At 61.2% G+C, this 55,874-nt stretch carries 55 protein-coding genes; 34 read left to right on the top strand and 21 right to left on the bottom strand.

The window, feature by feature from the left end; all coding sequences use genetic code 11:
• Positions 1-43: 43 nt before the first annotated feature.
• Both HX823_RS21595 and HX823_RS21590 read left to right on the top strand, forming a co-directional pair.
• A complete protein-coding gene (locus HX823_RS21595) occupies positions 44-949 on the top strand; it encodes a LysR family transcriptional regulator (RefSeq protein ID WP_038846263.1) in 906 nt (301 codons plus the stop codon).
• A 98-nt stretch (positions 950-1,047) separates the two neighbouring features.
• Entirely contained in the window at positions 1,048-1,224 is a 177-nt protein-coding gene (locus HX823_RS21590) for a hypothetical protein (RefSeq protein WP_016975214.1), read from the top strand.
• Here HX823_RS21590 and HX823_RS21585 read toward each other — a convergent pair.
• Positions 1,217-2,095 carry a helix-turn-helix domain-containing protein gene (locus HX823_RS21585; protein WP_177076577.1) on the bottom strand — a complete coding sequence of 293 codons (879 nt, stop codon included), beginning with the start codon at positions 2,093-2,095 and terminating at the stop codon, positions 1,217-1,219. The two genes, HX823_RS21590 and HX823_RS21585, sit on opposite strands and share 8 nt — an antisense overlap.
• A 189-nt stretch (positions 2,096-2,284) precedes the next feature.
• Here HX823_RS21585 and pobA point away from each other — a divergent pair, with 189 nt between their 5' ends.
• On the top strand, positions 2,285-3,469 hold the full coding sequence (gene pobA, locus HX823_RS21580) for a 4-hydroxybenzoate 3-monooxygenase (protein WP_371317974.1): 1,185 nt from the start codon (positions 2,285-2,287) through the stop codon (positions 3,467-3,469).
• Between the two features lie 66 nt (positions 3,470-3,535).
• On the top strand, positions 3,536-5,053 hold the full coding sequence (locus HX823_RS21575) for an MDR family MFS transporter (RefSeq protein ID WP_177076625.1): 1,518 nt from the start codon (positions 3,536-3,538) through the stop codon (positions 5,051-5,053).
• Positions 5,054-5,055: 2 nt separating this feature from the next.
• On the opposite strand, the gene HX823_RS21570 is transcribed toward HX823_RS21575, so the two are convergent.
• Genes HX823_RS21570 through HX823_RS21560 form a run of 3 tightly spaced genes read right to left on the bottom strand, consistent with a single transcriptional unit; the run spans position 5,056 to position 7,081 of the window.
• Positions 5,056-5,895 (bottom strand): cache domain-containing protein, encoded by an 840-nt coding sequence (locus tag HX823_RS21570; protein ID WP_177076573.1) that lies wholly within the window; start codon positions 5,893-5,895, stop codon positions 5,056-5,058.
• A 54-nt stretch (positions 5,896-5,949) separates the two neighbouring features.
• Positions 5,950-6,420: a cyanase gene (gene cynS / locus HX823_RS21565; protein ID WP_038846257.1), complete on the bottom strand. Its 471-nt coding sequence runs from the start codon at positions 6,418-6,420 to the stop codon at positions 5,950-5,952.
• Between the two features lie 28 nt (positions 6,421-6,448).
• On the bottom strand, positions 6,449-7,081 hold the full coding sequence (locus tag HX823_RS21560; protein WP_038846255.1) for a carbonic anhydrase: 633 nt from the start codon (positions 7,079-7,081) through the stop codon (positions 6,449-6,451).
• Positions 7,082-7,192: 111 nt separating this feature from the next.
• On the opposite strand from HX823_RS21560, the gene cynR reads away from it, so the two are divergent.
• Positions 7,193-8,059, top strand: coding sequence for a transcriptional regulator CynR (gene cynR, locus HX823_RS21555; protein ID WP_177076571.1), 867 nt, complete (start codon positions 7,193-7,195; stop codon positions 8,057-8,059).
• Here the strand turns inward: cynR and HX823_RS21550 are convergent.
• Positions 8,034-8,807 (bottom strand): transporter substrate-binding domain-containing protein, encoded by a 774-nt coding sequence (locus HX823_RS21550; protein WP_177076569.1) that lies wholly within the window; start codon positions 8,805-8,807, stop codon positions 8,034-8,036. The two genes, cynR and HX823_RS21550, sit on opposite strands and share 26 nt — an antisense overlap.
• Positions 8,808-9,151: 344 nt before the next feature.
• On the opposite strand from HX823_RS21550, the gene HX823_RS21545 reads away from it, so the two are divergent.
• From HX823_RS21545 to HX823_RS21525, 5 genes are all read left to right on the top strand, one after another.
• Positions 9,152-10,522 (top strand): glutamine synthetase family protein, encoded by a 1,371-nt coding sequence (locus HX823_RS21545; RefSeq protein ID WP_177076567.1) that lies wholly within the window; start codon positions 9,152-9,154, stop codon positions 10,520-10,522.
• A 100-nt stretch (positions 10,523-10,622) separates the two neighbouring features.
• Positions 10,623-11,222, top strand: a complete 600-nt coding sequence (locus tag HX823_RS21540) for a class I SAM-dependent methyltransferase (RefSeq protein ID WP_038846246.1) — start codon at positions 10,623-10,625, stop codon at positions 11,220-11,222.
• Between the two features lie 122 nt (positions 11,223-11,344).
• Positions 11,345-12,478, top strand: a complete 1,134-nt coding sequence (gene rnd / locus HX823_RS21535) for a ribonuclease D (protein WP_038846244.1) — start codon at positions 11,345-11,347, stop codon at positions 12,476-12,478.
• Positions 12,475-12,768: a YcgL domain-containing protein gene (locus HX823_RS21530; protein ID WP_033902606.1), complete on the top strand. Its 294-nt coding sequence runs from the start codon at positions 12,475-12,477 to the stop codon at positions 12,766-12,768. The genes rnd and HX823_RS21530 overlap by 4 nt, the downstream gene beginning before the upstream one ends.
• Before the next feature lie 106 nt (positions 12,769-12,874).
• Positions 12,875-13,807, top strand: coding sequence for a D-2-hydroxyacid dehydrogenase (locus tag HX823_RS21525; RefSeq protein WP_177076565.1), 933 nt, complete (start codon positions 12,875-12,877; stop codon positions 13,805-13,807).
• Between the two features lie 35 nt (positions 13,808-13,842).
• Here the strand turns inward: HX823_RS21525 and HX823_RS21520 are convergent, their stop codons facing one another.
• On the bottom strand, positions 13,843-14,427 hold the full coding sequence (locus HX823_RS21520; RefSeq protein ID WP_177076563.1) for a nitroreductase family protein: 585 nt from the start codon (positions 14,425-14,427) through the stop codon (positions 13,843-13,845).
• A 154-nt stretch (positions 14,428-14,581) separates the two neighbouring features.
• On the opposite strand from HX823_RS21520, the gene HX823_RS21515 reads away from it, so the two are divergent.
• Together HX823_RS21515 and HX823_RS21510 are read left to right on the top strand one after the other, a co-directional pair.
• The gene (locus HX823_RS21515; RefSeq protein WP_003172524.1) at positions 14,582-15,031 is read left to right on the top strand and encodes a YcgN family cysteine cluster protein; all 450 of its coding nucleotides are present in this window, start codon (positions 14,582-14,584) and stop codon (positions 15,029-15,031) included.
• A gap of 12 nt (positions 15,032-15,043) precedes the next feature.
• Positions 15,044-16,264: a hypothetical protein gene (locus HX823_RS21510; protein ID WP_177076561.1), complete on the top strand. Its 1,221-nt coding sequence runs from the start codon at positions 15,044-15,046 to the stop codon at positions 16,262-16,264.
• Here HX823_RS21510 and HX823_RS21505 read toward each other — a convergent pair.
• From HX823_RS21505 to HX823_RS21495, 3 genes are all read right to left on the bottom strand, one after another.
• The gene (locus tag HX823_RS21505) at positions 16,261-16,611 is read right to left on the bottom strand and encodes a DUF2892 domain-containing protein (RefSeq protein WP_033902602.1); all 351 of its coding nucleotides are present in this window, start codon (positions 16,609-16,611) and stop codon (positions 16,261-16,263) included. The genes HX823_RS21510 and HX823_RS21505 overlap by 4 nt on opposite strands.
• A 68-nt stretch (positions 16,612-16,679) precedes the next feature.
• Positions 16,680-17,147 carry an RNA methyltransferase gene (locus HX823_RS21500; protein WP_003189607.1) on the bottom strand — a complete coding sequence of 156 codons (468 nt, stop codon included), beginning with the start codon at positions 17,145-17,147 and terminating at the stop codon, positions 16,680-16,682.
• A gap of 181 nt (positions 17,148-17,328) precedes the next feature.
• The gene (locus HX823_RS21495; RefSeq protein WP_003210675.1) at positions 17,329-17,703 is read right to left on the bottom strand and encodes a YajD family HNH nuclease; all 375 of its coding nucleotides are present in this window, start codon (positions 17,701-17,703) and stop codon (positions 17,329-17,331) included.
• 97 nt (positions 17,704-17,800) lie between these two features.
• On the opposite strand from HX823_RS21495, the gene HX823_RS21490 reads away from it, so the two are divergent.
• Positions 17,801-18,721 (top strand): ParB/Srx family N-terminal domain-containing protein, encoded by a 921-nt coding sequence (locus tag HX823_RS21490; protein WP_177076559.1) that lies wholly within the window; start codon positions 17,801-17,803, stop codon positions 18,719-18,721.
• 4 nt (positions 18,722-18,725) lie between these two features.
• On the opposite strand, the gene HX823_RS21485 is transcribed toward HX823_RS21490, so the two are convergent.
• A complete protein-coding gene (locus HX823_RS21485) occupies positions 18,726-19,406 on the bottom strand; it encodes a spermidine synthase (RefSeq protein ID WP_038846233.1) in 681 nt (226 codons plus the stop codon).
• A 78-nt stretch (positions 19,407-19,484) separates the two neighbouring features.
• On the opposite strand from HX823_RS21485, the gene HX823_RS21480 reads away from it, so the two are divergent.
• Complete coding sequence (locus HX823_RS21480) at positions 19,485-19,763, top strand: hypothetical protein (protein WP_038846232.1); 279 nt, start codon at positions 19,485-19,487, stop codon at positions 19,761-19,763.
• On the opposite strand, the gene HX823_RS21475 is transcribed toward HX823_RS21480, so the two are convergent.
• Positions 19,760-20,233 carry a cyclic nucleotide-binding domain-containing protein gene (locus HX823_RS21475; RefSeq protein ID WP_016975234.1) on the bottom strand — a complete coding sequence of 158 codons (474 nt, stop codon included), beginning with the start codon at positions 20,231-20,233 and terminating at the stop codon, positions 19,760-19,762. The genes HX823_RS21480 and HX823_RS21475 overlap by 4 nt on opposite strands.
• 68 nt (positions 20,234-20,301) lie before the next feature.
• Entirely contained in the window at positions 20,302-22,344 is a 2,043-nt protein-coding gene (locus tag HX823_RS21470) for a S9 family peptidase (RefSeq protein ID WP_177076557.1), read from the bottom strand.
• Positions 22,345-22,369: 25 nt separating this feature from the next.
• Here HX823_RS21470 and HX823_RS21465 point away from each other — a divergent pair, with 25 nt between their 5' ends.
• From HX823_RS21465 to HX823_RS21455, 3 genes are read left to right on the top strand one after another with little or no spacing between them, the layout of a single operon-like run.
• Positions 22,370-22,906, top strand: coding sequence for a hypothetical protein (locus HX823_RS21465; RefSeq protein ID WP_038846227.1), 537 nt, complete (start codon positions 22,370-22,372; stop codon positions 22,904-22,906).
• A 30-nt stretch (positions 22,907-22,936) separates the two neighbouring features.
• Entirely contained in the window at positions 22,937-23,713 is a 777-nt protein-coding gene (locus tag HX823_RS21460) for a class II glutamine amidotransferase (RefSeq protein WP_016975237.1), read from the top strand.
• A gap of 11 nt (positions 23,714-23,724) precedes the next feature.
• Positions 23,725-24,267 (top strand): DUF2937 family protein, encoded by a 543-nt coding sequence (locus HX823_RS21455; protein ID WP_016975238.1) that lies wholly within the window; start codon positions 23,725-23,727, stop codon positions 24,265-24,267.
• Between the two features lie 3 nt (positions 24,268-24,270).
• Here HX823_RS21455 and HX823_RS21450 read toward each other — a convergent pair whose 3' ends face one another.
• On the bottom strand, positions 24,271-25,188 hold the full coding sequence (locus tag HX823_RS21450) for a LysR family transcriptional regulator (protein WP_038846225.1): 918 nt from the start codon (positions 25,186-25,188) through the stop codon (positions 24,271-24,273).
• 175 nt (positions 25,189-25,363) lie between these two features.
• Here HX823_RS21450 and HX823_RS21445 point away from each other — a divergent pair, with 175 nt between their 5' ends.
• The 3 genes from HX823_RS21445 to HX823_RS21435 are packed head-to-tail and all read left to right on the top strand — an operon-like array spanning position 25,364 to position 27,707.
• The gene (locus HX823_RS21445; RefSeq protein WP_177076555.1) at positions 25,364-26,104 is read left to right on the top strand and encodes a 5-oxoprolinase subunit PxpA; all 741 of its coding nucleotides are present in this window, start codon (positions 25,364-25,366) and stop codon (positions 26,102-26,104) included.
• A complete protein-coding gene (pxpB, locus tag HX823_RS21440) occupies positions 26,101-26,805 on the top strand; it encodes a 5-oxoprolinase subunit PxpB (protein WP_177076554.1) in 705 nt (234 codons plus the stop codon). The genes HX823_RS21445 and pxpB overlap by 4 nt, the downstream gene beginning before the upstream one ends.
• The gene (locus HX823_RS21435) at positions 26,802-27,707 is read left to right on the top strand and encodes a biotin-dependent carboxyltransferase family protein (RefSeq protein WP_177076543.1); all 906 of its coding nucleotides are present in this window, start codon (positions 26,802-26,804) and stop codon (positions 27,705-27,707) included. The genes pxpB and HX823_RS21435 overlap by 4 nt, the downstream gene beginning before the upstream one ends.
• A gap of 118 nt (positions 27,708-27,825) precedes the next feature.
• Here HX823_RS21435 and HX823_RS21430 read toward each other — a convergent pair whose 3' ends face one another.
• The 3 genes from HX823_RS21430 to HX823_RS21420 form a co-directional block, all read right to left on the bottom strand.
• Positions 27,826-29,004 (bottom strand): VWA domain-containing protein, encoded by a 1,179-nt coding sequence (locus HX823_RS21430; RefSeq protein ID WP_177076541.1) that lies wholly within the window; start codon positions 29,002-29,004, stop codon positions 27,826-27,828.
• Complete coding sequence (locus HX823_RS21425; protein ID WP_003210690.1) at positions 29,004-29,849, bottom strand: MoxR family ATPase; 846 nt, start codon at positions 29,847-29,849, stop codon at positions 29,004-29,006. The genes HX823_RS21430 and HX823_RS21425 overlap by 1 nt, the downstream gene beginning before the upstream one ends.
• Before the next feature lie 99 nt (positions 29,850-29,948).
• Entirely contained in the window at positions 29,949-31,025 is a 1,077-nt protein-coding gene (locus tag HX823_RS21420; protein WP_177076539.1) for a DUF748 domain-containing protein, read from the bottom strand.
• A gap of 126 nt (positions 31,026-31,151) precedes the next feature.
• Between HX823_RS21420 and cysK the strand changes: the two genes are divergently transcribed.
• Both cysK and HX823_RS21410 read left to right on the top strand, forming a co-directional pair.
• Positions 31,152-32,126: a cysteine synthase A gene (gene cysK, locus HX823_RS21415; RefSeq protein ID WP_177076537.1), complete on the top strand. Its 975-nt coding sequence runs from the start codon at positions 31,152-31,154 to the stop codon at positions 32,124-32,126.
• 85 nt (positions 32,127-32,211) lie between these two features.
• A complete protein-coding gene (locus HX823_RS21410) occupies positions 32,212-33,147 on the top strand; it encodes an aspartyl/asparaginyl beta-hydroxylase domain-containing protein (protein ID WP_038846533.1) in 936 nt (311 codons plus the stop codon).
• A gap of 125 nt (positions 33,148-33,272) precedes the next feature.
• Here HX823_RS21410 and acnA read toward each other — a convergent pair whose 3' ends face one another.
• On the bottom strand, positions 33,273-36,014 hold the full coding sequence (acnA, locus tag HX823_RS21405; protein ID WP_177076535.1) for an aconitate hydratase AcnA: 2,742 nt from the start codon (positions 36,012-36,014) through the stop codon (positions 33,273-33,275).
• A 196-nt stretch (positions 36,015-36,210) separates the two neighbouring features.
• Here acnA and rlmM point away from each other — a divergent pair, with 196 nt between their 5' ends.
• Positions 36,211-37,287 carry a 23S rRNA (cytidine(2498)-2'-O)-methyltransferase RlmM gene (gene rlmM, locus HX823_RS21400; RefSeq protein ID WP_177076525.1) on the top strand — a complete coding sequence of 359 codons (1,077 nt, stop codon included), beginning with the start codon at positions 36,211-36,213 and terminating at the stop codon, positions 37,285-37,287.
• A gap of 27 nt (positions 37,288-37,314) precedes the next feature.
• Positions 37,315-37,566 carry a sulfurtransferase TusA gene (gene tusA, locus HX823_RS21395; RefSeq protein ID WP_038846538.1) on the top strand — a complete coding sequence of 84 codons (252 nt, stop codon included), beginning with the start codon at positions 37,315-37,317 and terminating at the stop codon, positions 37,564-37,566.
• On the opposite strand, the gene HX823_RS21390 is transcribed toward tusA, so the two are convergent.
• A complete protein-coding gene (locus HX823_RS21390; protein ID WP_177076523.1) occupies positions 37,563-38,957 on the bottom strand; it encodes an MATE family efflux transporter in 1,395 nt (464 codons plus the stop codon). The genes tusA and HX823_RS21390 overlap by 4 nt on opposite strands.
• Before the next feature lie 140 nt (positions 38,958-39,097).
• Between HX823_RS21390 and pdxB the strand changes: the two genes are divergently transcribed.
• Positions 39,098-40,240, top strand: a complete 1,143-nt coding sequence (pdxB, locus tag HX823_RS21385) for a 4-phosphoerythronate dehydrogenase PdxB (protein WP_177076521.1) — start codon at positions 39,098-39,100, stop codon at positions 40,238-40,240.
• Between the two features lie 53 nt (positions 40,241-40,293).
• Here pdxB and HX823_RS21380 read toward each other — a convergent pair whose 3' ends face one another.
• A complete protein-coding gene (locus tag HX823_RS21380; protein WP_016975252.1) occupies positions 40,294-40,467 on the bottom strand; it encodes a PA1571 family protein in 174 nt (57 codons plus the stop codon).
• Between the two features lie 247 nt (positions 40,468-40,714).
• On the opposite strand from HX823_RS21380, the gene HX823_RS21375 reads away from it, so the two are divergent.
• On the top strand, positions 40,715-42,502 hold the full coding sequence (locus HX823_RS21375; RefSeq protein ID WP_177076519.1) for an ABC transporter transmembrane domain-containing protein: 1,788 nt from the start codon (positions 40,715-40,717) through the stop codon (positions 42,500-42,502).
• A 193-nt stretch (positions 42,503-42,695) separates the two neighbouring features.
• Here HX823_RS21375 and HX823_RS21370 read toward each other — a convergent pair whose 3' ends face one another.
• On the bottom strand, positions 42,696-44,624 hold the full coding sequence (locus HX823_RS21370; RefSeq protein ID WP_177076517.1) for a transglycosylase SLT domain-containing protein: 1,929 nt from the start codon (positions 44,622-44,624) through the stop codon (positions 42,696-42,698).
• 213 nt (positions 44,625-44,837) lie between these two features.
• Between HX823_RS21370 and HX823_RS21365 the strand changes: the two genes are divergently transcribed.
• Positions 44,838-46,757 carry an ATP-binding cassette domain-containing protein gene (locus HX823_RS21365; RefSeq protein ID WP_177076515.1) on the top strand — a complete coding sequence of 640 codons (1,920 nt, stop codon included), beginning with the start codon at positions 44,838-44,840 and terminating at the stop codon, positions 46,755-46,757.
• Between the two features lie 183 nt (positions 46,758-46,940).
• Here the strand turns inward: HX823_RS21365 and HX823_RS21360 are convergent, their stop codons facing one another.
• The gene (locus tag HX823_RS21360; RefSeq protein ID WP_177076512.1) at positions 46,941-47,381 is read right to left on the bottom strand and encodes a universal stress protein; all 441 of its coding nucleotides are present in this window, start codon (positions 47,379-47,381) and stop codon (positions 46,941-46,943) included.
• Positions 47,382-47,486: 105 nt separating this feature from the next.
• Here HX823_RS21360 and HX823_RS21355 point away from each other — a divergent pair, with 105 nt between their 5' ends.
• The 7 genes from HX823_RS21355 (at position 47,487) to HX823_RS21325 (ending at position 55,821) form a co-directional block, all read left to right on the top strand.
• Positions 47,487-47,924 carry a hypothetical protein gene (locus HX823_RS21355; RefSeq protein WP_177076510.1) on the top strand — a complete coding sequence of 146 codons (438 nt, stop codon included), beginning with the start codon at positions 47,487-47,489 and terminating at the stop codon, positions 47,922-47,924.
• A 482-nt stretch (positions 47,925-48,406) separates the two neighbouring features.
• Positions 48,407-50,554, top strand: coding sequence for a fatty acid oxidation complex subunit alpha FadB (fadB, locus tag HX823_RS21350; protein WP_028619416.1), 2,148 nt, complete (start codon positions 48,407-48,409; stop codon positions 50,552-50,554).
• A gap of 29 nt (positions 50,555-50,583) precedes the next feature.
• Complete coding sequence (fadA, locus tag HX823_RS21345) at positions 50,584-51,759, top strand: acetyl-CoA C-acyltransferase FadA (protein WP_016975260.1); 1,176 nt, start codon at positions 50,584-50,586, stop codon at positions 51,757-51,759.
• A gap of 97 nt (positions 51,760-51,856) precedes the next feature.
• Positions 51,857-52,093: a DUF1653 domain-containing protein gene (locus HX823_RS21340; RefSeq protein ID WP_028619417.1), complete on the top strand. Its 237-nt coding sequence runs from the start codon at positions 51,857-51,859 to the stop codon at positions 52,091-52,093.
• Positions 52,094-52,207: 114 nt separating this feature from the next.
• Positions 52,208-54,829 carry a type I DNA topoisomerase gene (gene topA, locus HX823_RS21335; protein WP_177076508.1) on the top strand — a complete coding sequence of 874 codons (2,622 nt, stop codon included), beginning with the start codon at positions 52,208-52,210 and terminating at the stop codon, positions 54,827-54,829.
• Positions 54,830-54,955: 126 nt separating this feature from the next.
• A complete protein-coding gene (locus HX823_RS21330; RefSeq protein WP_038846553.1) occupies positions 54,956-55,477 on the top strand; it encodes a DUF6586 family protein in 522 nt (173 codons plus the stop codon).
• Positions 55,478-55,587: 110 nt separating this feature from the next.
• Positions 55,588-55,821 carry a hypothetical protein gene (locus tag HX823_RS21325; protein ID WP_016975264.1) on the top strand — a complete coding sequence of 78 codons (234 nt, stop codon included), beginning with the start codon at positions 55,588-55,590 and terminating at the stop codon, positions 55,819-55,821.
• Positions 55,822-55,874 lie beyond the last annotated feature (53 nt).

Genomic DNA, 55,874 nt, shown 5'->3' with positions numbered 1-55,874 from the left:
ATGCGATGCTGGGACATAGTTTGTTTCTGAAATCGGGCAGATCATGGATCGTCTTCAAGCAATGCGCGTGTTTGTCACGGTGGTGGACCTGGGCAGCCAGTCCGCCGCCGCCGATCATCTGGACCTGTCGCGGCCGGTGGTGTCGCGTTATTTGGCAGAGCTGGAAGACTGGGTCGGCGCCCGTTTGCTGCACCGCACCACGCGCAAGCTCAGCCTGACGGCGGCGGGCAGTGAAACCCTGCCACGCTGTCGGCAATTGCTGGAATTGTGTTGCGACATGCAAGCCGCCGTCAGCGAGCCCGATGAAGCCCCCCGTGGTTTGCTGCGCTTGAGCGTCAGCACTTCGTTCGGCCAGGCGCAATTGGCCCAGGCCATTGCCGAATACGTCAAGCGCTACCCGCTGGTGACGGTCGACCTGCAGATGCTCGACCGCACGGTGAACCTGGTGGATGAGCGCATCGACCTGGCTATCCGCACCAGCAACGACCTGGACCCCAACCTCATTGCCCGGCGCCTCACGGTGTGCCGCTCGGTGGTGTGTGCCTCGCCGGCCTACCTGCTGGAGCATCCTGCGCCGCAGAAGGTCGAAGACCTGGCCGGTCACAATTGCCTCACCCATTCCTATTTCGGTAAAAGCCTGTGGCATTTCGAAGAGCGAGGTGAGCCGGTCTCGGTGCCGATCAACGGCAATATCACCTCCAACGAGGCCAGTACGTTGTTACGCGTGACGTTGGCCGGTGCCGGGGTGTCGATGTTGCCCACTTACCAGGCCGGCGATTACATCCGTCGCGGCGAACTGGTGCGCTTGCTGCCCGAGGCCGAGCCTCGGCAGATGAACATCTATGCGGTGTACGCCTCGCGCAAACACATGCCGTCGGCGCTGCGCAGCTTGCTGGATTTCCTGGTGCTGCGGTTTCCGGAAGAGCCGGCGTGGGATGTCGGGCTCTAGGCTGGGATCAACCGGTTGAATGTCGTCCGATAATGGCAACTTGGCCTGGTTGACCTATGCTTTAGACAGCACCCTGTAGATCCGCAGAGGTCTGTGCCATGAGCATTAAAACCAGAAAGTACCTGATGATTTTCAGCCTGTGCGCCATTGCCAGCGCACTCTACGGGACCGCCGCCTACCGTGTGGAGCAAACCCGTATGCAGCCGACCTTTGCGATCAGCTGCCATCAGGATCAATGTGTTCCCCGAACCGGCAGTTTCAGCGCGCTCAGGTAGCCGATGGTTCGGCTTTCAACTGCTCGCGAAACGCCTTGGGTGAGAACCCGACCCGTCGGCGGAACAGCCGAGAGAAGTTGGTCGGGTCGGAAAAGCCCAGCACTTCCGACATCTCATTGATGGTCATGCTGGTGTACGTCAGCAAACGCTTGGCTTCCAGCAATTGGCGGTCATGCATGATCTGCAACGCAGGTTGCCCACCCAATTCCCGACATGTCCCGTTCAGGTGTGAGACCGAGATCCCCAGTTTGTGGGCAAGATCCTCGATCTTCGGGTGTTCGCGGTAATGCTGCTCGACCAACTGGGTAAAGCGCCGGAAGTATTCACGCCCCCTTGGCGCACGTGGGTGACGGCGCTGGATGGCCTGGCGGCTGATCCATACCAGCAACACGCTGACCAACGCGTGCATCATCATGTCCCGTGCCGGTTGTTCATCGGCGTATTCATCCTGCAAGCGGGCGAACTGGCTGTTCAGGTAATCACTGTCTTTGCCCGCCGGGTAACTGCCGAGCGTTTGTAAACCGTCCACGGTGGCGCCCAATTGTGTTTGCAGGTGGCTGACCAACGGCGCCGAAAGCGTCACTACGTAGCCTTCGACGTCCTCAGGAAAACGGAACCCGTGCACGCACAGGGGCGGCAGGACTTGCAGGGTTGCTTCGTTCAGGGTGGTGCGCTGGCCTTCGATTTCCAGCTGTGCCTGGCCTTTGTGCACGTAGAGCAACTGGCACAGATCCGCGTGCCGGTGGGGTTGAATTTCCCACTGGTATTCCCGACTGCGCCGGGAAATGGTTTCGCAGTGCAACAAATCGGGGGTGGGCCATTGCTGGTGTTCCCCGTAAAGCTTGAAGACCGGAATTGCGGTTTTGGTCATGGTTTCAACCCGATACTCGGAAGAGTGGTGCGGTAATCGCCCCGATTGGCAAAAAGCGCAGGCTTTGGCGCAGTTTTCACCTTCTTATGCCGCTCACTCAAGTGAAAAATGTCAGCAACAAGACCAATGACAACTCTTTCACCCGATCCGTTCGAGTGGAACTTGCGGGCCATAAAAATAATGAAAACGCTGAAAACCCAAGTCGCCATTATCGGCGCCGGTCCTTCCGGACTGCTGCTTGGCCAACTGCTGCATCAGGCAGGGATCGAGACCCTCATCCTAGAGCGCCAGAGCGCCGATTACGTGCAAGGCCGCATCCGTGCCGGCGTGCTGGAACAAGGCATGGCCGACCTGCTGCGGCAGGCCGGCGTCAGCCAGCGCATGGACAACGAAGGCCTGGTGCATGACGGTTTCGAGTTGTCGCTGAACGGCCGGTTGACCCATATCGATCTCAAGGGCCTGACCGGCGGTCAATCGGTGATGATCTACGGCCAGACCGAAGTCACCCGCGACCTGATGACTGCCCGTGCCGCCGCCGGTGCCACCACCCTGTATGAAGCGCGCAATGTGCAGCCCCACGCTCTCAAAAGTGATCGACCCTGGCTGACCTTTGAGCATCAGGGCCAAGCGTTCCGCCTGGAGTGCGATTACATCGCCGGTTGCGACGGTTATCACGGCATTGCGCGCCAATCGATCCCGGCTGAATCGCTCAAGGTCTTTGAACGTGTCTACCCGTTCGGCTGGCTGGGCATCCTCGCCGACACGCCGCCCGTTCACCCTGAGTTGGTCTACGCCAAACACCCGCGCGGTTTCGCCCTGTGCAGCATGCGTTCGCCGACGCGCAGCCGGTATTACCTGCAGGTGCCGGTGGAGGAACCGATTGACGAATGGTCCGACGCCCGTTTCTGGGGTGAACTGAAAACCCGCCTGCCCAGCCACCTCGCCGAACAGTTGGTCACCGGCCCTTCGATCGAAAAAAGCATCGCACCGCTGCGCAGTTTTGTGGTGGAACCGATGCAGTACGGGCGCCTGTTCCTGCTCGGTGACGCGGCGCATATCGTGCCGCCCACCGGGGCCAAAGGCTTGAACCTGGCGGCCAGTGATGTGAGTACGCTGTACCGGATTCTGCTCAAGGTCTACGGCGAAGGGCGCGTGGATTTGCTGGAGCGTTACTCCGCCATCTGCCTGCGGCGGGTATGGAAGGCCGAGCGGTTTTCCTGGTGGATGACCTCGATGCTGCACCAGTTTCCCGAGGCGGATGGGTTCAGCCAGCGCATCGCCGAGAGTGAACTTGACTACTTCATCCACTCCGAGGCGGGGCGCAAGACCATCGCAGAAAATTACGTCGGACTTCCTTACGAAGCTATCGAATAGCCTGCTATCGTATCGAGCATTCCCGTGGGCCGCCTTTTTCCACGGGCCTTGCTCGAAGGTCTTGCCGTGACGCACCTCAATCAGCCTGCTCCGCCACTGCCCGCTGTGCGCAGTATTCTCGCCTCACTGATGATCGCGATCTTCCTGGGGGCGCTGGACCAGACCATTGTCGCCGTGTCCATGCCCGCTATTTCCGCACAGTTCCACGACGTCAACCTGCTGGCCTGGGTCATCTCCGGCTATATGGTGGCGATGACCGTGGCGGTGCCGATCTACGGCAAGCTCGGCGACCTGTACGGGCGGCGGCCAATGATGCTGATCGGCATGGGCCTGTTCACCCTGGCCTCACTGTTCTGCGGCATGGCGCAAAGCATGGAGCAACTGGTGCTGGCGCGGATCCTCCAGGGCATCGGCGCCGGCGGCATGATCTCGGTGAGCCAGGCGATTATCGGCGACATCATCCCGCCCCGCGAACGCGGCCGCTACCAAGGCTATTTCAGCAGCATGTACGCGGTGGCCAGCGTGGCCGGGCCGGTGCTGGGCGGCTACATGACCGAATACCTGTCGTGGCGCTGGGTGTTCCTGATCAACCTGCCCTTGGGCGCTGGCGCCTGGTACGTGGCTCATCGCACCCTGGTGGGCCTGTCGGTGCCGCAGCGCAAGCCGATCATCGATTACCTCGGCACAGTGTTGATGATCGTTGGCCTCACGGCCTTGTTGTTGGGCATCACCGAAATCGGCCAGGGCCATCACTGGCGTGACAATCAGGTGCTGGGCTTGCTCGCCTGTGCGCTGGTGGCGTTGACGGTGTTTGTCTGGCACGAGCGCCGGGCGCGAGAGCCGTTGTTGCCGATGCATTTGTTCGCCAACCGCAGTGCGGTGTTGTGCTGGTGCACGATCTTTTTCACCAGCTTCCAGGCGATTTCCCTGACGGTGCTGATGCCGCTGCGTTATCAGACAGTGACCGGTTCGGGTGCGGACAGCGCGGCGTTGCACCTGTTGCCGTTGGCCATGGGCTTGCCGATGGGGGCTTATTTTGCCGGGCGCATGACCTCGGTGACCGGTCGCTATAAGCCGATGATCCTCAGCGGCGCGTTGCTGAGCCCCTTCGCGATTCTCGGCATGGCCCTGAGCGCGCCCCAGGCGGTGGGGCTGACGGCGCTGTTTATGTTGTTGTGCGGAATCGCGGCTGGCATGCAATTCCCGACGTCCCTGGTGGGTACGCAAAATTCGGTGGAACAGCGCGATATCGGCGTCGCCACCAGCACCACCAACCTGTTCCGTTCCCTGGGCGGGGCGGTGGGAGTAGCGTGCATGTCGGCGCTGTTGCTGGCGCTGTTGCAGGATTCCAGCTTCGCCCACTTGGCCAGCGGCGCGCTGGTGGCCGAAGGCAGTTCCGGCAACGTGCTGCTCGACGGCCTCAACGCCGCCCCCGGCCCGGCGCAGGATGCCCTGCGCGGAGAGTTGGCGGTGACGTTCCGGCATTTGTTGATGGTCAGTGCGGCGGTGTCACTGCTGGGGCTGGCGGCGGCAATCGCGATGCCCAATCGGGTGTTGCGTGGCCGTGAAGACAAGGCCAAGTAGTCTCAAGGGCTGTAATAACCCACCGCCACCATGAAATGCCCGGCCTTGCGCACATACGCGTGCTTATTCTCGACCTTGTCGGTCACCGGGTTTTTCCAGCGGTATTTGTATTCGCCCTGGTCCTGCTCGGCCATCAACTTGAGGATAGGCTCGCCCACGGGCTTGCCGTCCGGGTCCTTGATCTTGCTGAAGTCGGTGTTGACCAGTCGCAGGTTGGTGCCGTGGGCTACATAGCGCTGGGTATTGAGGTCCACCACGAACACATAAAGGTCGTCCTGCAGGAAACCGCCCTGCAATGAGTTGATGGCCTTGAGTGTGCCGGTTTCATCCTTGAGCAAGGCGGTTGCCGCTTTGTTGCGCAGGGCCCGGGCCTGTTCCGGCGTGGCCCGTGGCAGGTAATAACCCACCGCGAGAATGCGTTCGCCCACGCGCTGATAAAACACATGCTTGTGTTCGACCTTGCCATCGTTCCAGTTCTGCCAGCGATAGTCTGCCTGCTGGATGCCCTGGCCTTCCGGCACCTTGAGCGCATCCTTGAAGGACTGGCGCAAGTCCGGCCCGAGCACTTCGGATACATCGCGGCCGATCAAGGCGGAGGAGGGGCCACCGCTGGCCAGCAGGACGCCTTGGGTGTCGACCACGAACACATAGCGGTCGTGGTCGACGAATTCGCCCTGTCGGCTGAAGGCGGCAAACGCCTTGTCGCCGTTGCTCTGGTAGTAGGCCAAGGCTTTTTCCAGCAGCGCCTTGGCCGCCTGGGCGTCTTCATCCTGAGTCGTTGCGGCGTGCACCTGGCTGAAACACAACAGCAGCAGCCAGGTGAGTCGGAACACTGCCTTCATTATCCGTCCCTCGTTCTTGTTGGTGTGACAAGAGCGTAGACGGTCGCGGGCGACTCAGAAGGGTTTGGTCGGCAGGTACTTGCCATCCAGGGTGATCACTGCGCGGGAACCACCGTCCGGGTCCTCGACCTTCTTGATGTCCAGCTTGAAGTTGATCGCACTGATGATGCCGTCGCCAAACTGCTCATGGACCAGCGCCTTGAGGGTGGTGCCATAGACTTGAAGCATTTCGTAGAAACGGTACATCGTCGGGTCCGTCGGCACGCCGCCGGGGAAGCTGCCGCGCAGCGGCACGCTTTGCAGCAGGCGGCTGGCGTCCTGGTCCAGGCCGAGCTTGTCGCACACCACGTCCGCAGCGTCCCTGGGCAGCGGGTGCTGGCCGAGCAGGGCGGCGGTGACGAACGCCAGGCTGAGCCCGGTGCCGTCGGTGAGGTCCTGCCAGGACAGGTTCTTGCGGGCCTTGAGGTCGATGATAGTGTCGGCCAGGGCCAGCCGTGGGGTTTGGGAGAAGTTGGATTGCAACATGGTGATGTCCTCTGGGTTGGAAATGGGGTCAGGCCGCGTGAGTGGGTTGGCCGAGCAGCGAAACGAAGCGCCCGCTGCGGCTGTCCAGGGCGTCGATGGCGCCGGTTTCGATGTCGTACACCCAGCCGTGCAACGTCAGCCGACCTTGTTCCAAGGCCAGGGCGACGGAAGGGTGGGTCTTGAGATTGGCCAACTGGGCGATCACGTTTTCGCGCACCAAGTCGCTCAAGCGGGCGGCATCGGATGCGTGTTGGCGGGCGGCGTTGATCACCTTGGCCGACTCGGCATGGCGCAACCAGTTGGCCACGGCCGGCAGGTGATCCAGGCATTTGCAGGTGGAGATGGCGGTCATCGCGCCGCAGTCGGAATGGCCGCAGATCACAATGTCGCTGACCCCCAGCACCGCCACCGCGTATTCGACGGTGGCCGACACACCACCCGGCTCCGGGCCGTAGGACGGCACGATGTTGCCGGCGTTGCGGATCACGAACAGATCGCCCGGTTCCTGCTGGGTCAGCAGCTCGGGGACCACACGGCTGTCGGAACAGGACACAAACAGCGTGCCCGGGGTTTGCGTGGTCGCCAGATGTTTGAACAGGTCGCTGCGTTGGGCAAAGGCTTCGGCCTGGAATTTGCGGAAGCCGTCGATGAGATGTTGCATGGGAAGTTCTCCTTGCGTCGCTGATAGGGCAAGGATGGAAGTTTTCAGCTATAGCGTCCAAGGCCGGCTTATTATGGTTTCCATTGGTCATGCCTATAGTTGGGGGCTTCGATGTTGCTGCGCCATATCCGTTACCTGCTGGCGGTGGCTGAACACCGCAATTTCACCCGCGCTGCCGAGGCGCTGCATGTGTCGCAGCCGACCTTGTCGCAGCAGATCAAGCAGTTGGAAGACACCTTGGGCGCACCGCTGCTGGACCGCTCAGGGCGTAGCGTCAGCCTGACCGATGCCGGTGAAGCCTATGTACGCTTTGCGCGGCTGGCCTTGCAGGACCTGCAGGCCGGCACCCGCGCCATGCATGACGTGCAGGACTTGAGCCGAGGCAACCTGCGCCTGGCCATGACGCCGACCTTTACCGCCTACCTGGTCGGGCCGTTGCTGGCGCAGTTCAATCAGCGCTATCCGGGCATTACCGTGAGCATCGAGGAACTGACCCAGGACCGCATGGAAACCGCCTTGGCGGAAGACGCGCTGGATATCGGCATTGGTTTTACCGGCGAGCATCTGCCGGACATCGAGTGCGAAGGGCTGTTTGTTGAAACGCTGAGTGGGGTGGTCGGCGCCAACCATCCGGGCCTGGATGGCCGGCAGTGGCTGGCGCAACCCTTGGTGTTGTTGAACCCAGGCTTTGCGACCCGGCGCTACATCGATGATTACTGCCGTGCCCAGGGGATAAGGCCGTTGATTGCGATGGAGGCCAACTCCATCAGCGCAATCATCGAAATCGTGCGCAGCACGGCGCTGGCAACCATCCTGCCCAGCGCGATCGCCGAGGCCCAGCCAGGGTTGAACGCGGTGGCGATCAGCCCGGCATTTCCGCAACGCACCGTGGCCCTGCTGAGTCGCAAGGGCGCCTATCGCAGTGCCGCGTGTCGCGCCTTCGTGGCGTTGATCAAGGCGCGGCCAGCCACTGGCTGACGATAGCGTCATACGCCCCCGTGGCCTGGCTCAGGTGCAGCCATTGGTCGACGTAGCTTTTCCAGGCCATATCATCACGGGGCAACAGGAAGGCTTTTTCGCTGTACTGCATCTGCCGCTCGGGGTTCACGGCACACAGCCCCGGCTTGAGCTTCTGCTGGTAACGCGCTTCGCTGGCGTCGGTGATCATCACATCGGCCTTGCCCGCCAGCAGTTCGTCGAAAATGGTCACGTTGTCGTGCAGGCGAATCTGCGCCTGGCCCAAGTGGGTGCGGGCGAATACTTCGTTGGTGCCGCCGGCGGGCTCGATCACGCGCACCTGGGGCTGGTTGATCTGTTCGACGCTCTGGTAGCGCTGCACATCGGCACAGCGCACTAACGGGATTTTGCCGTCGACGCCCAGGGATTGACTGAAGAAGGCTTTTTTCTGACGCTCCAGCGATACCGAAATGCCGCCTACGGCGATGTCACAGCGTTGGGCCAGGAAGTCCGGCATCAGGGTTTTCCAGGTGGTAGGCACCCATTGGATTTTTGCGTTGAGGCTCTTGGCCAGGGACTCGGCCATGGCGATGTCGATACCTTCGTAGCGGCCGTCGGCGCGCAGCGATGTGTAGGGCTTGTAGTCGCCAGTGGTGCAGACCGTCAGCGTGCCGCGTTGCAACACCTGGTCAAGGCGCGACGGCGCGGTGTCGGCCAGGGCGCTGGTGGCCAGACTTGCCAGTACACAGAGGGCGAAAGGAGCTTTCATGCGGTCGAGTCCTTGGGGCATGGGCGTGGGCGCTCATTATTTCCAGCACCGGGCACGGTAGCAAGGTGTGGCGAATGTTTAGCCAAGTCGAAACCAAACTCCGCCAACCCTGAATTTAATCACCTGTGCTGGCGTGTGACGCTGGCGGTTACCTCTAGCATTGTGATTCCCGCATGGACGGCTCTTCCGACACCCACCCCGCGACACTGCCGTCCGATCTCGCGTTCTGGGCCCTGTTCCACTGCCGACACGCACGCCCACCAGATACTGCATTCCTACGTTGATCCATCCCCTGGATGGCGCGCACCTGCGCGCCTGCCTGACCCACACGTATGAGAATGCCCATGAGTGTCTTTGCCTGCCTGCAAGAAGCCCAGTCCTTCCTTGAACAGAACCCGGACATTGAGATGTTCGAGCTGTTTATCCTCGATAACAATGGCGTGCCACGCGGCAAGTTGCTGCACCGCGATGAGTTGCTGGCGGTGTATGAAAGTGGCCGGCCTTTGCCCAGTACCATTCTTGGCCTGACCATCAATGGCGACGACGTGGAAAACTCCGGGCTGGTGTGGGAAGTGGGTGATATCGATTGCCGCGCCTACCCGATCAGCGGCAGTTTGCAGCGCATGCCGTGGCGCCTGATTCCGACGGCCGCCGTGCAAGTCAGCATGCACCCCACCGAAGGCCTGCCCGCCACCGTCGCCGACCCCCGGCACTTGCTGGCCAAGGTGATTGACGGACTCAAGGCCGACGGCTATTACCCGGTGATGGCGGCGGAACTGGAGTTCTACCTACTCGACCAGAAACCCGACAGCCACGGCCGCCCGCAGCCGGCGCGGGATGTGGACGGCGGTCGCCCGCGTTCGACTCAGGTCTACGGCCTGCGCGAGCTGGAGCAGATCGAGCCTTTCCTCGCTGATCTCTATAGCGCCTGCAAACTGCAAGGCATCCCGGCGCGAACGGCCATCTCCGAATACGCCCCAGGCCAGGTGGAAATCACCTTGGAGCATCGCGCCGACGCCCTGCAAGCGATGGACGAAGCGGTGCGCTACAAACGTCTGGTCAAGGGTGTGGCGCATAAACACGGGATGACCGCCTGCTTCATGGCCAAGCCGTTCGACGACCTGGCTGGCACCGGCATGCACATGCACGTCAGCCTGGCAGACGCCGAGGGCAACAACCTGTTCGCCAGCGAAGCCACCGACGGTACGCCGCTGCTGCGCCACGCCGTGGGCGGCATGCTCAGCACCCTGCTCGATTCCTTGCTGATGTTCTGCCCGAATGCCAACTCCTACCGCCGCTTCCAGACCAACAGCTACGCCCCGCTGGCCGCCACCTGGGGCGTGGACAACCGCACCGTCAGCCTGCGGGTGCCGGGCGGCCCGGCGAACTCGCGGCATATCGAGCACCGCATCTGCGGCGCCGACGCCAACCCCTACCTGGCCGCTGCCGCGATCCTGGCCGGCATCCATCGCGGTATCCGCGAACAGCGCGACCCCGGCGCTCCGGTAGAAGGCAACGGCTACGCCCAGGCCAAGGAGTTGCTGCCCACCGACTGGCTGACCACCTTGCGCGCCCTGGAAGGGTCGAGCTGGGCGCGGGACGCGTTCGGCAGTGAATTCCTCGGCGTGTACCTGGCGGTCAAGCGCGCCGAATACCGCCAGTTCATGGGCGAGGTGGGCGAGCAGGATTGGCGCTGGTATCTGCATCAGGCGTGAACCGGATTCGGTGGTGAACGTTTCGACCTTTTTTTGACATTGCACTGGTTAAGCTGCGAATCAAGGTCGTTCACTGCCGTTCCACCCACATGAGCCCACGATGTCGCCACAACCACCCTCATCCATCGAGATCGAATACGCCGAGCGCTGTGACCGCGAGCACGCCAGGGTCTGCGCCGATACACGCCCGCCAGGGCTGCGGCAGCGCCTGGCGTCGTGGCGCGACGAGTGGCTGGTGCGCCAGGCGCTGAAAGTCGCGGGTGAACCTGGACTGGTGCTGGACCTGGCCTGTGGCTCGGGGCGCTTTTGGCCCGTGCTGGCCGAACACGTCAATCGGGTGATCCTGGCGTCGGACAACTCCCAGGACATGCTCGACCATGCCCGCACCCATCACCCGGCGTCATTGCTCAAGCGCGTCAAGACGTTCCAGGGCTCAGCGTTTTCCATCGGTTTGTCGGCGAATGCGGTGGACTGCATTTTCTGCCTGGAATTGTTTCGCCATGTGCCCAGCAGTGAAGGGCGCTCGGCCCTGCTGCGCGAGTTTCACCGGGTCAGCCGCGACACGGTGATTGTCTCGGTCAATTCCCGTACCGCCGTCGAAGAGGAGTTCCGCCAGGCGGGCTTCAAGGTCCTGCATCAGCAGGAATTCATGCCGGGCTCAAGCCTGTGGCGGGTCTACGTGCTGCGTAAGAGAGGATAAGTCCCGCCTGTCGGACTATTCTTCAACTCCTGTCTGAGTTTTCATGGTTGCCTGTGCACTGCGGATGCTCGCTAGCCCCTTTCGCGATATATACTGCGCGCCATTCTTCAAGGGAGAGCCGTGTGGCCATCGATATTCACTGGATCTGCGACAACGATAGCCTCGGCCAGCATTGCGCCGAATGGCAGCAGTTGCCATTCGTCGCCCTCGACACCGAATTCATGCGGGTCGACACCTTTTATCCCATTGCCGGGCTGATCCAGATTGGTGATGGCGTACGCGCTTACCTGATCGATCCCCTGACCATCGACAACTGGCAACCCTTGGCCGCCTTGCTGGAGAACCCGGCGGTGATCAAGGTGGTGCATGCCTGCAGCGAAGACCTCGAAGTGTTGCTGCGCTTGACCGGCAGCCTGCCCGTGCCATTGTTCGACACCCAATTGGCCGCCGCTTACCTGAATCTTGGTTTCTCCATGGGCTACTCGCGCCTGGTGCAAGCCGTGCTGGATATCGAGCTGCCCAAAGGCGAGACCCGTTCCGACTGGCTGCAGCGGCCGTTGTCCGAGACGCAAGTCAGCTACGCCGCCGAAGACGCGGTGCACTTGGCCGAGGTTTACACGCGCCTGCGTCCGCAACTGTCGGACGACAAGTACGCCTGGGTGCTGGAAGACGGCGCGGAGTTGGTCGCCAACCTGCGCCGCGAAGTCGACCCGTACGAGGTGTATCGCGACGCCAAGCTGGCCTGGAAACTGTCCCGCGCCCAACTCGCCGTGCTGCGTGAACTCTGCGCCTGGCGCGAGCAGCAGGCCCGCGCCCGTGACCTGCCGCGCAACCGCATCATTCGCGAACACTCATTGTGGCCCCTGGCCAAATCCCAGCCGGATAACCTCGCCGCCCTGGGCAAGATCGAAGACATGCACCCGCGCACCGTGCGTCAGGACGGCCAGTTCCTGCTGGACCTGATCAAACGTGCCGGCAGCGTGTCGATGGACCAATGGCCGCCTGCCGTTGCCGAACCGTTGCCGGTGGATGCCGCCGCACTGATCAAGCAATTGCGTGCCCTTGGCCAAGCTGAAGCCGAACGCCTGGAGATGGCGCCGGAACTGATGCTGCGCAAGAAAACCCTCGAAGCCCTGGTCAAAAGTGGCTACCCCGATGGGCCTTATAAATTGCCAGACTCGCTGCGTGGCTGGCGCCGCGAGTTGATGGGCCAGGCGCTGCTCGACAGCCTGGCCTCCGCCGGAGAACAGCCTTGAAACGTATCTGCTCCATCTATCGCAGCCCTAAACGCGCCGGCATGTACCTTTATGTCCTGAAAAGCGATGCCCTTGAGCGCGTGCCTGAAGGCCTGCTCACCGTATTCGGCAAGCCGGTACACGCGTTCAACCTGGTGCTGACGCCTGAGCGCAAGCTGCAACAGGAAGACATCGTGCAGGTGTTGGAAAACCTCGACAAACAGGGTTACCACCTGCAAATGCCGCCACCCGAGGACGAGTACATCGAACACTTGCCCGAAGAGCTGCTGCGTCGCAACGACCCGATGTGATCGACCCGTGCTCCGTCCGGGGCACGTGCTTCAATGGAATCGTATAAGTGGGCGGTGGCCGTAAGGATGCGGGCAGCCGTCCGTTCTGTTTTGAAAGGTTTTATGCATGCGTGTTCTGATTGCTGAACAGGATCACCCGCTCTACGCCCAATTGCTCGGCGAAGCGGCACCGGACCTTGAAGTGCTGACCAGCGGCGACTCGGCCGAACTGTCGCGCCTGGCCGCCGATTGCCCGGTCTGGCTGGGCCAGCCGGACTTGCTGGCGACGCTGCTGCGCCAAGGCCATCAGCCGCAATGGCTGCAATCGACCTGGGCCGGCATTACGCCGCTGCTGGCTGAAGGTTTGCCACGCGACTATCGCCTGACCCGTGCAGTGGGTATTTATGGCCAGGTCATGGCCGAATTCGTGCTCACCTATATGCTCGGCCATGAACGCGAAGTGTTGGCGCGCCTGGTCAGCCAGGTCGAGCGCAAATGGGATAACCGCATGGGCCAGAGCCTGGCGGGGCGCAAGGTGCTGATCGTCGGCACCGGCGACATCGGCCAGAGTGTTGCCGAGTTCCTGGTGCCCTTCGGCGTGAAGCTGTACGGCATCGCCAGTTCCACTCGGGAACAGGCGCCGTTTATCGAAGTGGCCGGGCTTGAAGCCCTGGGTCGCCTGGTGGGTGAGGTGGACTACGTAATCAACCTGCTGCCTAACACGCCAAGCACCCATGATCTGTACGACGCGGCGCTGTTCAAGCAATTCAAGCCGACCGGGTTGTTTATCAACGTCGGCCGTGGTGTGTCGGTAGTGGACGCCGACCTGGTCGAGGCCTTGAAAGAAGGGCATCTGGCCGGTGCGGTGATTGATGTGTGCCGCCAGGAACCGTTGCCGCAACGTCATCCGTTCTGGACGGCGTGGGGCCTTCTGCTGACGGGTCACAGTTCGGCGCCGACGTCACCGGCATTGATGGTAGAGCTGTTCGTGCAAAATGTGCGGGCGTATCAGGCCAAGCAAGACTTGCGCGGGAGCGTGGATTTCGAGCGCGGTTACTGATAGCAGAGGAGCCGGCATGCCGGCTCCTCTTGGCATTACAGGCTGAAATCACCTTCCGAGACCAACTCGCTCAACGGACGACGTGGGCTCGGCGCTTCACGACCCTGCAGGTACTCCGGCAAGCTCGACTTGTCCCCCAGCTTGCCAACCGCAACAGCGGCATGCAGGGCATAACCTTCCGGGATTTTCAGCTCTTTGCGGGTCAGTTCCTGATCGAAACCGGCCATGCCGTGGGTGTGCCAACCGCTGAGGCTGGCTTGCAGCGCCAGGTGGCCCCAGGCCGAGCCGGTGTCGAAGGTGTGCCAGAGCGCCGGGGTTTCTTCGCTGGCGCCGGGGGCGGTGAAGTCGGTTTTCGAGGCGATGATCACCAGGGCCGACGCATGCTGCGCCCAGTTGCGGTTGAATTCATTCAGCAAGCCCAGGAAACGCTCCCAGTCCGGCGTGTCGCGGCGCGCGTAGAGAAAGCGCCATGGCTGCGAGTTGTAGGCGGACGGCGCCCAGCGCGCGGCTTCGAAGAAGCTCAGCAGGGTTTCCTGGTCAATGTTCTCGCCGGTGAAGGCGCGGGGCGACCAACGGTCGGTGAACTGGGTGTGGATCGGATAATCGGCAACACGTGTCATGGAGCAGTTCCTGATCGTCAATTCGGCGCTCAAAACTACTGCGCGGCCACTAGACTGACAAGTGTTGTTACACCGCCAGTCGTAAGCGCTTGGCCCCAGGGGCCTTGGGCACTAGACTGGCGGCCTTTTCACCTACCGATACCGATGTAGAGCCATGGCCGCCAAAGTCGAACCTTTCTGGATACGCAAAACCCTTGAACACCTCGACCAGGAGGAGTGGGAGTCGTTGTGCGACGGCTGTGGCCTGTGCTGCCTGCAAAAGCTTGAGGATGAAGACGACAACAGCGTCTATTACACGCGGATCGCCTGCAAACTGCTCGACCTGAAAACCTGCCAGTGCACCGACTACCCCAACCGTCGCGCCTCGGTGCCGGACTGCATCCAGCTCACGCCGGGCCAGGCCGACCAGTTCAAATGGTTGCCGCCCACCTGCGGCTATCGCCTGGTCAGCGAACGCAAGGACCTGCCACTGTGGCACCACCTGGTCTGCGGCGACCGCGATGCCGTGCACCACGAACGCATTTCCCAGTCCGGGCGCATGCTCAGCGAAGGCAGCGTGCCTGAGGATGACTGGGAGGATTACCTGATTTTCCGCGCGGGCTGACAAGGAGTGGGTATGAGGGGGGCAATCAAGCTGGCGGCATCTGTGGTGTTGCTGGCGCTGAGTACATCGGCGTGGTGCGCGAAGAAAGTCGACCTGGATTATCACGTCAAACTGTTGCCCCAGAGTGATCAGGCCGAGGTGCGGGTGAGCCTTTCCCAAGGCTCGGCGGTGCGCAGCTTGAACTTCGACCTCGGCCCCGACGGTGACTACAGCGATTTCAAGGCCGACGGCCAGTGGAGCATCACCGAGCATCGTGGCCTGTGGCAACCCAGCGCCAACAAGGCCAGCCTGACTTACCGCGTACGCCTCACCCATGCACGCAAGGCCGGTCTCTATGAAGCGCGGATGACGCCGGGCTGGGCGTTGTTTCGCGGCGAAGACTTGGTGCCGACCGCGCGGCTCGACCAGCAGGACGGCGTCGAGTTGGTCTCGCGCCTGGTGTTCGAACTGCCGGCCGGCTGGAAAAGCGTTGAAACCGCTTGGCCGCGCATCGGCAAGAACAAATTCCGCATCGATAACGTCTCCCGCCTGTTCGACCGGCCCACCGGCTGGATGCTCGCCGGCAACCTCGGCAGCCGCCGCGTGCGCCTGGGCGAGACGGAAGTCACCGTGGCTTCGCCCAAGGGCCAGGCCATGCGCCGCATGGATGTGCTGACATTGCTGACCTTCGTCTGGCCGCAAGTGGAAGCGGCCTTCCCGCGCCATCCGGCCAAGCTGCTGGTGGTGGGCGCCAGTGACCCGATGCGCCGTGGCGCGTTCTCGGCGCGGGATTCGGTCTACCTCAACAGCCGCACGCCGCTGGTCAGCGAAAACGGCAGCAGCCCGTTGATTCGCGAAGTGGTGCAGGCGATTGGGCGTTTCAATGACCACGACACCAGTGACTGGATCGGCGAGGGCCTGGCCGAGTACTACGCCATCGAGCTGGTGCGTCGGGCAGGTGGCATCACCGACGAACGGTATCAGGCGATACAGGCGCGATTGAACAAGGAAGGCAAAGACGTGACCAGCCTGCGCGGCGAACACGTCAGCGGTGCGACGGTGTCAAGGGCGGTGGTGGTGTTGCAGGAGCTGGATCGCGAGATTCGCGTAAAGACGCATAACAAGCGCTCGCTGGATGACCTCGCGCAGGCGGTGATGCGGGCCAACAGCATCACCACCGCGGAGTTCGTGCAATTGGCTGAAAGTATCATTGGCGAGTCGTCGGTGGTGCTGGACAACAAGCTGCTGCGTTAGCCGGTGGTTTTGGTGGCCTTCTCGGCCGCCACTTCGGCCTTGGTCTTCAGGTTCTTCAGCTCGGCCCCGGCGCGTTCGATCTTCGTGCGCACGGTATTCATTTCCTGGCGACCCTGTTCCAGCTTGTCCTTGAGCGAGCTGTGCCCGGTAAAGCCACGGGCCAGCGCTACACCGCCGATCGCCACCTGGATCAAGCCGAAAATCCCGCCACGGCGCAGGCCTTTGCCCACCATCATCACGCCACCGGCCACCGAGCCGATGCGCTCCCAGCCGTGCACGTTCTGTGTGGGCTGAGTCTCGAAAGGCGTGTGTTCGATGATAGGTCGCAAAGTTTTGCTGTCGCTCATGATCTGTCTCCAACGAGGGCTATTGATAAGTAGCTGACTGCCCGCAGGCGTCGGATGTTCCCAAAAGATCAGTACTTGGGGCCCGAGCGGGTGTTGTTGCCCTTGGCCAGGCGGTCGTAGAGCACCACGTTGACGGTGGCGGCGAGGTTCATGCAACCGGTGGTCGGGATGTAGACCACGTCTTCGCACCAGTCGCGGATCTCTTTGTCCAGCGACCCGTCTTCCGGACCAAAGATGTACAGCGCGCGGTCCGGATGGGTGTATTCGGGCAGGGGGCGAGCGCCTTCTACCAGTTCCACGGCGACGGGGATGCAGCCCAGGGGCAGGATCTTTTTCAGGTCATCGATGCCGATCAGCGGAATGTCGTGGTGGACTTTCTTGGTGTCGGTGATGAAGTCCCGCGCGCGCTCGTAACGCACGCCGGTGTAGAACACCGAGGCCACGCCGTAGCAGCCGGCGGCACGCATGACCGAACCGACGTTTTCGGGGGATTTGGGGTTATACAAACCGATGCAGCTGTAGCGTTTATTGCCCACGGGGAAGGGTGCCTTGGAGAAAAACGGCGATTATACGGGGATTAGGCAGGGTGCGGTGTTGTCTGGGATATCGCTATCGCGGGCAAGCCCGGCTCCCACAGGGGAATGCATTCCAATTGTGGGAGCTGCGGTGCGACGATTCGACTTGCCTGCGAAGAGGCCGGCACAGTCAGCGACGGTTTCAGTCGTCCTTCTTCATCAACCCCGCCAACGCCGCAAACGGGTTGTGCGTGGCCTTGGCAATCGTCGGGCTGCTGGTGGAGCCTTCGCCGAAGTACTGCTGGTCGGTATACCGCGAGTGTTCGTTGTCATGGCAATACAGGCACAGCAACTCCCAGTTCGAACCGTCCTGGGGATTGTCATCATGATTGTGGTTTCGATGGTGTACGGTCAGTTCGCTCAGGCGTTTGCCGGCGAACTCACGGGCGCAGCGGCCGCACACGTGGGGGTACATTTTCAAGGCTTTATCGCGGTAGCCCATTTCCCGGTCGCGCTGGGCATCGGCAAGGATGCGGTCCAGCTTGGCGGTGTGGGAGGGCGGGTTGGTCGAGCTCATCATGGCTCCTGGTTATTTTGGGGTTCACGGATAGGTTTGATTCTAGCCGCTCGCGTTGCAAATAACCGCTTCACTTTACTCATAAGGACTGAAACTCATGCGTCTGCATTCATGGACTGTTGCACTGTTGTTGTGTGGGCTCACGGCCCAAGCCCAAGCGTTCTCGACACCCCAGCCCGGCCAGGTGATCGAGGTGGCCCTCGACCAATTGCACCCGACCCAGGCCGTGGTGGGTTTCGACCAGATTTACTACAGCCTCGGCCTGTTCGCCGACAAACCCGCCAAGGTCTTCGATGAATACTGCGAAACCAACGGCCAGGGCGAAGCCGACAACGTGCCCAAGGGCGCGGACCTTCACATACCGGCGAGCTTCACCTGCAAGGACCCGGTGGGCACCCATCCCGACGACATGAAAACCGTAGTAGTCGGCCCCGGCGGCCAGTTGTACCTGACCGACGGTCACCACAGCTTCACCACCTTGTGGGAAGTGCCCGGCGGCGGGCCTCGCCTGAACATGTGGGTCAAGGTCACCGACGACTTCAGCAACAGCCCCACCCTGGCCAACTTCTGGCAGCGCATGCAGGCCGCGCGCAAGGTCTGGCTCAAGGACAATCAAGGCCAGACCCTGCCGCCCGAGCAATTGCCGGCGCACCTGGGCTTCAAGAACCTGCAGGACGACACCTTCCGCAGCCTGGTGTATTTCACCCGCAAGGCCGCGTATGGCAAGCCCGAGGCGGGCGAGATCGCGCCGGAGTTCCTGGAGTTCTACTGGGGCAATTGGCTGCGCACTCAAATTGACCTGGGCAAGTACAACCTGAACAAGAAGGGTGGCTACAAGGACGCCATTGAGGCCGTGGCCAAGCGTATGGTCAGCCTGGCGCCGGGCTCACAGGTCGGCGACAGCGGTTTCAACGCCCATCAACTGGGCGGCATGACCCAACTCGACCGTAACGAGCTGGAAAAAACCTTCGACAAAAAAGTCCCGTACGTGATCGATTACCGCAACTCCCTGCGTTAGCCGATCACAGCTTCTGCGCAATCCAGATGGTGTGTCGGGTGCCCTTGTTGCCATGGGCGAATACCTGCACTTCCTCGGCCTTGAAACCGGCCTTGCGCAGTTTGTCGCTGAACAGCTTGTCTGCGCTGGCCGACCACACGGCCAGCACGCCTTTGGGGCGCAGGGCCTTGGCGCAGGCCGCCAGGCCTCCGGCCGAGTAGAGCCAACTGTTGGCCTTTTGCGTGAGGCCTTCGGGGCCGTTGTCCACGTCCAGCATGATCGCGTCAAAGCCCTGGGGCTCGGCTTGCAGCACCTTGGCCACGTCTTCCAGGCGGATCACCGTGCGCGGGTCCAGCAGCGGCCGGCCGGATTTTTCGCCCAGTGGCCCACGGTTCCATTCCACGACGCCTGGTACCAGTTCTGCAACGACCACTTCGGCAGTCTTGCCCAGGTGCTTGAGCGCTGACGCCAGGGTAAAGCCCATGCCCAAGCCACCGATCAACACCCGTGAATCCGCACGCCCGGCAACTTTGCGGCAGGGGATCTCGGCCAAGGCATCTTCGGAACCGTGCATGCGCGTGTTCATCAGCTGGCCGCCGTCACCGCCCTGGATCTTGATGACGAAATCTTCACCGTATTCGAACAGGCACAAGGCACCGCCGTTGTCGGGGATCGGGGTGGTGTCCAGCAGAACGAAACGTTTCATGGAAATCTCATTGGGAAGGGCATTCTTGCGCGGTTGGGAGTAGCCTTACGACATTCCGGTCAGGCCATGGAGCCATCGATGAAGTGCAGCATTCTAACGGTCATTGTGTTGAGCGCGCTCGCCTCTGGTGCGGTGCAGGCTCAGGAGTTGCAAACCGTACCGGTCGCGCCCGCCCCAACGCCAGGCGCACCGGGCACCCCGACGCCGACGTTGTACCCGCAAGTCACCCCACCGGCCGTGCCCAAGACCAACGGCTCGCCACCCTTGGTGCCCATCGTGCTGCCCACGCCACCCAAGGACCAGACGGTGCCGGGCCTGCTGCAAAACGACAGCAAGCCGAAGACGCCGGGCGGCTAAAACTGTTGCGAAAGTAATTGCCCGTCGGCCATGCGCAGTCGCTTGGACAGGGCGATGGCAATCGCGCGGATGATCTTGGCGGCAACCCTGGGCGCTTCGTTGAGCATCTTTTCCAGGGAGTCCTTGCCCAGGTTCAACAGCACGCAGTCACTGGCCGCCATGCAACTGGCCGAGCGGCGCTCGCCGTCGAGTACCGCCATTTCGCCGAAGGCACGGCCGCTGCGCAGGGTGGCGATGGTCAGGCGTTGGCCATCGTGGTTGGTTTTTTGCACCGCCACCTGGCCGCTGTGGAGGATGCACATGAACGTGCCAGCATCGCCCTCAAGGAAAATTACCTCGTCGCGGGCAATGCTGCTGATATTGAAATAGCCGGCGGCGACGTGAAAGTCTTCCGGCAACAGCGGGTCGAACAGGCCGCAATCCATGAGCATGTCGCGGATTTCGGTATTCATTAGCGTCGGTAGTGCCATGGCTGCAATCTTGGTCCATCAATCAGTAGGCGGTCCTGTGTTCAGACAGAACCGCCCCGCTAAGTTCCTTAAATCAGCCCCAGCGCCTTGAACACAAAGCCATATTCGAGTGCTACGTCACGTAATCCCTGGTAACGACCGCTCATGCCACCGTGGCCGGCGCCCAGTTCGGTCTTGAGCAACAGCAGGTTGTCGTCGGTCTTGGTGTCGCGCAGCTTGGCCACCCACTTGGCGGCTTCCCAATATTGCACGCGGCTGTCGTTGTAGCCGGCGATCACCAGCAGGTGCGGGTAGGCCTGGGCGCGAACGTTTTCGTAGGGCGCGTAGGCCTTGATGCGTTCGTAGACGTCCGGTTCTTCCGGGTTGCCCCACTCGTCGTACTCGGTGATGGTCAGCGGCAGCTCCGGGTCGAGCATGGTGTTGAGCACGTCGACAAACGGCACTTCGGCAATCGCTGCCTGGAACAGCGCCGGGCGCTGATTGAGCACCGCGCCGATCAACAAGCCGCCGGCACTGCCGCCGCTGATGGCCAGTTGTTTGGACGTGGTCAGGCCCTCGGCGATCAGGTGTTCGGCGCAGGCGATAAAGTCGCTGAAGGTGTTCTGCTTGTGTTCCTGCTTGCCGTTGCGATACCAGGCCTCGCCCAGCTCACCGCCGCCGCGCACATGGGCGATGGCAAACGCCACGCCTCGGTCCAGCAGGCTCAGGCGTGCGTGGGAGAACCACGGGTCCAGGCTCGAACCGTAGGCGCCGTAGCCGTACAGATACAGAGGCGTTGGTTTACCCAGCTGGTCGCGCTTGACCACCAGGCTGATCGGCACCTGAGTGCCATCTGCCGAGGTGGCCCACAGGCGCTGGCTCACGTAATCGTCGGCATTGAACACGCCGAGTACCGGGGTTTCCTTGAGCACCTGTTGCGCGCCACTGGCCAGTTCCAGCTGACGCACCTGGGCCGGACGGTTCAGGGCTTCGTAACGCAGGCGGATCTTGTCGCTGACAAATTCCAGGCTGTTCTGTACGTAGAGGCTGTAGGCGGCGTCAGGCAATTCCACGCGATAGGCCGGCAAGCCCTGTGGGTGCACTTCGATCACCGGCAGGCCACCGATGCGCAGGCTCAGGGTCATGGCGTGGGTGTTCAGGCTCACGCCGTCGAGCATCACCTCATCGCTGTGCGGGATCAGGTTCTGCCATTCAGCTTCGGTCGGTACGTCGCCAATGTCGGTCGCGACGAACAACGCGTAGTTGATGCCATCGCGGTTGCTGCGGATAAACCAGGTCCACGCGCCATTCAGCTGGCCGTGGTCGACATCGTATTCATGATCCTCGACCCGTGGCGCCAGGCAGGTGAAGTCCAGGTGTGGCTGGTCGGCGTCCAGGGCCCAGACTTCGCTGGTGGTCTTGCTGCCCAGTGACAGCAGCAACTGGCGCTCGGAGCTGGAACGGTAGCAATGCAGGAAGAAACGGCCGTCCGGCTCATGGAACACTTCCTGCGCCGCGGTGCCGTCCAGGCGATAGCGATACAGTTTGTGCGGGCGGTGGGTGTCGTCCAGTTCGCCGAAGAACAGGGTCAGGCTGTCATTCGCCCAGGTCATGCTGCCGTCGCAGTTTTCAAACGCCAGTTCGCTGACTTTGCCGGTGGCCAATTCCTTCACGTACAGGGTGTAGATCTCTTCACCACTGGTGTCGAGGCTGTAGGCCAGGCGCTGGTGGTCGGGGCTGATGCTGAACGCGCCGAGGGAGAAGAAACCGCCATTGGCCAGCACGTTCGGGTCCAGCAACAACTCTTCGCTGCTGTCATCCACCTGGTTGCTGTCGTCGGCCGGGCGACGGCAGCGGTAGTGGCGGGCGTATTCGTCACCGGCGGTGGTGCGGGTGTAATACAGATACGGGCCCCACGGCGAAGGCAGCGACAGATCGGTTTCGAGAATGCGGCCCTTGATCTCCTCGAACAGGGTTTCGCGCAGCGCTGCCTGATCGGCGAGTTGCGCTTCCTGCCAGGCGTTTTCGGCCTTGAGGTAATCGAGCACCTCAGCGCTGTCGCGCTCTTGCAGCCAGGCGTACGGATCTGAGCCTTGGGCCTTGCGGGCGATCGGAGCGGTCGATGTAGGCATGGGATTAATCTCTATCAGGCGGACGGTGGCAGGCATTGCAGCCGCGACACGCAAAAGCCGTTATCATAGCCGCCTGTTTGCCAACCTTGCCATGGACACCATGACCGAGAACGACTATCTGACCGCTTGGGGCCTTTACGCCTTCGCCGCTTTGGGCTGCCTGTTGGTGTGGTGGCGCATGACCCGCTGGATCTGGCGCTGGCTGCGCGAGCCGCTGCTGTTGCTGATGGCGGTGTTGCTGTTCAGCCCGACCATCGTCGACCCGGTCAAGACCCAGTTCGCGCCGGCCGTGGCCATCACCGCCCTGGACCTGGTGCTCAAGGTCGGCAATAACGCCTGGCGGGCCATTTCCGATCTGTTCATGTACAGCATGATCGCCTTTGGCGTGTACCTGGTCTTTGTGCTGATCCGCTGGCCCATCGAGCGCGCCGCCAAGGCCCGCCGTGAGCGCAAGGCTGCTGCCGATGCCGCCCTGGCCGCCGAACCGGATCAGGACGACGATGACGTGCCTTTGCGCCGTCCTGCACCCGTGAGCGGTCTGCGCGTCGAACCGCGCCTTTAACGTTGTCCGCCCTGCTGCGAGAGCCCTGGCATGTGTGAATTATTGGGCATGAGTGCCAACGTCCCCACCGATATCGTGTTCAGCTTCACCGGGCTGATGCAGCGCGGTGGGCGCACCGGTCCCCACCGTGACGGTTGGGGCATTGCGTTCTATGAGGGTCGTGGCCTGCGCCTGTTCCAGGACCCGGCCGCCAGCAGCGAATCGGAAGTCGCGCTGCTGGTGCAGCGTTACCCGATCAAAAGCGAAGTGGTGATAGGCCATATCCGCCAGGCCAACGTCGGCAAGGTCAGCCTGGCCAATACTCACCCGTTCGTGCGCGAACTGTGGGGCCGCAACTGGTGCTTTGCGCATAACGGCCAGTTGGCCGACTTCAATCCCCGCGCCACTTTCTACCGCCCGGTGGGCGATACCGACAGCGAAGCGGCCTTTTGCGATCTGCTCAACCGCGTGCGCGAAGCCTTCCCGGAGCCGGTGGACATTGAAAAAGTCCTGCCGGACCTGATCGCCGCCTGCTCCGAATATCGTAGCAAAGGCGTGTTCAACTGCCTGCTCAGCGACGGCGACTGGCTGTTTTGCTATTGCTCGACCAAGCTGGCGCAAATCACCCGTCGCGCCCCGTTTGGCCCGGCACGCTTGAAAGATGTCGACGTGATCGTCGATTTTCAGGCCGAAACCACGCCCAATGACGTGGTGACCGTGATCGCCACCGAACCTTTGACCGACAACGAAAACTGGACCCGCTACGAACCGGGCCAATGGAGCCTGTGGCGACGCGGTGAATGCGTCAGCCAGGGCATCACCGAGTAAGGATATCGACCATGTTGCTCAGTTATCTGCGGTTGGTGCTGTTTGCCATTGGCCTGTTGGTCGGCGTGCAAGTGCCGGGCTTCATCAACGACTACGCCAAGCGCGTCGAAGCTCACCTGATCGAGGCCCAGACCGGCCTCAGCGGGTTTGAAAACACTGCGCGGCAGTTCTTCAACGGTGACTTGAAGGCGTTGGTCGCGCATTACCGCGCCAGTGATGACCCGGTGTTCCAGAGCGACGCCAACAGCCTGGGCGCCATGCTTGACCGCCAGGTGGCGTTGGACAAGCAATTCCAGGCCATGCAAGGCCCGTGGTACATCCGCGCCCTGCAAGTGGCTGTGGCGGCGGACCCGGATATCCGCCAGGAGACCTGGAACGGCTACAGCTACCAGATCCTGCTGACGCCCGAGGCCATGGGCTGGGGGTTGGGCGGGGCGATGCTGTTGTCGTTCGGCCTGGAGTGCCTGTTCCGTTTGATCGACTGGGTGGTGTTGGGCGGCAAGCGCCTGCGCCAGAGCCGGCCGATCGAAGAGCGGGACCTCAAAGGGCTCTGAGCCTCACGGGTGAGCGAGCACCATCCGCTCCTCACCCACTTCCTCGGCATACCGCGCCACTACTTTCTGGCATAACCCGACAATCTCCTCCACCAGCTCCACCCCCACGCGCCACGACACCACCACCTGCAAGTTCGGCAGTTTCTGCGCCATCGGCAACATCACCAATTCGCCGCGCGCCAGTTCTTCGCTGACCAGCACCGGCGGCAGTGCGCCAATGCCAAAACCGTCGCGCAGTAAACGGGTGATGGCCGACACCGAGTTCACGCAGTTCATCCGTGGCGCGGCCACGCCGTTGGCCTGCATCAGGCTGATCACGTCCTGGTGTGGATGGGAGTTTTTCGAGTAGGTGATGATGCGTTCCTGCGCCAGTTCGGCGAGGGAGGCGTAGTCACGGTTGTAGATCGACTGGCTGGCGACGATCCACGCCATGGGGTGGCTGCACAGCTCCAGGCTGCGCACGGTTTCGAGGCGCAGCAGGTCGGTTTGCAGGATCAGGTCGAGGAAGCCTTTTTGCAGCTGATCGCTGAGATTCAGCGCGGTATCGGCGACCAACTCGATTTCTACCAGCGGGAAGTGGTCCATCAGTTCTGCGACCAATGGGCTGAGCCAGGTGTGGATCACCGTGTCCATCGCGCCGATGCGGATGCGCCCAACCTTGCTGCTGGTGGTCTCCAGGGACTGCTTCAGGCCCTGCATCGTCACCATCATCTGCTCGGCGTAGTCGAGTACCTTCAAGCCTTCCGGGGTCAGGCTCACGCCGCGTGAGTCGCGCAGAAACAGCTTCACCCCCAACTCGCTTTCCAGCACGGCGATGCGGCTGGAGATCGACGCCTGGGTGGTGAACAACTTCTCGGCGGTCAGGCGGAAACTCTTGAGCTTGGCCACCCAGACGAAGGTTTCGAGGAACTTCAAATTCATGGGATCAACTTTTTCTTATGCATGGATCGGTTTTTATTAGTTGGACGCCGCACCGGGCCAGCGCCAAAAATCGAGCTATTCCACGATAAGCGCCGTTGGGGTGTCATGACAAGTTGCGAGTTCTGCGTAAAAAATCCCACACTACAAAATAACAATGCCTACAGGAGCGACCAACGTGAGCCGCCTTCTTCTGAATTGCGACATCGGCGAAAGCTTCGGCAACTGGACTATGGGTCTGGACGCCGAGGTCATGCCGTTCATTGATTGCGCCAACGTGGCGTGCGGCTTCCATGCCGGCGACCCGAGCATCATGCGCAAGACCGTCAGCCTGGCACTCAAGCATGGCGTGCAAGTCGGTGCGCACCCGGCGTACCAGGACCTGCAAGGTTTCGGCCGTCGCTCCATGGCCTACACCGCCCAGGAAATCCAGGACCTGCTGCACTACCAGATCGGCGCCCTCGACGGCATCTGCCGGGCGCAAGGTGGGCGGGTCAGCTACGTGAAGCCCCACGGCGCGATGTACAACGACATGATGGCCAAGCCCGCGCAATTGCGCGCGGTGATCCAGGCTGTGGCGGCTTACGGCGACCTGCCGCTGATGTTGCTCGCCACCCGCGACAACAGCGCCGCGCAGGCCTTGGGCGATGAATATGGCGTCACCCTGTGGTTCGAAGCCTTTGCCGACCGCGCCTACGACAATAAGGGCCACCTGGTCTCGCGGCAGTTTCCCGGCGCCGTGCACCACGATTCCGACACCATCCTGCAGCAAGCCTTGACCATTTCCAGGGGGGAAGCGCTGACCGCCAGCGACGGCAGCTCGCTGGTCCTGCAAGCCAACACGCTGTGCGTGCATGGCGACAACGCCAGCTCGATCGCCGCCGTACAGCGCATCCGCGAGGCATTGAAGCCAGCATGAAGCCACGGATTGAAGTGGTGGCCATCGACTGCCTGATGGTGCGTCTGTTTGATGCAATCGCCGAAGCCAACATGCCGTGGATGCTCGCCGCCACCCAGCGCTTGCGCAGCGGTTTCGGCGCGGCTTTGGTCGACCTGGTGCCGTCCTACACCACCTTGATGGTGCATTACGACCTGGGCGCATTGAACCCGGCCCAGGCACGGGAATTGATCGACCAGGCCCTGACCGACCTGCAGCCGCACACCCAGGGCAGCGGCCAGTGCCACGTGCTGCCGGTGTGGTACGACCTGAGCGTCGGCCCCGAACTGAGCCTGCTCAGCCAGCGCAGCGGGCTAAGTGTCGATGACGTGATCCGCCGCCACAGCGCCCACGAATACCAAGTCTTCGCCCTCGGCTTCGCCCCCGGTTTTGCCTTTATGGGCCTGGTGGATGAAATCCTTGCCGCGCCGCGCCTGAGTACCCCGCGCAAGCGCGTGGCGGCCGGCAGTGTCGGCATCGCTGAACGGCAAACCGCCGCTTACCCGGTGGTGTCACCGGGGGGCTGGAACCTGATCGGCCGCACCCCGGCCAGGTTGTTTGACCGTGAGCGCGACGGCTACAGCCTGATGCAACCGGGCGACACGGTACGCTTCGAACCTGTCGATCACGCGCAATTCATCAAACTGGGTGGCGATGACACGCCGTTGGAGGCGCAGGCATGAGCCGCTTGATCATTGAGGCCAGCACACCGCTGTGCCTGTTGCAGGACGCCGGCCGTTTTGGCGTGCGCCACCTGGGCGTGACCCAGGGCGGGGCGCTGGACTGGGTGTCGATGTCCTGGGCCAACTGGCTGTTGGGCAATGCGCTGGACGCGCCGGTGGTGGAAATCACCCTGGGCGGCTTTACCGTGCAGGCCGAGGATTATTGCCTGCTGGCCCTGGCCGGTGCGGACTTGGGTGCTTACATCGACGAACGTGCCATCAGCCCCGGCCGCAGTTTTATCCTGCAAAAGGGCCAGCGTTTGCGTTTTACCCAGCCATTCAATGGCGCGCGGGCCTATCTGGCGGCGCCGGGCGGGTTTGATGCGCCGGACGTGCTGGGCAGTTGCGCCACCGTTGTGCGTGAAGAACTGGGCGGCGTGGACGGTTTCGGTAAGGCACTGGTCGAAGGTGGGCGGTTGGCGTATTCCGGCGTCGGCGGCGCAATGAAAGTGCTGAATGATCCAGGCCTGGCCAAAACTGCATTGGACGTGATCGTCGGTGCCCAGATCGGCCAGTTCAGTGGGCAAAGCCTGTTCGATGCGTTCAACACCGAATGGACCCTGGACAGCCGCGCCGACCGCATGGGCATGCGTCTGCTGGGCACGCCGTTGCAGTATCAGGGGCCGTCGCTGATCTCCGAGGGGATTCCGTTGGGCGCGATCCAGGTGCCGCCGGATGGGCAGCCGATTGTGTTGCTCAATGACCGGCAGACCATTGGCGGTTACCCGCGCTTGGGCGCGTTGACGCCATTGGCGCTGGCGCGGCTGGCGCAGTGTTTGCCGGGGGAGAAGGTGCGGCTGGCGCCGGTGGTGCAGGAGACTGCGCATCAGCAGCACATCGAGTATTTGCGCCGATTTAACTAACGCCGCTTTCCAAAATGTGGGAGCGGGCTTGCTCGCGAAGACGGAGTATCAGTTAACAGAGATTTTGACTGATCTACCGCCTTCGCGAGCAAGCCCGCTCCCACATTTAGATCACCGCCTATTTGGAAAGAAAGCGCATCCCTTCTTCCAACCCCCGCAACGTCAGCGGATACATCTGATCCTCCACCAACTCCCGCACAATCCCCGTCGACGCCGTATACCCCCACGTATCCTTCGGATACGGGTTAATCCAGATCAGCTTCTTGTACTTGGCCATGAAGCGCTGCATCCACACATACCCCGGCTCCTCATTCCAATGCTCGACGCTACCGCCGGCCTGGGTGATTTCATACGGCGCCATCGACGCATCGCCGATAAAGATCACTTTGTAATCCGCGCCGTACTTGTGCAGCAGGTGCTGGGTTGAGGTGCGCTCGGAGGTGCGGCGCTGGTTGTTCTTCCACACCGATTCGTACACGAAGTTATGGAAGTAGAAGTACTCCAAATGCTTGAACTCGGTCTTGCACGCGGAGAACAGCTCTTCGCAGATCTTCACGTGTGCATCCATCGAGCCGCCGATGTCGAACAGCAGCAGCAGCTTGATGGTGTTGCGCCGCTCCGGGCGCATCTGGATATTCAGCAACCCGGCGTCACGCGCGGTGTGGTCGATGGTGCCGTCGATGTCCAGCTCTTCCGCCGCACCCTGGCGCGCAAATTTGCGCAGGCGACGCAGGGCGATCTTGATGTTACGCGTGCCCAGTTCAACCTGGTCGTCGAGGTTCTTGTACTCGCGCTGGTCCCACACTTTAACGGCCTTGCCCTGGCGCTTGCCGGCATCGCCGACGCGAATGCCTTCCGGGTTGTAGCCGCCGGAGCCGAACGGGCTGGTGCCGCCGGTGCCGATCCATTTGTTGCCGCCGGCGTGACGTTCCTTCTGTTCTTCCAGGCGTTTCTTGAATGCTTCGATCAGCTTATCGAGGCCGCCAAGGGACTGGATCTGCGCGCGTTCCTCATCGGTCAGCGAGCGTTCGAACTCCTTGCGCAGCCACTCTTCGGGGATCAGCGCCTGCAGGTGGTCGTCGAGTTTTTCCAGGCCGTTGAAATACGCACCGAAGGCCCGGTCGAACTTGTCGAAATGCCGCTCATCCTTGACCAGGATCGCCCGGGCCAAGTAGTAGAACTCGTCCATGTCGGCGAAGGTCACGCGCATTTTCAGCGCGTTGATCAGGTCGAGCAGCTCGCGCACCGACACCGGCACCTTGGCGGCACGCATCTCGTTGAACAGGTTGAGCAGCATCAGCGGTTACCGCGACGGCTCATGAACGCCAGACGCTCCAGCAACTGCACGTCCTGCTCGTTCTTCACCAACGCACCGGCCAGCGGCGGGATGGCCTTGGTCGGGTCACGTTCGCGCAGCACGGCTTCGCCGATGTTGTCGGCCATCAGCAGCTTGAGCCAGTCCACCAGTTCGGAGGTGGAGGGTTTTTTCTTCAGGCCCGGCACTTTGCGCACGTCGAAGAACACATCCAGCGCTTCGCTGACCAAGTCCTTCTTGATGTCGGGGTAGTGCACATCGACGATCTTTTGCAGGGTGGTGCGGTCGGGGAAGGCGATGTAGTGGAAGAAGCAGCGGCGCAGGAAGGCGTCCGGCAGCTCTTTTTCGTTGTTGGAGGTAATGATGATGATCGGGCGTTTCTTGGCCTTGATGGTCTCGTCGATTTCGTAGACGTAGAACTCCATCTTGTCGAGTTCTTGCAGCAGGTCGTTGGGGAACTCGATGTCGGCCTTGTCGATTTCATCGATCAGCAGGATCACCCGCTCTTCGGATTCGAACGCTTCCCAGAGCTTGCCCTTTTTCAGGTAGTTGCGCACATCGTGGACCTTGTCCACACCCAGTTGCGAGTCGCGCAGGCGACTCACCGCGTCGTACTCGTACAGGCCCTGATGCGCCTTGGTGGTGGACTTGATGTGCCAGGTGATCAGTTTGGCACCGAAGGACTCGGCCAATTGCTCGGCGAGCATGGTCTTGCCGGTGCCGGGCTCGCCCTTGACCAGCAACGGCCGTTCCAGGGTGATCGCGGCGTTGACGGCCAGTTTCAGGTCATCGGTAGCCACATAGGCCTGGGTGCCTTCGAACTTCATCGGTGTTTCCTCGCATTCATCAATGCCCGGACTATACCGCGCAGCCCCGGCGACTGTGAACGCAGGCGGCTTATTCAGTCTCTGAATGACCAGTCACCTTCAGTCCCCCGAGGGCTTGGGTTGTTCATAGCGCGCATTGAACGCCTGGATGAAGCCGTTGCGCAAAATCGCCAAAAACGCGGAAAACGCGCTGACATTTTGCTGGTGCACGCTGCCACTGAGTTCAACGCGGGTGGCGAACTGGTTTTTCGCCTGGTTTTTCAGCACGGTTTCACTGGCGCCGACCACCGCCTCCCAGATCGAGCGGAAGATGTTCTTGTCTTTGTTTTCCACGTCCTGCTGCCAGTCGAACACTTCGACGTCGCGCAGCAGCGGCTTGATATAGCCGGTCAACTGGCCTTTTTCCGCCTGGGCTTCGATCACCACGTCACCGGTGCCGGCCTTGAAGTCGAATTTGCCGTAGGCCGAGGCGAAGTCATTCATGCGCTTGAGCTGCAAGTCTTTGGCGCGGAAACGGAATTCGAAGTTCTCGAAATTGCTCAGCGGGTCGAAGGTGGCGGTGGCTTCCAGCGGCGCCTGGCCCTGAAGGAGCGCCTTGCCCTCGAAGCGGGCGTCGCGCTTGCCTTTGACGTCGACCACGTTGGTCAGGTTGTAGAAACTGGCGTTGACCGCGGTGGCGTTGATGTTGACCGGTGGTTTGGAGCTGAAGTTGTGGAAGGCGATCTTGCCGTCTTCGATGCGCACTTCGTCGAGGGTGATGGGCGCCAGTTTGCTTAACTGCTCGCGCCAGTCGGTGCCTTTACCGGTCTGGGACGCCTGCTTGTTGGCGCCGCCGTCGACGAAGTTCACCTCGGGGTTGATAAAACGCACCCTGGCCACCACCGCATGGTCGTACCACAACGAGTGCCAGCTCACCGCGAGGTCGATCAGCGGCGCCTTGACGAACGGTACTGGCACTTTGCCGTCGACCTTGATGATTTCCAGGCCGTTGATCTTGTAGGCGCCGCGCCACAGGGCCAGGTCTACATCCGTGACGTGGCCGCGGTAGTCGCCCATGTTGGCGAGCTTGTCATTCAAGTAGTTACGCACCAGGTAGGGCAGGGCGATGCTCAAGGCAACCAGTACCACCAGCAATCCGGCGACGGTCCATAGTGGCCAGCTGTAGCGACGTTTCATGGGGAGGGTCCTCTGTCCGTATAGGGGATGGACTCTTGCGAAGGGCGCAACGTTCCTCCGACTGGACGCTTTGCGGCACGAGGCATACCCTTGTGGCCTTCCTTGAATCGACCCATAGGACCCGTCATGAGCCGCATCTTTGCAGACAACGCGCACTCCATCGGTAACACGCCCCTGGTTCAGATCAACCGGATCGCACCGCGTGGCGTGACCATCCTGGCCAAGATCGAAGGGCGTAACCCAGGCTACTCGGTGAAATGCCGCATTGGCGCAAACATGATCTGGGACGCTGAAAGCACCGGCAAACTCAAGCCGGGCATGACCATTGTCGAACCCACCTCCGGCAACACCGGCATCGGCCTGGCATTCGTCGCCGCCGCCCGTGGCTATAAGTTGCTGCTGACCATGCCAGCGTCCATGAGTATCGAGCGCCGCAAGGTACTCAAGGCCCTCGGCGCCGAACTGGTGCTGACCGAGCCGGCCAAGGGCATGAAGGGCGCGATCGAAAAAGCCGGCGAAATCGTTGCCAGCGACCCGGCCACCTACTTTATGCCGGCCCAATTCGAAAACCCGGCCAACCCGGCGATCCATGAAAAAACCACCGGTCCGGAAATCTGGAACGACACCGATGGCGCTGTGGACGTGCTGGTGGCGGGTGTGGGCACCGGCGGCACCATCACCGGTGTTTCGCGCTATATCAAGAACATTGCGGGCAAGCCGATCCTGTCGGTGGCTGTCGAGCCGATCGTGTCGCCGGTGATTACCCAGGCGCTGGCCGGCGAAGAGATCAAGCCCAGTCCGCACAAGATCCAGGGCATCGGCGCCGGTTTTGTGCCGAAGAACCTCGACCTGTCGATGGTTGACCGCGTGGAGCTGGTGACCGACGACGAATCCAAGGCCATGGCCCTGCGCCTGATGCAGGAAGAGGGGATTCTGTGCGGTATCTCCTGCGGCGCCGCGATGGCCGTGGCGGTACGCTTGGCCGAGAAACCGGAGATGCAGGGCAAGACAATCGTGGTGATCCTGCCGGACTCTGGTGAGCGCTACCTGTCGAGCATGCTGTTCAGCGATTTGTTCACCGATCAGGAAAACCAGGCTTGATGTGTGTCAGCACTGACACCTTGGGCCTTCTGCATACTGGCCCAAGTGTTTATGATGCCCGGCGCATTTTTTCAGGAGTTGCTGCATGACCTTTTCTTTAGCGGCCAAGCTGTCGGTGTTGTTGGTGTTTATCGGCAGCACACTGTACGTGCACCTGCGCGGCAAGGCGCGTTTGCCGGTATTGCGCCAGTTCGTCAACCATTCGGCGCTGTTCGCCCCGTATAACGCCTTGATGTACCTGTTCTCGGCCGTGCCGTCCAAACCCTACCTGGACCGCAGCAAGTTCCCCGAACTGGATGTACTCAAGGACAACTGGGAAGTGATCCGCGAAGAGGCTATGCACCTGTTCGACGAGGGTTACATCCGCGCCGCCGAAAAGAACAACGACGCCGGCTTCGGTTCGTTCTTCAAGAAGGGCTGGAAGCGTTTCTACCTCAAGTGGTACGACAAACCCCTGCCGTCGGCCGAGGCGCTGTGCCCGAAAACCGTAGCGCTGGTGAGCAGCATTCCCAACGTCAAGGGCGCGATGTTCGCGCTGTTGCCGGGCGGTAGCCACCTCAACCCGCACCGCGACCCGTTTGCCGGTTCCCTGCGCTATCACCTGGGTTTGTCCACGCCGAACTCCGACGACTGCCGCATCTTTGTCGACGGCCAGGTGTACGCCTGGCGTGACGGCGAAGACGTGATGTTCGACGAAACCTATGTGCACTGGGTCAAGAACGAAACCGAGCAGACCCGCGTGATCCTGTTCTGTGACATCGAGCGGCCGTTGAGCAATGGCTTCATGACCCGCGTCAACCGCTGGGTCAGCAAGCAATTGGGCCGCGCCACTGCACCGCAGAACCTGGATGACGAGCGCGTGGGCGGGATCAACCAGGCGTACGCCTGGAGCAAGACCTTCAGTGACAAGTTCAGCGGCGTGGTCAAGCAGTGGAAGCGCAAGCATCCGAAGGCTTACCGCATTGCGCGGCCGGTGCTGGCGGTGGTGGTGCTGGTGCTGTTGTGGAAGTGGTTGTTCTGATCAGAACACGGTAAAAAATGTGGGAGCGGGCTTGCTCGCGAATGCAGTCTGTCAGTCATAGATGTTTTGACTGATCCACTGCATTCGCGAGCAAGCCCGCTCCCACATTTGTTTTGCAGTGTTACTTAAGAGGCGATCAGCTGGCGAAGCACATAGTGCAAGATGCCCCCGGCCTTGAAGTATTCCACCTCATTAAGCGTATCGATCCGGCACAACACCTCCACCTTCTCCGTACTCCCATCCTCCCGCGTAATCACCAGCGTCAAGTTCATCCGCGGCACGATCTCCACGTCGGTCAGCCCGAGAATGTCGATCTTCTCCTTCCCGGTCAGCTTGAGCGTCTTGCGGTTCTGATCCAGCTTGAACTGCAACGGCAGCACGCCCATGCCCACCAGGTTGGAGCGGTGGATACGCTCGAAACTTTCGGCGATCACCGCCTTGACGCCCAGCAGGTTGGTGCCCTTGGCTGCCCAGTCGCGGCTGGAGCCGGTGCCGTATTCCTGGCCGGCGACCACCACCAATGGTGTGCCCGAGGCCTGGTACTTCATCGACGCGTCATAGATCGCCATCTTCTCGCCGGTGGGGATATACAGCGTATTACCGCCTTCCTCGCCGCCGAGCATTTCATTGCGGATACGGATATTGGCAAAGGTGCCGCGCATCATCACTTCATGGTTGCCCCGGCGCGAGCCGTAGGAGTTGAAGTCGCGCGGCTCCACGCCTTGTTCGCGCAGGTAGCGGCCGGCGGGGCTGTCGGTCTTGATGTTGCCGGCCGGGGAGATGTGGTCCGTGGTGACCGAATCACCCAGCAACGCCAGCACGTTGGCGCCTTTGACGTCTTTGATCACTGGCAGAGGCCCGGCAATGTCGTCGAAGAATGGCGGGTGCTGAATATAGGTGGAATCCTTTTGCCAGACGTAGGTGGCGGCCTGTGGCACTTCAATGGCTTGCCACTGCTCGTCACCGGCGAACACCTCGGCGTATTCCTTGTGGAACATACCGGTGCTGACCTGGGCCACGGCATCCGCGATTTCCTTGCTGCTGGGCCAGATGTCCTTGAGGTACACCGGCTTGCCGTCTTGGTCATTCCCCAGCGGCTCACTGCTGATATCGATGCGAACAGTACCCGCCAAGGCATACGCCACCACCAGCGGCGGCGAAGCCAGCCAGTTGGTTTTCACCAACGGGTGCACGCGGCCTTCGAAGTTGCGGTTGCCCGACAGCACCGACGCCACCGCAAGGTCGGCTTTCTGGATAGCCTTTTCGATCGGCTCGGGCAGCGGACCGGAGTTGCCGATGCAGGTGGTGCAGCCGTAGCCCACCAGATCAAAGCCGAGCTTGTCCAAGTACTGGGTGAGGCCTGCCGCCTTGTAGTAGTCGGTGACCACTTTGGAGCCTGGCGCCAAGGAGGTCTTGACCCAAGGCTTGCGCGTCAGGCCCTTTTCCACGGCCTTTTTCGCCACCAGCCCGGCCGCCATCATTACGCTGGGGTTGGAGGTGTTGGTGCAGGAGGTGATTGCGGCGATCACCACCGCGCCGTTTTTCAGGCGATAGGTCTGGCCGTCGTACTCATAGTCGGTTTCGCCCACCAGGTCGGCATTGCCCACGGCAACTCCGCCGCCGCCTTCGCTTTCCAGGCGGCCCTCTTCTTTGTTGGTGGGTTTGAATTGCAGGTCGAGAAAATCACTGAAGGCCTGGCCGACATTGGGCAGTGCCACGCGGTCCTGCGGGCGTTTCGGCCCGGCCAGGCTGGCTTCGACACTGCCCATGTCCAGGGCCAGGCTGTCGGTAAACACCGGCTCCTGGCCGGCGTTGCGCCACAGGCCCTGGGCCTTGGTGTAAGCCTCGACCAGTTTCACGGTTTCGGTAGGACGGCCGGAGAGGCGCAGGTAGTCCAGCGTTACCTCATCCACCGGGAAAAAGCCGCAGGTGGCGCCGTATTCCGGGGCCATGTTGGCGATGGTGGCACGGTCGGCCAACGGCAGGTCGGCCAGGCCGTCGCCGTAGAATTCGACAAATTTTCCCACTACGCCTTTTTTGCGCAGCATCTGGGTCACGGTCAGCACCAAGTCAGTGGCAGTAATGCCTTCTTTCAATTTACCGGTGAGCTTGAAGCCGATCACTTCCGGGATCAGCATCGACACCGGCTGGCCGAGCATCGCCGCTTCCGCTTCGATCCCGCCCACGCCCCAGCCGAGTACGCCGAGGCCGTTGATCATGGTGGTGTGGGAATCGGTGCCGACCAGTGTGTCCGGGAAGGCATAGGTGCGGCCGTCTTCGTCCTTGGTCCACACGGTGCGGCCGAGGTATTCGAGGTTGACCTGGTGGCAGATGCCGGTGCCCGGTGGCACCACGCTGAAGTTGTCAAAGGCGCTCTGGCCCCAGCGTAGGAAGGCGTAGCGTTCGCCGTTGCGCTGCATTTCGATGTCGACGTTTTGCTCGAAGGCGTCGGCGTTGCCGAACTTGTCGACCATCACCGAATGGTCAATTACCAGGTCCACGGGCGATAGCGGGTTGATGCGCTGCGGATCGCCCCCGGCCTTGGCCACGGCGGCGCGCATGGCGGCCAGGTCGACCACGGCGGGTACGCCGGTAAAGTCTTGCATCAACACTCGGGCGGGGCGGTACTGGATCTCACGGTCGGACTGGCGTTCCTTGAGCCAGGCGGCAATGGCCTTGAGGTCGGCGCCGGTGACGGTCTTGTTGTCTTCCCAGCGCAGCAGGTTTTCCAGCAGCACCTTCAGTGACATCGGTAGCTTGTCCAGGTCACCCAGGCTCTTTGCGGCTTCGGGCAGGCTGAAGTAGTGGTAGGTTTTACTGTCTATTTCAAGGGTCTTAAGGGTTCTCAGGCTATCAAGCGATGACATGACACGACTCCTTATGGTCCGCACGGCTACGGACCTGACGGGACGAACAGAGCTATCAACTTAGCCCTGTTTTCATTAGCAGGCTAATAACTGGACTCTATCGTTAAGTCCAAGGTTCCGAACTCCGTTATCATGCGCGGGTTTTCATGACAGGCATTGCGACAGCGCAACGTCAGTTGATTCACTTGGAGAGTTGATGAACACCCTTTTTATGCACTGCCGCCCGGGTTTTGAAGGCGAAGTCTGTTCCGAGATCGCGGACCTCGCCGCGCGCCTGAACGTTTCCGGCTACGCCAAGGCCAAGACCGGCAGCGCCTGCGCCGAATTTGTCTGCACCGAGGAAGACGGCGCCCAGCGCCTGATGCACGGCCAGCGCTTTGCCGAGCTGATCTTTCCTCGGCAGTGGGCGCGCGGGGTGTTCATCGACTTGCCGGAAACGGACCGCATCAGCGTGATCCTCGCCCACCTGCGCGAATTCCCGGTGTGCGGCAGCCTGTGGCTGGAAATGGTCGATACCAACGACGGCAAGGAACTGTCCAACTTCTGCAAGAAATTCGGAGTGCACCTGCGCAAAGCCCTGCTGAACGCCGGCAAGCTGGTGGACGACCCGAGCAAGCCGCGCCTGCTGCTGACCTTCAAGAGTGGCCGCGAAGTGTTCATGGGCCTGGCCGAGTCGAACAACTCGGCAATGTGGCCGATGGGCATCCCACGTCTCAAGTTCCCCCGCGAAGCACCCAGCCGTTCGACCCTCAAGCTGGAAGAGGCCTGGCACCACTTCATCCCCCGCGACCAGTGGGACGAGCGCCTGCACGGTGATATGACCGGCGTGGACCTCGGCGCAGCGCCCGGCGGCTGGACCTGGCAACTGGTCAACCGTGGCATGCTGGTGACCGCCATCGACAACGGCCCGATGGCCGAAAGCCTGATGGACACTGGCCTGGTGCAGCACTTGATGGCCGACGGTTTCACCTTCGTGCCCAAGCAGCCGGTGGACTGGATGGTCTGCGACATCGTCGAAAAGCCGGCGCGTAACGCCGCGCTGCTGGAAACCTGGATCGGCGAGGGGCATTGCCGCGAGGCGGTGGTGAACTTGAAGCTGCCGATGAAGCAGCGCTACGCCGAAGTGAAGCGCCTGCTGGAACGCATCGAAGACGGTTTCAAGGCACGCGGCATCCGCGTGGAGATCGGCTGCAAGCAGCTGTACCACGACCGTGAGGAAGTGACCTGCCATTTGCGTCGGTTGGTGGATGTGAAGAAAACCAAGGCCCGGTAGACTGGCGGCCAGTTTCAGGAGTAGATCATGAGCGATATTTTCGACAGCGCCGTCGACGGCACCCTAGATGCAACAGGCTTGAATTGCCCGGAACCTGTGATGATGCTGCACCAGCACATCCGCGACCTGCCTCCCGGCGGCTTGCTCAAGGTGATCGCGACCGACCCGTCCACGCGCCGCGATATCCCCAAGTTCTGCGTGTTCCTTGACCACGAACTGGTGGATCAGCAGGAGCAGGCCGGTACGTACCTGTACTGGATCCGCAAGAAGTCCGCTTAAACCCGCGCCTTGTCGGCGCGGATACGCCGGCGTGCACTGCGCGCCAGGCGCACCAGCAACATACCCGCCGCACAGCTCAGGCCCACGATCAGCCCTTGCCACAAGCCGCTTGGGCCGCTCGGCTCGCCCAGCCAATTCGTCAGGCCCAGGGCGTAACCCACCGGCAGGCCAACGCCCCAGTATGCGAACAGTGTCAGCACCATGGTCACTCGGGTATCCTGGTAGCCACGCAGTGCGCCGGCTGCCGTGACCTGGATCGAGTCGGAGAACTGAAACAGTGCCGAAAACACGATCAGCGTCGAAGCCAGGTGAATGACCACCGGGTCCGGGGTGTAGATCGCCGCTATCTGCTCGCGAAACAGCAGCATCAGGCTGCAGGACAGACAAGCGTAGGCCAGCGCCGTACCCATGCCGACACCGGCGGCGAAGCGCGCTTCACGCGGTTCGCCACGCCCGAGGGCCTGGCCGACCCGCACGGTGACCGCCATGCTCAAGGAGTAGGGGATCATGAACACCAGGGAGCTGACGTTCAATGCGATCTGATGACCGGACACCACAGTGGCCCCCAGGCTGCCCAGCAGCAGGGCGATCACCGCAAAAATGCTCGACTCGGCAAAGATCGCCACGCCAATCGGCAGACCAATGCCCAGCACACGCTTGATCACCGCCCATTGCGGCCAGTCGAAGCGCTTGAACAATTCGCTGCTCTGGTAGGCCGGCCCCCAGCGGGTCCAGGCGGCCAGGCCGAGCATCATCGCCCACATCGAAATAGCCGTGGCCCAGCCGCAGCCTACGCCGCCCATGGCCGGCAGGCCGAGGTGACCGTAGATGAAGATGTAGTTCAGCGGAATGTTCAGCGCCAGGCCGAAGAGGCCCATGACCATGCTCGGCAGCGTACGACCCAGGCCGTCACTGAAGCAGCGCAGCACGTAATAGAACGCAATGGCCGGCATACCGGCGGCGATGCCATGCAGGTAGCCCATGGTGGGTGCGATCAGGTCCGGTTCAACCTTCATTGCATGCAGGATCGGCTCGGCGCAAAGCAGCAGCAGTGAGCCGATGATGCCGACCACCAAGGCCAGCCACAATGACTGGCGCACCAACGGCCCGATCTCACTGTACTGGCCCGCGCCGTAGCGTTGCGCGACTTTCGGCGTGGTAGCCAGCAGCGTACCGCTCATCAGCAGGTAGACCGGAATCCAGATCGAGTTGCCCAGGCCCACCGCCGCCAGGTCCTGGGGGCTGACGCGGCCGGCCATCACCGCATCGACAAAACTCATCGCGGTGGTGGCCAGTTGGCCGACCATGATCGGCAGGGCGAGCGTCAGCAGGCCGCCGACTTCCCGGCTGATGCGGGCGGGGCGGCTAAGGGTGGCAGTTGCAGTGTTCACGTACAGGTGTCCAATAAAGGGAAGCGCAAGGACGGCGGATTCTACGCTTTGACGCACTGGTCAGGAAAAAACCAGTGTTAGGGATTTGTAAGCGCGGGCTGTGATCCCTGTACACTGCGGGTCCGCGAAAGGAGCCTGCCATGCTGATTGTTGCCGACGAAAATATTCCGCTGCTCGATGCATTCTTCCAGGGATTTGGCGAGATTCGCCGCGTGCCTGGCCGTTCCATCGACCGCGCCACGGTCGAGCAGGCCGACGTGTTGCTGGTGCGCTCGGTGACCAACGTCAACCGCGCGCTGCTGGAGGGCACGACGGTGCGCTTCGTCGGCACCTGCACCATCGGCACCGATCACCTTGACCTCGACTACTTCAAACAGGTCGGCATCCAATGGTCCAGCGCCCCCGGCTGCAATGCCCGTGGCGTGGTGGATTATGTGCTGGGCAGCCTGATGACCCTGGCGGAAATCGAAGGTGCCGACCTCACCCAGCGCACCTATGGCGTGGTGGGGGCCGGTGAAGTCGGTGGGCGGCTGGTCAAGGTGCTCAAGGGCCTGGGCTGGAACGTGCTGGTGTGCGACCCGCCACGGCAGATTGCCGAAGACGGCGATTACGTCAGCCTGGAGCAGATCATCGAGCAATGCGATGTGATCAGCTTGCACACACCGCTGACCAAGTCCGGCAACGGTTCCACCTGGCACCTGTTTGATCGCCAGCGGCTCAACCAGCTCAAGCCCGGCACCTGGCTGATCAACGCCAGCCGTGGCCCAGTGGTAGACAATGCCGCCCTGCGCGAGGTGCTGCTGGCGCGCGAAGACCTGCAAGCGGTGCTGGATGTGTGGGAAGGCGAGCCTGAAGTGGACGTGGACCTGGCAGAGTTGTGCGTGCTGGCCACGCCGCACATCGCCGGCTACAGCCTGGATGGCAAGCAACGCGGCACGGCGCAGATCTATCAGGCGTTCTGCGCGCACCTGGGGCAGGCGCCGAGCATTCATTTGAGTGATTTGCTGCCGCCGCCGTGGTTGGCCGAGGTGCACTTGAACGCGTCCACCGACCCGGCCTGGGCACTGGCGACCCTGTGCCGCAGCGTGTACGACCCGCGCCGTGATGATGCGGATTTCCGGCGTAGCCTGGTAGGAACGGTTGAAGAGCAGCGTAAGGCGTTTGACCTGCTGCGCAAAAACTATCCTGAACGTCGTGAAATTGATGGCTTGAAGGTGCGCATTAACGGTGAGTCGGCAGCATTGTCGAACATCATCAGCGCATTGGGTGCCGTGAGCGCCTAGATCCCCATAAAAAACCCGGCCACCTGGGCCGGGTTTGAAAAAGCGTCGGCGCTTCAGCCTTGCTGGGCAGGCTTGACCAGTCGCTGTTCCAGTTCGCTGCACGCTTGCTGGATCATCTCTTCGGTAATCTGCACATCTTTGCCATTGGCATCGACGTACCAGCAGGGCAATTGCTGCGGCTGGCGGATTACTTCAATCTTGGCATCGCTGCTGTTTTGCAAGGTCATGGCCTGTCTCCTCATCAGGTTGTGTACCCATTCTGCTTATCACTCTAAGCCGCCCGCGTGACCAGGCTGTTACAACTCCTTTCAAAGTCACCGGTTCGAATACCCAGTCGACCAGAAACCGATACAAATTTCCAGCCAGGGGTTAGACCGATAGCCTCTAGGGTTAGGTATCGGCGGGCATAATTAACCTGACTCATTGTTATTTACCCAAGTTCCCCCAATGTTGAGGACAGGTTCCTCATTGGTGATGCCCTCCATGTTCTCAGTCCGTCAACGCCGCGCGATCCGTCTGGCCAGCCGCTTCATCGCCCCCTACCGCTGGCAGGCGCTTGGCGCCCTGTTGGCGCTGATCGTCACGGCCGGTATTACCTTGTCCATGGGGCAGGGCATCCGTCTGCTGGTGGACCAGGGTTTCATGACCCAATCCCCGCACTTGCTCAACCAGTCCATCGGCCTGTTCATGGTGCTGGTGCTGGGGCTGGCAGTGGGTACCTTCGCACGGTTTTATCTGGTGTCGTGGATCGGCGAGCGGGTGGTGGCGGATATCCGTCGGCAAGTGTTCAACCATTTGATCTACCTGCATCCGGGCTTTTACGAGAACAACCGCAGTTCGGAGATCCAGTCGCGGTTGACCACCGACACCACGTTGCTGCAGTCGGTGATCGGATCGTCGTTGTCGCTGTTCCTGCGTAATGCCTTGATGGTCATCGGCGGCATCGTGCTGCTGTTTGTCACCAACCCCAAGCTCACCAGTATCGTGGTGGTAGCGCTGCCGCTGGTGCTGGCGCCGATCCTGATCTTTGGCCGCCGGGTGCGCAGCTTGTCGCGCCAAAGCCAGGACCGCATCGCCGACGTGGGCAGCTATGTGTCCGAGACCCTCGGTCAGATCAAGACCGTGCAGGCCTACAACCACCAGGTGCAGGACGAACAACGTTTCGCCGTGACTGTGGAAGACGCCTTCACCACCGCGCGCAAGCGCATCACCCAACGCGCCTGGCTGATTACCCTGGTGATCATGCTGGTGCTCGGTGCCGTGGGCGTGATGCTGTGGGTCGGCGGCATGGACGTGATCAGCGGACGTATTTCCGGCGGTGAGCTGGCGGCGTTCGTGTTCTACAGCCTGATCGTCGGCAGTGCGGTCGGCACCCTGAGTGAAGTACTCGGTGAGTTACAACGCGCTGCCGGGGCCGCCGAGCGCATTGGTGAGTTGTTGCAGTCGAGCAACGAGATCCAGGCGCCGAGCGCAGGCACCGTCCAATTGCCCGCCCGCGTCAGCGGCCGCATGGAGCTGCAAGACCTGCGTTTTTCCTATCCTTCGCGGCCCGACAGCTATGCCATTGACGGTTTGAACCTGACCATCAATCCCGGCGAAACCTTGGCGCTGGTGGGGCCTTCCGGCGCGGGCAAATCGACGATTTTCGACCTGTTGCTGCGCTTTTACGACCCCCAGCAAGGCCGCATCCTGCTCGAAGGCCATCCACTCACCGAACTCGACCCCATGGACCTGCGCCGCCACTTCGCCCTGGTATCCCAGAGCCCGGCGCTGTTCTTCGGCAGCGTCGAAGACAACATCCGTTACGGCAACCCGACCGCCACCCAGGATCAGGTCGAAGCCGCCGCACGCATTGCCCATGCCCACGACTTCATCCTGCAAATGCCTGACGGCTACCAGACCCACCTCGGCGACGGCGGCATGGGCCTCTCCGGCGGCCAACGCCAACGCCTGGCCATCGCCCGAGCGTTGTTGGTGGACGCGCCGATCCTGCTGCTCGACGAAGCCACCAGCGCCCTCGATGCCCAGAGTGAACACCTGATCCAGCAAGCGCTGCCGCAATTGATGCAAGGGCGCACCACGCTGGTGATCGCCCATCGGCTGGCCACGGTGAAGAACGCTGATCGCATTGCGGTGATGGACCAGGGCAAGTTGGTGGCGGTGGGGACGCATCAGCAGTTGATTGCAAGCAATGCGTTGTATGCGAGGCTGGCGGCGTTGCAGTTCAGTGATGGGGCAGAGATCGCGAACAGCGAGGGCTAAAGTGGGCCCGTCGTCACGAGCGGGCATCCTTGGCAGGCAGTTGAGGGCGAAGATGCACGTGTGGCGAGGGAGCTTGCTCCCGTTGGACTGCGCAGCAGTCCCATTTTTGGGGTCGCTTCGCAACCCAACGGGAGCAAGCTCCCTCGCCACAGGGTTTCAACCACCGACAGTGCGGCGGCGTCCGACCAGAGCCTTACTGATCATCAAAATACCGCTCATGCCAATCCACCAACGGCTGTGGTGAATTGAGCTTCTGCCCGTAGATCACCGAATAAGACAGCACGTTCTGCACATACTGGCGAGTTTCGTCGAACGGAATGCTTTCCACCCACACATCGAAACTCAGGTGGTCCGCGCCACGCAGCCACTGGCGCACGCGGCCGGGGCCGGCGTTGTAGGCGGCAGAGGCGAGCACGCGGTTGCCGTTGAACTGGCTGTGCACCTGGCTCAGGTAGGCAGCGCCGAGCTGGATGTTCTTGTCCGGGTCCAGTACCTGGGCCGGGGAGGCCAGGGGGATGCTGAACTTGCGCGCGGTTTCCTTGGCAGTGCCAGGCATCAGTTGCATCAGGCCGCTGGCACCGACGCCGGAGCGGGCGTCGTCCATAAAGGCGCTTTCCTGGCGGGTAATCGCGAATACCCAACTGGAATGCAGGCCGCGCACCTTGGCTTCACGCACCAGGGTGTCGCGGTGGGCCATCGGGAAACGGATGTCCAGGTCGTCCCAGTACTGCGCCTGGCTGATGGTGCGGATCGCCGGGAAGTACCACTTCATGTCGTAGGCCAGCTTGGCCTGGGCGACCATCTCGTCACGGTTGAAGTGACGGCTTACGTGATACCACTCGCGACGGCCATCTACGATCTGGCCACGGGCGTAGAATTCCAGCGCACGGCGCACGCCCGGCGTGTTGCGCACCTTGTTGACCAGTGCCTGGCTCATCAGCAGCGGCTTGTTCTTCAACTGATACGGGGCTTTGGAGCGATCCGCCGCAAGGAAACCGTAGAAGTCACGCTCTTGTGCCAGGTTCTTGTACAACACCAACGCTTGTGGGTTCTTGGGTTCTGCCAGTTCCAGGCTGCGGGCCTGCCAGTAGCGCCAGCGGTTGGTGGTCGCCAGGTCTTGTGGGAGTTTGCGGGTCAACTGGTAGGCGTCTTCCCAGCGCGCCAGGCGCAACAGCAAGCGCAGGCGCCATTCGGAGACGGTGTTGTCGCGCAGTTCTGGGTCGTATTTGGTCATCACCTCAAGGGCGCGCGGGTCGTAGCGCTTGGCCAGGGTCAAGCCGATTTCCCGGGCGATCGACACTTTTTCGTCACGGGAGAAGTGCATGCTGCTGGCGTAGCCGTCTAGCAGGGCCATGGCCTTGTCCGGATCCTGGCGGGCCAGGCGACGCAAGCCCAGGCCCACGGCGTCAGACATGGCCTCGGTGGCTGGCAGGAAGCGTGACGGGTCGCTGAGCATGTCGGGCTTTTGCGCCACGTCCACCATCAAGCGGCCTTGGGCGCCGAGGGTGGGCAAGGTTTTCACCAGGCTGTTGGCGAGTGCGTAGTTGCGCGCTTCGGCGGCGAGCTTGGCGCGGTCCCAGATCTTCTGTTCGGTGAGTTGGCCGTCAGCCGCCCATTGGCCGAAGGTGGCATCACAGGCGGCCGGTTGGGACTTACCGGTCATCCAGAGTTTTTCGGTGGTCTTGTAGCCTTCGGCTTTCAGGTTGTGGGTGAGCTGGTACTGGCCCTGAAGGCAGTCCAGCTCAACGAAATTGAGCTTGGTGTCGTAGTACTTTTCAAAGGTCTGCCAATCGCCACGCTCGGCCAACCAGCGCAACCAGCGCAGTTTCATCCAGTTGGCCTGGGGCAGGTCACCGTTTTTGGCCAGGAACTGTTCGATCTCCTGATTGCTCGCGGTTTTCAGGCGCGCCGTCAGTTCGTCGTAGGCCAGGTACGGCGTCAGCGGGTAGTCGGCCAGGGCCTGGCTGTATTGCATGTACGGGCCGGTATCGCCCTTGGCCAAGGCGCGTTTGGCTTCATCGTAATATTGACGTTGGGTGGTGAGGTCCACGGCCTGGGCGGATTGAACGGCGGTGGCGGAAAGAAGCAGACAAGATAAAAAGTTGAAAAGGCGACTGCGCATGAGACGTCCGTGCAGAGAAATCACGACTAGCATCGGCACCGCCGACACTGATTGCCCCTAGCTTAGCCTTTTGCCCGACGCAGACGAAAGCTTTGCTGGGCGGTTCGTTCAAGTTCGTTGGAAATGTCCTACAGAACGTGTCGGCAGCGAAAATGCCAGCCGCATCCCACCCCTAACTCAGGTAGAATGCGCGCCCAGTTTTTGGAGAAGCGTATGACCCTGCTCAAATTCAGCGATGTGTCCCTTGCTTTCGGCGCTATGCCGTTGTTGGACAAGGTGTCCTGGCAGATCGCCCGTGGTGAGCGGGTGTGCATCATCGGCCGCAACGGCACCGGCAAATCCAGCATGATGAAGCTGGTCAAAGGCGACCAGAAGCCCGATGACGGCTCCGTATGGCGCGCGCCGGGCCTCAAGATCGGCGAATTGCCGCAAGAATTGCCGGTGGCCGACGGACGGACAGTGTTCGACGTGGTTGCCGAAGGCCTCGACGGCGTCGGCGCACTGCTCGCCGAATACCATCACCTGGCGCAGAACTGCGTCACCGAAGATGACCTGAACAAGCTGATGCACGTTCAGCAAGACCTCGAAGCCCGTGATGGCTGGCGCTTGCAGCAACTGGTCGACAGCACCCTGAGTCGCCTGCAACTGCCGGCCGACAAGACCCTCGCCGAGTTGTCCGGCGGCTGGCGTCGCCGCGTGCTGCTGGCCCAGGCCCTGGTGTCCGAGCCGGATCTGCTGCTGCTCGACGAACCGACCAACCACTTGGACATTGGCGCGATTGCCTGGCTGGAAGAAGCCCTCAAGGAATTCCAGGGCGCCGTGCTGTTCATCACGCACGACCGTTCCTTCCTGCAGAACCTGGCCACGCGCATTCTTGAGCTGGACCGTGGCGGCCTGATCGACTGGAACGGCGACTACGCCAGCTTCCTGGTACACAAGGAAGCCGCGCTGGCCGCCGAAGAAACCGCCAACGCGCTGTTCGACAAAAAGCTGGCCCAGGAAGAAGTCTGGATCCGTCAGGGCATCAAGGCCCGTCGTACCCGTAACGAAGGCCGCGTACGCGCCCTGAAAGCCCTGCGTGTCGAGCGCAGCGAACGCCGCGAGCGCACCGGCAAGGCGAATATCCAGCTGGACACCGCCGACAAGTCGGGCAAGCAAGTGATGGTGCTGGAGAACGTCAGCTTCCATCACCCGGACGGCCCGTTCCTGATCAAGGACTTCTCCATGGTCCTGCAGCGCGGCGACCGTATCGGCCTGCTGGGCGCCAACGGCACCGGCAAGACCACCTTGCTCAAGCTGATGCTCAGCGGTCTGCAGCCGACCAGCGGCACCGTGGAAGAGGGCACGCGCATTGACGTGGCCTACTTCGACCAGTTGCGTCACCAGTTGGACCTGGAAAAAACCGTGATCGACAACGTTGCCGAAGGCCGCGACTTTATCGACATCGACGGCCAGAGCCGCCATGTGCTCAGCTACCTGGGCGACTTCCTGTTCAGCCCGCAGCGTGCACGTACGCCGGTGAAAGCCTTGTCCGGTGGTGAGCGTGCGCGCCTGCTGCTGGCCAAGCTGTTCAGCAAGCCGGCCAACCTGCTGGTGCTCGACGAACCGACCAACGACCTCGACGTGGAAACCCTCGAGCTGTTGGAAGAAGTGCTGCTGACCTTCAACGGCACTGTGCTGATGGTCAGCCACGACCGGGCATTCCTCGACAACGTGGTCACCAGCACCCTGGTCTTCGAAGGCGAAGGCAAGGTGCGTGAATACGTCGGTGGTTACCAGGACTGGCTGCGCCAGGGCGGTTCGCCGCGCCTGCTGGGCGTGACCGAGAGCAAGTCCGGCAAGGCCGACTTGAACTCGGCGGTGGTCACTCCGGTGGCGGCTGCTGAGCCGGTTGCCGAAGTGGTGCCAGGTGCCAAGAAGAAGCTTAGCTACAAACTGCAACGTGAGCTGGAAGCGTTGCCGGGTGATATCGAAGCCAAGGAGCAGCAGATCGCTGCGGTTGAAGCGGACATGGCTGACGCGGGTTTCTACCTGCGTCCGGCGGCTGAAACGGCCAAGGTCATCGCTTCCCTGGAGACGTTGAACCAGGAGCTGGAAGTGTTGGTTGAGCGTTGGGCTGAGTTGGATGCCTGAGTGATTCCAATGCATTAAAAAAGCCCGGCGTTCATTTCTATGAACGCCGGGCTTTTTATATGAAATGCGATCCAAATGTGGGAGCGGGCTTGCTCGCGAAAGCGGTGTGTCAGTCACCAGATGCATCAACTGACAGACAGCTTTCGCGAGCAAGCCCGCTCCCACATTGGATCTGCGTTGGTCTTACGGAGTCTTTACCAACCGGACGGCCAGCACGTCGCACGGCGCACCGTGCAGCACATCATTGGCGGTGGAACCGAGCAGCAACGCCAGCCCGTGACGGCCATGGCTGCCGACCACGATCAGGTCACAACCCTTTTCCTTGGCCAGATGGTGGATTTCCTGGCGCGGTTGGCCGTAGGTGAGGTGGCAGTCTTCCTTTTTCAAGTGCGGGTATTTGAGAATCAAACGGTCCAGGCGCTCCTTGGCCTGGTCAAACTGCTGTTGCTGCAACTGGGAAAGGTCCATCGGCACGTCACCGCCAAAGGCCATGGCCATGGGCTCGACGATATGCACCAGCGACAGTATGGCGCCATTGGCCAATGCAGACTCCTGCGCGCGCTTGATCACTGGATCGCACTCTTCGGTCAGATCAACAGCGACCAGAATATGTTGGTAGGGCATGAGGCGTTCCTCCAAGGGACTGCAATAAGTTCAGTATGGCTGCTTTCAAGCGGATGGGGTTGCGTCAGGTCAAATCCGCTCATCTAGAAATTCGGGAGTACACATATGACGGTCTGGATAGTGGTGTCAATCCTTGTGGTGGTTCTGAGCCCTCTGGCATGGCTGCGCCCGTCGCGCCATCAGAGCGGGCGCATGGCCCTGCGCATGGAGGCACGCCGCATCGGCCTGGCCATGCAGTTGTCGCCCCAGGAATGGCCGCACTGGCTCAAGCAAGAGCCGCCGAGCCCGTGCGCGCAGTATTGCCGGCCACGGCGCGGCAGCACGCCGGCGATCTGGAGTTACTGGCAGTTGGAGCCTGGGGTCTGGGTCAATCAGTGGCGCGAAGTGTGCGCCGATGAAAAGTTGTTGCCGCATTTTGCGACGCTGCCGGACAACGTCTACAAGGTCGAAGCCGACAAGCAGATGATCGCCTTGTATTGGGGCGAGAAGGGCGAGGCGAGCGTGTTGAAGGCTATTGATGCGCTGCTCAAGGCCCTGGCCTGAATCGCAGGCAATAAAAAGCCCGACATCATCATCGGGCTGGAGTTGGCCAGGCAGGCCGGTAATTCTGGTGTTTCGCGCGTCGGATGTTCATCCAGACGCTTTACGGTTGCGGCTAGCCTAGCCGCATATCCCGTTCTGTACAGTCTTTTTCCATATCTTTTGCATTATTGATTTCGTGAATAGTTGAATATTGACGAGTCGCGGGCTTAGGGTTGGGGTTCTGAAATGACTGGAAAGTCGCGTTTTTCCTAGCCTTTCGAGCGATTGACAATTGCCCGGAATTGGATGAAGGTGGCGTACCCAAATCAAACGGGCGTATGAATTGAGCGTTTGTCTGTCAGACGACTCATACAGAATCCCGACTATCGCATTGGCGGGTGTGCCTGGCGGATTGGCGTGAACATTGGCGAATTCATCAATGTCCAACCAGAGGCCAGCGTCCAGTGTGTACTGTTCAGCTTCCATATCGTGGAGATCAGTTGATGATTTACGAAGGTAAAGCCATCACGGTTAAGGCTCTTGAAAGTGGCATCGTCGAACTGAAATTCGACCTCAAGGGTGAGTCCGTCAACAAGTTCAACCGTCTAACCCTGAATGAATTGCGTCAGGCCGTAGACACCATCAAAGCAGATGCTTCGGTCAAGGGCGTGATCGTTTCCAGCGGCAAGGACGTGTTTATCGTCGGCGCTGACATCACCGAATTCGTCGACAACTTCAAGCTGCCCGATGCCGAGCTGGTGGCTGGCAACCTCGAAGCCAACAAGATTTTCAGCGATTTTGAAGACCTCAACGTACCGACCGTCGCCGCGATCAACGGCATCGCGTTGGGCGGCGGCCTGGAAATGTGCCTGGCGGCAGACTTCCGCGTCATGTCGGCCACGGCCAAGATCGGCCTGCCTGAAGTCAAGCTGGGCATCTACCCAGGTTTCGGCGGCACAGTACGCTTGCCGCGCCTGATCGGTGCCGACAACGCCATCGAGTGGATTGCCGCTGGCAAGGAAAACCGTGCTGAAGACGCGCTGAAAGTCGGTGCCGTCGACGCTGTGGTTGCCCCGGACAAACTGGCCGAAGCCGCACTGAACCTGATCAAGGGCGCCATCAGCGGCGAATTTGACTACAAGGCCAAGCGTCAGCCGAAGCTGGAAAAACTCAAGCTCAACGCCATCGAACAAATGATGTCGTTCGAAACTGCCAAAGGTTTCGTGGCTGGCCAGGCCGGCCCGAACTACCCCGCGCCGGTTGAAGCGATCAAGACCATCCAGAAAGCCGCGAACTTCGGTCGCGACAAAGCCCTGGAAGTGGAAGCGGCAGGCTTCGTCAAACTGGCGAAAACCTCCGCAGCCCAGAGCCTGATCGGCCTGTTCCTGAACGATCAGGAACTGAAGAAAAAGGCCAAGGCCTACGACGAAATCGCCAAGGACGTGAAACAGGCAGCCGTACTCGGCGCCGGTATCATGGGCGGCGGTATCGCCTATCAGTCGGCGTCCAAAGGCACGCCGATCCTGATGAAAGACATCAACGAGCACGGCATCGAGCAAGGCCTGGCGGAAGCCGCCAAGCTGCTGGTCGGCCGCGTGGATAAAGGTCGCATGACCGCCGCGAAGATGGCTGAAGTGCTTAACGGCATTCGTCCTACGCTGTCCTACGGCGATTTCGGCCACGTCGACCTGGTGGTCGAAGCGGTTGTCGAGAACCCGAAGGTCAAGCAAGCCGTACTGGCTGAAGTGGAAGCCCAGGTCAAAGACGACACCATCCTGGCGTCCAACACCTCGACCATTTCCATCTCGCTGCTGGCCAAGGCCTTGAAGCGTCCGGAAAATTTCGTCGGCATGCACTTCTTCAACCCGGTGCACATGATGCCGCTGGTGGAAGTGATCCGTGGCGAGAAGTCCAGCGAGCTGGCGGTTGCCACCACCGTTGCCTACGCCAAGAAAATGGGCAAGAACCCGATCGTGGTCAACGACTGCCCGGGCTTCCTGGTCAACCGCGTGCTGTTCCCGTACTTCGGCGGTTTCGCCAAGTTGGTCAGCGCCGGTGTGGACTTCGTGCGCATCGACAAAGTCATGGAAAAATTCGGCTGGCCAATGGGCCCGGCGTACCTGATGGACGTGGTCGGCATCGACACCGGCCACCACGGTCGCGACGTCATGGCTGAAGGCTTCCCGGACCGCATGAAAGACGACCGCCGTTCGGCGATCGACGCGCTGTACGAGGCCAAGCGCCTGGGCCAGAAGAACGGCAAGGGCTTCTACGCCTACGAGGCCGACAAGAAGGGCAAGCAGAAGAAAGTGGCCGATCCGTCGGTGCATGAAGTGCTGGCTCCGGTCATCTACGAACAGCGTGAGGTGTCGGACGAAGACATCATCAACTGGATGATGATCGCCCTGTGCCTGGAAACCGTGCGTTGCCTGGAAGACGGCATCGTCGAGACCGCCGCCGAAGCCGATATGGGCCTGGTGTACGGTATTGGTTTCCCTCCATTCCGTGGTGGTGCGCTGCGTTACATCGACTCGATCGGTGTGGCCGAGTTCGTTGCCCTGGCTGATCAATACGCTGATTTGGGCCCGCTGTACCACCCGACCGCGAAGCTGCGTGAAATGGCCAAGAACGGCCAGCGCTTCTTCGGTTAAGTGCCCAGACGACTAGAGCGAGAATATTTATGAGCTTGAATCCAAGAGACGTCGTGATCGTCGACTTCGGTCGTACGCCGATGGGCCGCTCCAAGGGCGGCATGCACCGCAACACCCGTGCCGAAGATATGTCGGCACACCTGATCAGCAAACTGCTGGAACGCAACGTCAAGGTCGACCCGAACGAAGTCGAAGACGTGATCTGGGGCTGCGTCAACCAGACCCTGGAGCAGGGCTGGAACATTGCGCGCATGGCGTCGTTGATGACCCAGATCCCGCACACCGCCGCCGGCCAGACTGTGAGCCGCCTGTGCGGTTCGTCGATGAGCGCGCTGCACACTGCCGCCCAGGCGATCATGACCGGCAACGGTGATGTGTTCGTGGTCGGTGGCGTGGAGCATATGGGCCACGTCAGCATGATGCATGGCGTTGACCCTAACCCGCACATGTCGCTGTACGCGGCAAAAGCCTCGGGCATGATGGGCCTGACCGCGGAAATGCTCGGCAAAATGCACGGCATTACCCGCGAAGCCCAGGACGCGTTCGGCCTGCGTTCCCACCAACTCGCCCACAAAGCGACTGTGGAAGGCAAGTTCAAGGATGAAATCATCCCGATGAACGGTTATGACGAGAACGGTTTCCTGAAACTGTTCGACTACGACGAAACCATTCGTCCGGATACCACCCTGGAAAGCCTGGCCGCGCTCAAGCCGGCGTTCAATCCAAAGGGCGGCACCGTGACAGCCGGTACTTCGTCGCAAATCACCGACGGTGCTTCGTGCATGATCGTGATGTCGGCGCAGCGTGCCCAGGACCTGGGCATCCAACCGCTGGCCGTGATCCGTTCGATGGCCGTGGCGGGTGTGGACCCGGCAATCATGGGCTATGGTCCAGTACCGGCCACACAAAAAGCCTTGAAGCGCGCGGGTCTGACCATCAACGACATCGACTTCTTCGAGCTCAATGAAGCTTTCGCTGCACAGGCCTTGCCCGTGCTGAAAGATTTGAAAGTACTCGACAAGATGAATGAGAAGGTTAACCTGCACGGCGGCGCGATTGCCCTGGGTCACCCATTCGGTTGCTCCGGTGCGCGTATCTCCGGCACTTTGCTTAACGTGATGAAGCAAAATGGCGGCAACCTTGGGGTTGCAACCATGTGCATTGGTCTCGGCCAAGGCATTTCCACCGTCTTCGAACGCGTCTAAGCGTTGGGTTGACGGAAGCCGGGGCCCAGTGCCCCGGTTTTTGTTTTTGGGTGGTTTTGTATTTTTTTTTTAACAAATTTTGTAAGAGGGCCAGAGCATGAAAGTCGAACCAGGGCTCTACCAGCATTATAAAGGTCCGCAGTACCGTGTTTTCAGCGTGGCGCGCCACTCCGAGACCGAAGAAGAAGTGGTGTTCTACCAAGCACTGTATGGCGATTACGGCTTTTGGGTGCGCCCGTTGAGCATGTTTGTGGAGACCGTCGAAGTTGACGGCGAGCAGGTCCCGCGCTTTGCTTTGGTCCAGGCCGAACCCAGTCTTTTTTCAGGGCAATAACGGCAGGTCGCGCAGAATGCTGCGCTTGACCTCACCTTGTTGCCACTATATATAGCGTTGCCGCGACAGGCGCCAACTGCCTTTCACTTCTCGAATTCAGGAATTTTCCGATCCATGGGCAAATCGCTGGTCATTGTGGAATCCCCGGCTAAGGCCAAGACCATCAACAAGTACTTGGGCAACGAGTACGTGGTGAAGTCGAGTATCGGCCATATCCGAGACCTGCCCACCAGCGGTTCGGCTAGCGCCAGCAAGGAGCCAGCCGCCAAGCGCGGCAAGGCGGCTGCGGGCGAAGGTCCGGTGCTCACCCCTAAAGAGAAAGCGCGCAAGCAGCTGGTCTCGCGCATGGGTGTGGACCCGGATCATGGCTGGAAGGCCAAGTACGAAATCCTTCCAGGCAAGGAAAAGGTCATCGAAGAGCTGCGCCGGCTCGCCAAGGATGCTGACACCATCTATCTCGCGACGGACTTGGACCGCGAAGGGGAAGCCATTGCCTGGCACCTGCGGGAAGCCATCGGCGGTGATGACAGCCGCTACAAGCGCGTGGTGTTCAACGAAATCACCAAGAAAGCCATCCAGGAAGCTTTCTCCAAGCCGGGCGAACTGGATATCGACCGTGTCAACGCCCAACAGGCCCGTCGTTTCCTCGACCGCGTCGTGGGCTACATGGTCTCGCCACTGCTGTGGGCCAAGATCGCCCGTGGCCTGTCGGCCGGTCGTGTGCAATCGGTTGCCGTGAAGCTGGTGGTGGAGCGTGAGCGCGAGATCCGTGCGTTCATCCCCGAAGAATACTGGGAAGTCCACGCCGACTTGGGCACCGCCAAGGGTGCCAACGTACGTTTTGAAGTGGCCCGCGAGAAAGGCGAGGCGTTCAAGCCGCTGAACGAAGCCCAGGCGATGGCCGCGCTGGAGAAGCTCAAGTCTTCCAGCTACAGCATCGTCAAGCGTGAAGACAAACCGACCAGCAGCAAGCCGTCGGCACCGTTTATCACTTCCACCCTGCAACAGGCCGCGAGCAACCGCCTGGGCTTTGGTGTGAAGAAAACCATGATGATGGCCCAGCGCTTGTACGAAGCCGGCTACATCACGTATATGCGTACCGACTCCACCAACCTGTCGCAAGATGCGGTGGCGATGGCGCGTACTTACATTGAAGAAGAGTTCGGCAAGAAGTACCTGCCGGAGAAGCCAAACGTCTACAGCAGCAAGGAAGGCGCACAAGAGGCTCACGAAGCGATCCGTCCTTCCGACGCCAACACCACGCCTGCCAAGCTGAGCGGCATGGAGCGCGACGCTGAGCGCCTCTACGAGCTGATCTGGCGCCAGTTCCTGGCCTGCCAGATGCTGCCAGCGCAATACCTGTCCACCACCGTGACGGTGGCGGCTTCCGACTTCGAGCTGCGTGCCAAAGGCCGTATCCTCAAGTTCGACGGCTATACCCGTGTGATGCCGCAAATCGCCAAGCCTGGCGATGACGACGTGCTGCCGGACATGGCCCAAGGCGACACGTTGAAGCTGATCAAGCTCGACCCGTCGCAACACTTCACCAAGCCGCCGGCGCGCTATTCGGAAGCCAGCCTGGTAAAAGAGATGGAAAAACGCGGCATCGGTCGTCCTTCGACCTACGCGGCGATCATCTCGACTATTCAGGACCGTGGCTACGTTGCGCTGCACAACCGTCGTTTCTACTCGGAAAAGATGGGCGACATCGTGACCGAGCGACTGTCCGAGAGCTTCTCCAACCTGATGGACTACGGCTTCACCGCCGGTATGGAAGAGAACCTCGATGACGTGGCCCAGGGCGAACGCGACTGGAAAAGCGTGCTGGACGAGTTCTACGGCGACTTCAAGAAGAAACTCGAAGTAGCCGAAAGCCCTGAAAATGGCATGCGTGCCAACCAGCCGGTGATGACCGACATCCCGTGCCAGACCTGCGGTCGACCGATGCAGATTCGTACGGCGTCCACTGGCGTGTTCCTCGGTTGCTCGGGCTACAGCCTGCCGCCGAAAGAGCGCTGCAAGGCCACCGTCAACCTGGTGCCGGGTGATGAAATCGCTGCCGATGACGAGGGTGAGTCCGAGTCGCTGGTCCTGCGTGGCAAGCACCGCTGCCCGATCTGCAGCACGGCGATGGACGCCTACCTGCTGGACGAGAAGCACAAGCTGCACATCTGCGGTAACAACCCGGATTGCAACGGCTACGAGATTGAAGAGGGCACCTATCGCATCAAGGGCTACGAAGGTCCGAGCCTGGAGTGCGACAAGTGCGGTAGCGAGATGCAGCTCAAGACCGGCCGTTTCGGCAAGTTCTTCGGTTGCACCAACCCGACCTGCAAGAACACCCGCAAACTGCTGAAAAGCGGTGACGCGGCGCCGCCGAAGATGGACCCGGTGAAGATGCCTGAACTCAAGTGCGAGAAGGTCAACGACACCTACATCCTGCGTGACGGCGCTTCGGGGTTGTTCCTGGCGGCCAGCCAGTTCCCGAAAAACCGCGAGACCCGTGCACCGCTGGTGCTGGAGATCGTGCCGCACAAGGATGAGATCGATCCGAAGTACCACTTCCTGTGTGAAGCGCCGAAGAAGGACCCGGATGGTCGTCCAGCCGTGATCCGCTACAGCCGCAAGACCAAGGAGCAGTATGTGCAGACCGAAGTGGACGGTAAGCCTACCGGCTGGAAAGCGTTCTACGACGGCGGCAAGTGGAAGGTCGAGGACAAGCGCCAGGGCGCTTGATCGGCTAATCTGCCAGTGACAAAGGCCGCCTGCACAGGCGGCCTTTTTTTGCCCTTGCAGTGCGCTCGGCTGATCCGTGACACTGTTCAGCCAGCATCACGCTTATTCGTTGTGGAGATTGCCGTCATGGCCAACGAACTCTATACCCGTACCAATCAGAAAATTTACTTCGCGGGTTTATCCCTGGAAGCCCTTGGCCGCGCCGAGGAAGGGAAGGAGATGAATGCCATCGCGCTGGTCCAGGCGGGGCGTGAAGCGGCGTTGTTCCATCTGTACGGTGCCTTGCTGGGCCTGTGCCATGAGATCGCCGGGTTTTACCGCCTGCCCCAGGCCGGCTCGCCCCGTGCAGAAATGATCATGAATCGTGAAGTTCTGGACTCAATGGCGATCCCTGAGCTGGCCGAGTTGGTGGAAATGGCTCAAAGCCCTGACAGTTGGGTGGCGCGTTTGCTCAAGGCGCATGCGGATATGTTCCAGCCGCCGCGTATACCGCATGTGCCCAAGGGCGATGTGACCCAGCCGTTGATCGTGGCGGTTGCGCTGGAAGAAGATGAGCCCAAGCCGTTGAGTCGGGAAGAGCTGGAAGGCTGGCGCCAGGAACTGAAAAAGATGGCACTGCGCTTTCGCGAAGGTCTCAACGAGTGTTGAGCATCCTCTAGGCGACCATTCATCAAGCTGTCAAGAAACCTGTTCAGATCCTCTGCGGGGCTGGGTGGATGACTGATATAATCCCGGCCTTTCGTGGAGAGCAGACTTTTATGCCAACGTCCTTTCTGGAAATTGTTGAATTGCCTGACGGCCGAATCGAGCTGCGCCGGGCTGAGGACGAGGGTTCTCTGGTTATCTTGGATTTTTCCGAAGATGCCAAACAGTTCCTGCAAGGCCAGCACGTGGAAGTGGCTAAAGCCATGTTGAGCGTGGGTGTGCAGATGGCCGGTCGCCTGGCGGAAGGCGAGCCTGAGAAAGACGAGGGGCCGCGGGTTCTTCACTGACTGACGGTGATCGTTGTGGTGCGCGGGCTTGCCCTTGTTTCTTATACACATCT

This window comes from Pseudomonas sp. P7759 (assembly GCF_013386445.1).
GTDB lineage: Bacteria > Pseudomonadota > Gammaproteobacteria > Pseudomonadales > Pseudomonadaceae > Aquipseudomonas > Aquipseudomonas azotoformans_A.
Note: the sequence above shows the minus strand (reverse complement) of the source record. Positions and strands in the feature narration are given on the sequence as shown.

Coding starts and splice junctions, on each gene's coding strand:
- cynR (WP_177076571.1), top strand. CDS start 7,193: ATGTTGCTGCGCCATATCCGTTACCTGCTGGCGGTGGCTGAACACCGC.
- HX823_RS21325 (WP_016975264.1), top strand. CDS start 55,588: ATGCCAACGTCCTTTCTGGAAATTGTTGAATTGCCTGACGGCCGAATC.
- fadA (WP_016975260.1), top strand. CDS start 50,584: ATGAGCTTGAATCCAAGAGACGTCGTGATCGTCGACTTCGGTCGTACG.
- tusA (WP_038846538.1), top strand. CDS start 37,315: ATGAGCGATATTTTCGACAGCGCCGTCGACGGCACCCTAGATGCAACA.
- fadB (WP_028619416.1), top strand. CDS start 48,407: ATGATTTACGAAGGTAAAGCCATCACGGTTAAGGCTCTTGAAAGTGGC.
- HX823_RS21525 (WP_177076565.1), top strand. CDS start 12,875: ATGCGTGTTCTGATTGCTGAACAGGATCACCCGCTCTACGCCCAATTG.
- HX823_RS21540 (WP_038846246.1), top strand. CDS start 10,623: ATGTCGCCACAACCACCCTCATCCATCGAGATCGAATACGCCGAGCGC.
- pxpB (WP_177076554.1), top strand. CDS start 26,101: ATGAAGCCACGGATTGAAGTGGTGGCCATCGACTGCCTGATGGTGCGT.
- HX823_RS21490 (WP_177076559.1), top strand. CDS start 17,801: ATGCGTCTGCATTCATGGACTGTTGCACTGTTGTTGTGTGGGCTCACG.
- HX823_RS21590 (WP_016975214.1), top strand. CDS start 1,048: ATGAGCATTAAAACCAGAAAGTACCTGATGATTTTCAGCCTGTGCGCC.
- cynS (WP_038846257.1), bottom strand. CDS start 6,420: ATGTTGCAATCCAACTTCTCCCAAACCCCACGGCTGGCCCTGGCCGAC.
- HX823_RS21365 (WP_177076515.1), top strand. CDS start 44,838: ATGACCCTGCTCAAATTCAGCGATGTGTCCCTTGCTTTCGGCGCTATG.
- HX823_RS21450 (WP_038846225.1), bottom strand. CDS start 25,188: ATGAATTTGAAGTTCCTCGAAACCTTCGTCTGGGTGGCCAAGCTCAAG.
- HX823_RS21470 (WP_177076557.1), bottom strand. CDS start 22,344: ATGCCTACATCGACCGCTCCGATCGCCCGCAAGGCCCAAGGCTCAGAT.
- HX823_RS21360 (WP_177076512.1), bottom strand. CDS start 47,381: ATGCCCTACCAACATATTCTGGTCGCTGTTGATCTGACCGAAGAGTGC.
- HX823_RS21410 (WP_038846533.1), top strand. CDS start 32,212: ATGACCTTTTCTTTAGCGGCCAAGCTGTCGGTGTTGTTGGTGTTTATC.
- HX823_RS21375 (WP_177076519.1), top strand. CDS start 40,715: ATGCCCTCCATGTTCTCAGTCCGTCAACGCCGCGCGATCCGTCTGGCC.
- HX823_RS21475 (WP_016975234.1), bottom strand. CDS start 20,233: ATGGCACTACCGACGCTAATGAATACCGAAATCCGCGACATGCTCATG.
- HX823_RS21480 (WP_038846232.1), top strand. CDS start 19,485: ATGAAGTGCAGCATTCTAACGGTCATTGTGTTGAGCGCGCTCGCCTCT.
- HX823_RS21340 (WP_028619417.1), top strand. CDS start 51,857: ATGAAAGTCGAACCAGGGCTCTACCAGCATTATAAAGGTCCGCAGTAC.
- cysK (WP_177076537.1), top strand. CDS start 31,152: ATGAGCCGCATCTTTGCAGACAACGCGCACTCCATCGGTAACACGCCC.
- HX823_RS21370 (WP_177076517.1), bottom strand. CDS start 44,624: ATGCGCAGTCGCCTTTTCAACTTTTTATCTTGTCTGCTTCTTTCCGCC.
- HX823_RS21485 (WP_038846233.1), bottom strand. CDS start 19,406: ATGAAACGTTTCGTTCTGCTGGACACCACCCCGATCCCCGACAACGGC.
- HX823_RS21560 (WP_038846255.1), bottom strand. CDS start 7,081: ATGCAACATCTCATCGACGGCTTCCGCAAATTCCAGGCCGAAGCCTTT.
- HX823_RS21425 (WP_003210690.1), bottom strand. CDS start 29,849: ATGAAGTTCGAAGGCACCCAGGCCTATGTGGCTACCGATGACCTGAAA.
- topA (WP_177076508.1), top strand. CDS start 52,208: ATGGGCAAATCGCTGGTCATTGTGGAATCCCCGGCTAAGGCCAAGACC.
- HX823_RS21330 (WP_038846553.1), top strand. CDS start 54,956: ATGGCCAACGAACTCTATACCCGTACCAATCAGAAAATTTACTTCGCG.
- HX823_RS21570 (WP_177076573.1), bottom strand. CDS start 5,895: ATGAAGGCAGTGTTCCGACTCACCTGGCTGCTGCTGTTGTGTTTCAGC.
- HX823_RS21585 (WP_177076577.1), bottom strand. CDS start 2,095: ATGACCAAAACCGCAATTCCGGTCTTCAAGCTTTACGGGGAACACCAG.
- HX823_RS21510 (WP_177076561.1), top strand. CDS start 15,044: ATGAGGGGGGCAATCAAGCTGGCGGCATCTGTGGTGTTGCTGGCGCTG.
- acnA (WP_177076535.1), bottom strand. CDS start 36,014: ATGTCATCGCTTGATAGCCTGAGAACCCTTAAGACCCTTGAAATAGAC.
- HX823_RS21520 (WP_177076563.1), bottom strand. CDS start 14,427: ATGACACGTGTTGCCGATTATCCGATCCACACCCAGTTCACCGACCGT.
- HX823_RS21595 (WP_038846263.1), top strand. CDS start 44: ATGGATCGTCTTCAAGCAATGCGCGTGTTTGTCACGGTGGTGGACCTG.
- pdxB (WP_177076521.1), top strand. CDS start 39,098: ATGCTGATTGTTGCCGACGAAAATATTCCGCTGCTCGATGCATTCTTC.
- HX823_RS21355 (WP_177076510.1), top strand. CDS start 47,487: ATGACGGTCTGGATAGTGGTGTCAATCCTTGTGGTGGTTCTGAGCCCT.
- HX823_RS21430 (WP_177076541.1), bottom strand. CDS start 29,004: ATGCTGCTCAACCTGTTCAACGAGATGCGTGCCGCCAAGGTGCCGGTG.
- HX823_RS21515 (WP_003172524.1), top strand. CDS start 14,582: ATGGCCGCCAAAGTCGAACCTTTCTGGATACGCAAAACCCTTGAACAC.
- HX823_RS21545 (WP_177076567.1), top strand. CDS start 9,152: ATGAGTGTCTTTGCCTGCCTGCAAGAAGCCCAGTCCTTCCTTGAACAG.
- rlmM (WP_177076525.1), top strand. CDS start 36,211: ATGAACACCCTTTTTATGCACTGCCGCCCGGGTTTTGAAGGCGAAGTC.
- HX823_RS21495 (WP_003210675.1), bottom strand. CDS start 17,703: ATGAGCTCGACCAACCCGCCCTCCCACACCGCCAAGCTGGACCGCATC.
- HX823_RS21460 (WP_016975237.1), top strand. CDS start 22,937: ATGTGTGAATTATTGGGCATGAGTGCCAACGTCCCCACCGATATCGTG.
- HX823_RS21455 (WP_016975238.1), top strand. CDS start 23,725: ATGTTGCTCAGTTATCTGCGGTTGGTGCTGTTTGCCATTGGCCTGTTG.
- HX823_RS21550 (WP_177076569.1), bottom strand. CDS start 8,807: ATGAAAGCTCCTTTCGCCCTCTGTGTACTGGCAAGTCTGGCCACCAGC.
- HX823_RS21505 (WP_033902602.1), bottom strand. CDS start 16,611: ATGAGCGACAGCAAAACTTTGCGACCTATCATCGAACACACGCCTTTC.
- HX823_RS21380 (WP_016975252.1), bottom strand. CDS start 40,467: ATGACCTTGCAAAACAGCAGCGATGCCAAGATTGAAGTAATCCGCCAG.
- HX823_RS21420 (WP_177076539.1), bottom strand. CDS start 31,025: ATGAAACGTCGCTACAGCTGGCCACTATGGACCGTCGCCGGATTGCTG.
- HX823_RS21435 (WP_177076543.1), top strand. CDS start 26,802: ATGAGCCGCTTGATCATTGAGGCCAGCACACCGCTGTGCCTGTTGCAG.